A 57,671-nucleotide genomic window follows, 5' to 3' on the forward strand; every position below is an offset into this window, starting at 1 on the left:
CGACCCTTCAGGCCGCGGCCGGGCTGAGCTATGACGACGGACACATCTTCGGCGTCGCCACCGTGCATTACACCGGCCACCAGTACGCGACGTTCACGAATGACGAGCGCGTTTCGGATCACACGACCGGCGATCTCGCCATCGGCTACCGCTTTTCGGACCATATCCATCTGCATCAGCCGACCCTGCGGATGAACTTCATTAACATCACAAACGAACACTACCTTTCCGGCGTGGCCAGTCCGACCATGAATGCAAAGGACACGACCGGCGTGTATGGCACCACCATCGCCGGAAGTGCCCCGAGCTACTTCATCGGCGGCGGGTTTGCAGCCCTGTTCACCGCTTCGACGGGGTTCTGAGCATGGCGGAGGCTTCCGGACAGTTCGGCGTCAATGGTCCCGAAAGCAGACGGGATTGGCCCGCACTGTCGGACGCCGAAGCCCGCGACGTCCTCTCCCGTTTTCCGCTTCCTTCCCCCGCGCGGCAGGTCATCTGGCACGGACGACGCCCCTTTTCCTCCACGGGCGTCGTTTTGCTGGAGGATAGCAGCCGCGTTTTCCTCAAACGCCACGATCATTGCCTGCGCGATGCAACAGCCCTTGCGGAAGAACACCGCTTCATCACGCATCTGGCCGAACAGGGGGTTCCTGTCGGCCAGACATGGCGCACCAAAAACGGGGATGCCGCACTCGATCTCAACGGATCCGCCTACGAAGTCTTTTCCATCATGCCCGGACATGACCTGTACGAGACCGTGCAATCCTGGGAACCGTTCCACAACGCCCGCCACGCCTTTTCCGCTGGCCAGCGTCTGGGCCAGCTTCACCAGGCGTCAAGAAGCTTCGACGCCCCTGCGCGCCCTGCCCGCCGCCCGCTTCTCTCCACCTTCGAGGTCATCACATCTTCCAACCTGATGACCGGGCTGGAACGCTGGCTCCCCCATCAGGCCGGGCTTGCCGAAGCCCTGACACACCACCGCTGGCGCGCCGATCTCCCGCAGGCCCTTCTGCCCTTTCATGAAAAGCTGAAGGCGCATCTCGGCACAATCCAGCCCCGCTGGGGACATGGCGACTGGCACCCGTCAAACCTGTTCTGGACCGGCACCGACCCGGAAGCGCAGGTCTGCGGCATTCTCGATTTCGGCATGTCGGACCGCACCTGCGCCGCCTACGATCTCGCAGTCGCCATCGAACGCACCGCCATCGCATGGCTCGAACCCGAAAACGACTGTCCTGTCAGCCTCGAGCGCCTCGAAGCCTTCCTGTCAGGCTATCGGACACATTACGCCCTTTCGGCGGAAGAATGCCGTCTGGCACCCCTTTTTCTGCCACTCGTTCACGTCGAATATGCCCTGTCCGAAGTCGCCTATTACGAGACACTGGTTCATGACAAGGCCGGAGTGAAAGCCGCCTATACGGACTATCTTCTGGGCCACGCCCACTGGTTCTCGTCCCCCACAGGCCAGCAGTTCCTGCACAAGCTGACGCATCTTCTCCAGACAGCGCCATGTCCCTGATCGAAATTCTGGGCGCCGTCCTCAGCGCGCTGGCCGTCTGGCTGACATCGCGGCGCAGCATGATCTGTTGGCCTGTGTCTCTGGCCGCGGCAGGGCTGTATTCCTGGATTTTCCTTCAGGCCCGGCTTTATGCCGATGCCGGGCTTCAGATCGCATTCTGTCTGTATGTCGTCTACGGCTGGCAACACTGGCGCCAGATGGCGAAACCGGATGGCCGGATCCACGTCCGCCGCCCTACAGTCCCCACGCTCCTGAAAGGACTGCTCTGCGGCGGCGCAGGAAGCGCTGCCTGGGCGTTTGTTCTCACCCGCTACACCAACGATCCCACACCCGTCACGGACGCCACCCTCACGGCCTACAGCATTCTCGCCCAGTACTGGGACACCATGCGCTATCGTGAAACCTGGCTGTTATGGATCGTGGTGGACAGCGCCTATGTGGCCCTGTTCCTCACCCGCGGTCTTTATCCGACAGCCCTGCTTTATGCCGGTTTTGTCGTACTGGCGATCAACGGATACCGGCTCTGGAAACCCGAAGCCTCTGGCTGAGCGGCATCCAGTCCGCCCTCTGAACCTCCATCAAAAAAAGCCGCTCTGAATTTTCAGAGCGGCTTTTTTCAGGCCAGAACATTAATCAGCCGGCTCATCCTCCGGCAGAGGCTGGATCTGACGCAGCTTGCCGTAGCGGTCGTAATAAAAAACAGACGTTCCCCGCCGTTCGGCATAACCGTCCGGCTGACCGTCCTTCGTCTGGAACAGCAGCCGGAAGGCATCCGGCTGCTCGATCACTTTGTCCCCTGCCGGGCGATACCGATACCGGCTGAAATCGGCATGGCTCTTGGGCAGCGACGAGTTGTGATACAGGTCGTGCATGCTCGGCTTCTTGGGACCGTCATCCGCATCCTGCGCCACGGCCGTACCAAGGGCCGCGCCTGAAACGGCAAGAACGGCCAGTACTGGGACAATCAACCTGCGCATGATGCTCTCCGGTCAGTGCGTTTGTGCGGGCACCTTAGGCGAAACTGTCTTCTGGCTCCAGCCACCCCCGAGTGCGCGATACAATGTTACAATATTCTGGAACCTTGCGGCCTTGACCATGATGTCGTTCTGCTGCGCCTGATAGAGGGTGCGCTGCTGCGTCAGGGTGGTCAGATAGCTGTCGATACCGGCCTTGTAGCGCATGTTGGCCAGATCGAATGCCTGCTGCGACTGCGCCACCAGCTCATCCATGTGGCGCTGCTGGGTCGTATAGGTTTCCCGTGCCGTCAATGCATCCGAAACTTCACGGAACGCCGACTGTACGGTCTTTTCATACTGCGCCGCATTCTGACGGGACTGCGCCTTGGCCATCATCAGGTTCCCTTCGCTCTGCCCCCAGGTCAGCAGCGGAATGCTGATGGACGGGGAGATGCTCCAGGTTTCGGCACCCGGCGTGAACAGCTTGCGGAACTGAAGCGAACTGGTGCCTTCCGAAGCCGTCAGCGTAAAGCGGGGGAAGAACGCCGCGCGCGCTGCACCCACATTGGCATTGGCCCCCAGCAGGGTATGCTCTGCCGCACGGACGTCCGGCCGCTGCTCCAGCAGATCCGAAGGCAGGCCCTCCGGCAGATCCGTGATCATGGTCTGCGATCCGAAGGGCGCCGGTTCCGGCAAGGTCGAGGGCAGCGGCGAGCCGACGAGAAGCTGAAGCGCATGCTCGTCATCCGCCAGAGCGCGCGTATATTGCGCCTCGTAGGCGGAAGCCTGCTCGACCTGTGTCTTGACCTGCGCCAGCGTCAGCGCATCCGTTTCGCCATTGTCATAGGAAAGCTGGGTCAGCCGCAGGGTATCGCGCTCGGACGCCAGCGTGGCACGCGTCACCCGGAGCTGCTCGCGATCAGCCAGCCACTGGATGTAGGTCGTCCCGATCTGCGAGACCGTCGTGATGAGAACGTTCCGCGCGTTCTCGACGTTGTTCAGCACCGTTTCCTTCTGCTGACGCGTCAGGTTGCGGATGCGGCCCCACAGATCAATTTCGTAAGACGAAAATCCGATCGACGTCTGATACAGACGCAGGGTTGAGATATGCTCGCCAACGCCAGGCGCAAAGGAGAAACCTGCCGTATCGGATGGCGCCATGAACAGCCCCTGTCCGCCAGCCGAGATGATCGGAAACAGCGAGGCATTCTGGATCTCGTACTGGCCGCGCGCCACGCCCACAGCATCAAGCTGCGCTGCGATGTCGCGGTTGTTTTTCAACGCCAGCGCCACGAGCGCCTTCAGCCGCGGGTCGGTGAAGAAATCCTCCCACCCGAGATTGGACGCGGCCTGAGCCGCAGGCGTGTTCCTCGATGCCGTATCCGCGGGGTAGCTGTTCTGGATGGCCTGCGTGGGCCGGTGGTAAACCGGCGCCATGTTACAGGCCGAAAGCATCAGCATTCCGGCAAATCCGGAAGTCAGTCCGAGACGGGCCTTCATGCTCCGTGCTCCCCTTCAGCGACAGGCGCCGCCTTGTTGTCCAGATGGGCATACGGGTCCTTGCGGTCCCTGACCCGGCTCACACGGAACAGACGCAGCACCACAACGAAGAAGACCGGGACGAAATAGACCGCCAGCAGCGTTGCCGAGAGCATGCCACCCACGACACAGGTTCCGATCGCCACGCGCGCTGCCGAGCCAGCCCCGGTCGCGATCGCCAGCGGAAACACACCACAGACAAAGGCGATCGACGTCATGAGGATCGGACGCAGACGCTCACGCCCGGCTTCCAGAACCGAGTCTTCCAGAGTTTCGCCACTTTCGAAGAAGGCCTTGGCGAATTCCACGATCAGGATCGCGTTCTTCACCGACAGACCCACCGTCGTGAGCAGCCCGACCTGGAAATAGACGTCGTTGGCCAACCCGCGTCCCAGCGTCGATGCGATGGCACCCAGCACGCCGAGCGGAAGCACGAGCAGCACCGCGAACGGAATGGCCCAGCTCTCATAAAGCGCCGCCAGACAGAACATGATGACCACAACGGCCAGAGCATAAAGCGGCCCGGTCGATCCACCCGAAGCAAGCTGCTCGAACGACAGACCCGTCCACTCATAACCGATGCCGCGCGGCAGCTTGGCCAGAAGCTTCTCCATTTCCGTCATCGCCTGACCCGAGCTTGCGCCCACGGCCGGCTGTCCCTGGATTTCGTAGGAGTTCAGACCGTTATAGTCCTCGACCTTCTGCGGACCGTTAACCCAGACCCCCGAAGCAAAGGCATTGAACGGCACCATCGTTCCCGTCGCATTGCGGACATACCAGCGGTTCAGATCCTCCGGCGTCATGCGCGCCCAGGGCTCGCCCTGGATATAGACCTGCTTGACGCGGTCATTGCGCATGAACTGGTTGACGTAGATGGAGCCAAACGCACCTTCAATCGTCGTGTTGATATCCGCATTCGTCAGGCCGAAAGCGTTGGCGCGCTCACGGTTGATATCAAGCTTGAACTGCGGCGCATCCTCCATACCCAGCGGACGAACAGCCATCAGAAGCGGATTTTTCGCTGCTTCGCTCAGGATCTGGTTTCGCGCGGCCAGCAGCGCTTCATGACCCAGATGTCCGGTGTCTTCCAGCTCCAGATCGAAACCGGTCGCATTGCCCAGCTCCATCACAGCAGGCGGATTGACGGCAAAGATCTGCGCTTCCGGATCCATCCAGAAATGCATCATAATCTCGCGCGACACGGTCATGGTGGTATGCGCAGAGCCCGGACGCTGGTCCCAGGGTTTCATACGGATGAAGAACGCACCCGCACTCTGCCCCTGACCCGCGAAGCTGAAGCCCGTCATGGTGAAGACGGACTCAACATACTGGCCGTAGGTCTTGAGAACGTAGTCGGTAATCTTGCGGTTGACGGCCGCCGTCTGCGCTTCGGTCGCCCCGTTGCGCATCGTGACCTGTCCGAAGATGATTCCCTGATCCTCGTCAGGAAGGAACCCCCCCGGCACGCGCATGAACAGGAACCCGACCAGCGCCGTGAGCAGGACGAACCCGAGCATGCTGACGACCGGCACACGGATCAGCCATTTTACGCCCCCGATATAACCGTTCGTCATACGATCGAACGTCCGGTTGAACCAGGCTGCGGGTCCACGATCATGCCCCTTGTGGGTCGGCTTGAGCATGGACGCACACAATGCGGGCGTCATGACCATCGCCACCAGAACCGACAGCCACATGGCCGCGACGATCGTGATGGAGAACTGGCGATAGATCACACCCGTGGAACCACCAAAGGCCGCCATCGGCAGGAACACCGCCGTCAGCACCAGCACGATGCCGACAAGCGCACCCGAGATCTCGTCCATCGAGACACGGGCCGCTTCTTTCGGTGACAGCCCCTTGTCCGTCATCACACGTTCGACGTTCTCGACCACCACGATCGCGTCATCGACCAACAGGCCGACCGCCAGCACCATGGCCAGCATGGTCAGCGTGTTGATGCTGTAACCCACAATGGACATCAGCCCGAACGTTCCCAGAAGAACCACCGGCACGGCGATCGTCGGGATCAGCGTGGCGCGGAAGTTCTGCAGGAAGATCAGCATCACGATGAACACGAGGACGATCGCCTCGATCAGCGTCTCGACCACTTCATGAATGGAGAGCGTGATAAATGGCTCGGTATCCAGCGGATAAACGAGCTTCAGACCCTGCGGGAAATAACGGCTCAGCTCACCCAGACGCGCACGAACGGCAGCCTCGGTCTTGAGCTGGTTCGCGCCTGGCGCCAGCTTGAGCGCCATCGCGGCGGCCGGATGGTTGTTGTAAGACGATCCCAGAGCATAACTCTGCGCCCCCAGCTCGACCCGCGCCACGTCCTTCAGACGCACCTGGCTGCCATCCTGCTGCACCTTGAGCAGGATTTCCTTGAACTGGTCAGGCGTGCTCAGACGGGTCGGACCAATGATCGTGGCATCGAACCCGATCCCCTTCTTGGCCGGAAGACCACCCAGCTCACCCGAAGAAACCTGGATGTTCTGCGCCTGGATGGCGGACTGGACATCGCCGACCGTCAGGCCGAAATTGTAGAGCTTCGACGGGTCCAGCCAGACGCGCATCGCATATTCTGAGCCGAACAGCGTATGATCGCCCACGCCCGAAACACGGGACAGCGGGTCGGAAATGTTGGACGCGACATAATCCGAGATGTCCTGCCCGGACATGCTGCCATCTTCGGAAATGAAGGCCACGACCATCATGAAGTTCTTGGTCGCCTTCGTGATGCTCAGCCCCTGCGCCGTGACTTCCGCCGGCAGACGCGGCTGGGCCAGCTGGAGCTTGTTCTGGACCTGAACCTGCGCGATATCAGGGTTCGTACCCTGCTCGAACGTCAGGTCGATCTCCATCTGTCCGCTCGCATAAGACGAAGCCGACAGATACTCGAGATGGTCCAGACCATACATCTGCTGAAGGATCGGGCGGACAACCGTATTGTTCACCGTCTCGGCAGATGCACCCGGATACATGACCGAAATGGCAATCTGGGGCGGTGCAATGTTCGGATACTGCGCAATCGGCATGCGCGTGATCGCAACGCCACCAACGAGCATGATAATCAGACCGATAACCCACGCAAAGATGGGCCGGTCAATGAAGAAGCGGGACAATGACATGCGGGGTTACTCCGCCTTTCCCGCAGGAGCTGCAGGAGGCGCTTCATGCGGCGCCACCTTTGCACCCGGCTGCACTTTCTGCAGACCGCTTACGATCACCTTCTCGCCTTCCTTCAGCCCGTCCGAGACGAGCCAGGACTCGCCGACCGTCCGCAGGACCTGAATGGAACGCTGGCTGACCTTGTTCTCGCCATCCACGACCATGACGTAGGGATTGCCCTTGGCATCCCGCGCAACCGCAACCTGCGGCACCAGCATACCGTGCGGATCAATGCCTTCCTGAATATGGGCATTCACAAACATGCCCGGCAGCAGCAGATGATCCGGGTTCGGGAAAACGGCGCGCATGACAAGCGTTCCGGTCGCCGGATCCACCGTGACTTCGGAAAGCTGAAGCTTGCCACGCACCGGATATTCGGTGTTGTCTTCAAGACGCAGGCCTACCGCCGCCGCATCCGTGCCATTCCGCTCGAGCTGCCCGTCCGCCAGTTCACGCTTCAGGCGCAGCATATCGGTAGCAGCCAGATTGACGTCCACGTAAATCGGATCAAGCCGTGTCACAACTGCGACCGGCTGGGTCTGCCCCGCCGTCAGAAGCGCACCAGCGGTATAAAGCGTGCGGCCAATACGCCCACTGATGGGCGCACGAACATGGGTGTAATTCAGGTTGACGGCGGCCGCTTCCAGCGCTGCCTTCGCCTGTGCCACCTGGGCCTCGGCCTCACGCGCCGTGGCCAGCGTATTGTCGAAATCCTGTGAACTCACGGCATGAGCCGCCACCAGCGGACGATACCGCTTGAGCTGCCCGTTCGCCCGCGCTGCCACGGCCTGTGCGTTCAGAAGCTGTGCTTTCGCCTGATCGTAAGCTGCCTGATACGGCGCGATGTAGATCTGGAAAAGCTGCTGTCCGGCCTTGACGTCCGCACCCTGTTCGAAATCACGCGAGACAATGACACCATTCACCTGCGGACGGATCTGCGCCTGCTCATAGGCATCCGTTCGACCGGGTAGAGACGTCTCAAGCGTGACCGGCTGCGTCTTCAGCGTCACCACATCAACAGGCTGGGGCGGCATCTGGGGAGGGGGCGTTTTTTTCTGACACCCTGCCACCAGCAGCGGGAGTGCCAGAAGCGGCACCAGAAAACTGCCCCTCCCACCCCACGAACCGACCGGAGACAGGGCAGCAGAACAATTCAACGATATTTTCTGAAAAGAAGGCATGATACGGCCGCTATCCTGTGATACAGAAACCCGCTAGTTTCCCGCGAGGACGGAAACTAGCGGGTTTCTTTGACAGACGTCAATTCGGTCTGTGAAATAATATCGGAGTTCATCTTGCCCAGTCAGTCGAGCAGCCAGCCTGAAGACCGGAAACAGTCCTGCTGTGGCCGCCCCGTGCAACTCGACGAAGCGGAAAGACGCAACCGGATTCTCGACGCCGCAAGCTCGGTCCTGACCACGCACGGCTATCACGCAACGTCGATGGACAGCATTGCGTCGTGCTCGGGAATGTCCAAGAAAACCCTCTACCAGTTTTTCGACTCCAAACAGGTCCTGTTCGAAACACTGATCCTCGAACGCCTGTTCGCCCCCATAAATTATACGCCGGCCCCCACGGATTCCATGGAAAAACAGCTTCTGGGCCTGATGACCAGTATTGCTGCCTGCATGTTCTGTGATGAACGTCTGAGCCTGCTCCGCTCCGTCATTACGGAAACGAGCCGCAATCCCGCAGTGCGGCAACTGGTCGCAGACCTGTTTCAGCTCTCGGGACGGGTCCTGCCCATCCAGAACTGGATGGCTATCCAGTCCGAAGCAGGCAGACTGGACATTCCCGATATTACGGAGGCGTCGGACCTTCTTTTCGGAATGACGCTCGGCGGCCCGACGCTGGGGCGCCTCACACATTGCAAACCGAGCCGTTCAAAAGAAAAGCTCGAAGAATTCATGGCTTACGGCATCAGGGTTTTTCTGGAAGGACATCGCCCTGTCACTCCTCCCCTGAACAGACACTAGCCACCAGCAGAAACAGGCGGCGTCGCAGCACCGTCCCTGCTCCCCGTCAGCAACCTGAAAACACCCTCCGAAGGTGTCCCCGTCATCATCGCCCCAAACCGGTCCTGAAGACTTCTGAGCGTCTGCTGATCCTGCGCCCTGGACGCATCTCCCCCTACCCGGAGAATGAGAGCCTGCTGGTCAGGAGAGAGTGGCGCCTTCGCCGTTTCGCCATTCCCCGGAAGCGCGTCCAGCATGGGGGTCAGTGCCTCCACCGCCCGGGACCACTCTCCCGCCTTTTCCGCCATCTGGGCCCGCAGCGTCCAGGCCCGCGGATCCCGAATGGTGGCAAGTTCTCCCGCGGCCTCATCCGAACGATGATCGGCCAGCGCAATCTGCGCGCGCAGAAGCGCAACCTCCACAGACTGGCTGCTGCTGCCTCCCGGCAGAGCCAGCGCAGCATCAGGAGAGCCTTCGGCAAACGCCGAAAGTTCCTGCCGGGCCGCCTTGGCATCTCCCATATCGAGCTCAAGCCTGGCCAGCCGGATGCGGACAGCCATGCCCGGCGCACCACCCTGAATGTCCACAAGCTTCCTCAGAGCGTCCCGCTCCTGATCCGGCAGCCCCATGGCTTCGTAACGACGCGCCAGACCGTCGAGGATATCCCGCTGTAACGACCCATTCCCTGAAGCTTCGCCCAGCGCGTCCTTCAGAAAGGCGACTTCATTCAGAGCCTGCCTCCCATCTGCAGAGACAGTCTCTGCCATCCGCCGTATAATATCCGTCTTCTGCACTTCAACATCGGTCATATCCTCAGGATACAATCGGTTCCATTCCTGAACTGCCGTCGCAGCAGCGGCGAGATTCCTACCCCTCATCAGTGCCTCGATCTGCAGAAGCCGGGCACTTTTTTCCCTGCCTGCAATCCGAAGAGCCGGCAGGATGCCATCAACCTGATCGGCGACAGCCTGCGGGGACAGCGTTTTCTTCTCCAGCGCCCGTCGAAGGAGCGCTTCCCTTGCCACCGGCCAGACCAACGGCGATGTTTCATGTGAGAGCGCTTTCAGCTTCTCTTCTGCATCCGGCGCATCCCGATGAGCCGCCAGAAGCGCTTTTGCCAGAGCCACCTGCGGTCCCTCGGGAAGCTGATCGAGAATTTTCGTCGCGCTTTCATTACCATAACGCGCGACCCACTGGGCTGCAGGAGGCAGAAGACGGTCCCGCAAAGGCGCTGCATACGCCTGAAGAACAGGTAGCCCTGTCGCAATCAGGTCTGCCGTATGATTACGGTCGCTTTCCACAGACCCGGACGCGCTCTGCCCAACCCGGCTGGCAGATGGCATAAGCATACGCATCATTCCACGCCAGAGCTGATCTTCAGGAGTACTGCCCCCATCCTCGGTCAGATAGGATGAAACTTCGCGCTGGTTCAGCACGGCCGATATCTGTTGAAGGCGGCGCGTCTCAGGTTTTTCTGCGCCTTCAGGCCAGTCCTGCAAGGCCACTTGCATGACCTCTCCCAGAAGCGGTCCATTCCCGGCGCGTGCCGCCGCCTGCGCAACCCGCATGCGCGCCTCGAACCGATCAGCCGATGGGGCCAGGGCTGCGGCAGCCACACTCCGTCTGAGGGCCTCGCGAAGCTCTTGTGGGGTTCCGCCTCCCAGACTGACACCACTAAGAGACGATCCATAGGGCTGAAGCCGGTTGGAAGCCATCAGGGGGAAACTGTCCGGCCCCATCGTATCCAGAACCAGCCTTCCTGCCGCCTGACGCAGTTCGATATCATCAGAATCGGCCGCCACCACCACACCCATCAGACTGCTTCGAACCGAAAATCCGGTTCCCTGACGGCGCATGGGCTGCCCGATGCGTCCAGAGCGCGTCATTCCAAGCAGAAGCCTCCGACCCGAGGACGGATCATCCAATGCAACAACCTGAGGCAGTCCTTCCTGCACAGGCGGCGTGAACGTCAGTGCGTTTCCGTCCTGCCCCAGAAGCATATCGGCCTGAGGCTTCACATCCGGGGCGACAGATACCGTCCATCCCGCTCCAACCGGACGCAGGACCGGATCACGATCAGTAGACACCCCAATGGTGATAACCGTTACGTCTGGAAGAAGTCTGCTGGACACTGACGTGAAAGGCCCGACCCCGGACAGGCCTGCCGTATCGAGAGCATGCCGTCCGGCCGCCACAAGCACGATATTCTGCCCGTTTCGAAAGGCTGCAACAGGCGTCAGTTCTCCAAGCGGCAGCCAGAGCCCGGTCGCGTCGGGAACCTGCATGGGCGTTGCGGGAGACGCATTGACAACCTGCGGGCGAGGTTCGGACACTGGAGCGGAATCCACCGAAATCCGTTTCTCCTGCACAGCTTTTTCCGGATGCGGGAAAAGAGGCGCTGGATCGTTCAGAAACAACCATCCAGCAGGCAGCAGCTTGTCGTCTGGTGCCGGTCCGGCATGGGTTTCCCCTCCTCCGGGTTTCACACTGGAGGCCCTGGTCTGTGCGGCCACCGCCGTTCCAAGCGATGACAGCCCCAGAACTGCAGCCAGGATTACCCTTTTCATCCGTTGCCGCCAATCCGGGCAGCGGGTCGCGCGTGGGAGTTCGCAAGAAGCTGTGTCGCCAGAATGGCGCGCTGAGGCGACATTGCTTCCATGATGGCCGAAGCCTTTCGCGGGTTCATCCTGTTCAGCAGCGCCACTCCAACACGCAGGTCCAAGATATTAAAGATCGCGGCTGCATCCTCCGGTCGCATCGCCTGATAGATCTTGACGAGGCGATCCGCATCATCGTTCCGGAGCTGATCAGTGTGCTGTTCGGTGCTTTCAAGTGCGGTCCGGGAATTCTCAAGCGCAGTCATGCGACGTTGCAACTCTTCCTCCGCAGCATCAACAAGACGCTGACGGTCATTCAGCGCTGTATCCCGTCGATCCAGCTCTTTCTCCCGCGAGGCGAGCTGTTCCGCAAGCGCAGGATCGGCAGGCTGAGCCAAGGCAGGCACATTTGCGGGTGCAGGCCCCTTGCATCCCCCTTTGGCACACAAATCGTCAACCTTCGGAGATGCCGCAACTGCAGAAGAGGGGGTGTCAGCAGCTTTGGGAGGTTCAACCGGCGTAGGCGCAGATACCGGTGCGACGGGTTGGGGCTGGGCCATGGCAACAGCCGTCAGAGCAGACGAGGAGCTGTCGGTGTCTCCCATAAGATCGCCCGCAATCGCATAGACCTTGACCCCGAGAAGAACAATCATCAGGCCGCAGGCCAAATGCAGAAGACGGAAAAACATGTCCGGTTATCCCTGCTTCTGACGTAACGCGCGGAGAAGTTCACGCTCGGCAGCGCTCTTGCTGCCACTGGGCTTCATAGTCCGCACCTCATCCGGCTTCAGGCGAAGCGCCGAGCGGAAGGACGTTTCTTCAGGTATTTCTTCAATCCGAGGCGCTGCCTTTGCTGCAACGCGACCAGCGGGCAGCAGCGATTCCAGCTGCTGGGCGAGGGTCTCCGAGCGGTCACACAGCATGGCCAGATCCCGTTTCAGACTTTTCCCGGATTCGACCGTCTTTCCCAGAGCACGGCCTACGAGTTCCGTCGTCTGGCGCAGATGGTCAATGCCGGACTGAGCCTGGGCACTGCTGGACTGAAGGCTGGAGATCAGGGCATCGAGCTGCCCACGGTCCCGCCGCAGCACGGACAGCGCGCGGCCCAGATACAGGCTGTAGAAAATGGTCACCAGGAGCAGGACTGAAAGGGCAATCTCGATCCCAAGCTGAAATCTATCCATGAAATATGCTCCGGTCAGCTATAGGATGTGGCACGATCCGTGCCGGGTTTCTGGTTGAGGACTTCTTCAATCTTGACGGCCACCTGTCCCTGCTTTCGTCCAACACGTCCCTTGAAAAGGGCATGTTCGCCACAGCGCAGGGTGACGAGAGCATCCGGATTTCGACGCAGGACCAGTTGATCGCCGGGGGCGAGCTTCATGATCTCTTTGAGGTTCACGGTCTGCTCTTCCAGAACGGCATCAAGGGTCAGATCCGTGCGCCAGAGTTCCTGTGCCAGGTGGCTTTCCCACATCCCGTCATGGCCGAATTTCTCACCCATGAACTGCTGAAGCAGAATGTCCCGGACCGGCTCGAGCGTGGCGTGCGGCAGCACAACGTCCACGTCCCCGCCCCGACCTTCCATATCGATACCAAAACGTGCGGTAACAACGCCGTTTCCAGCGCGACAGATCATTGCGAAACGCGAGTTCATTTCGAGACGCTCGAAATGAAAATTAACCGCACAGAGCGGGCTGAAGCTTGTTTCCAGATCATCGAGAATGATCCTGACCATAGGCTCGATCAGGGCGCGTTCAATGGCGGTGTGGTGCCGCCCTGTTTGTCGGGCAGCGGTCGGACCGTCGCTGCGGACGTGGCCTCCGAGAAGTGCGTCGACGATGCTGTAGATCAGAGAAGAGCTCAGAACGAGAATACCGTAATTGTCCCATTCTTCCGCCTTGAAGACCGCGAACATGGCCTGGCCCGGAACGTTTTCGAGATAATCTCCAAAGCGCTGGGAACCCAGCCGGTCCATGGACGCTTCAACATTGTCGCTGGTAAAATTGCGCAGGCTCGTCGTCAGAATCCGGGTGAAACGGTCAAAGACCACTTCGAGCATAGGTAGCCGCTCGGACGATATGCCAGACGTACTGACCACGCGCTCGATACCACTGCTGTTCGACGGACCGCTGACTGCGGAATCCTTGCCAAAAAAGCTGTCGATTTCGGCTTGGCTGAGGACGTGATCATTGTCGGCCCCAAAACCGGCCATACCGTTTCCGGCGAGCGGAAAGGCAGCCTCAGGCATGCCGGTATCCTGATCCGCAAACGTGGTGTCGGCCTGTCGGTCGTCGGTCACTGCACCAGCACCTCTACGAAAAAGAGATCCCTGACCCGAAGGGGCGCCACGATGTTGGTGATCTGCGCCAGCATTGTTTCCCTGAGTCGGTAAATGCCGCTTCCGGAAAGCTCGGAGGGCTGCATACCGTGCAGACAGGTCTGGAAAGCGTCCTGGATCTGAGGCATCAGGGCGGCGACATTCTCGGCGTTTTTGCCGTCTTCAACTTCAAGCCGCGCGCCGATCCGGACATATCGCGTCCGCTCAGACCCCGAATCAAGATTGGAGAGAATGGTCGGGATGGTGATGGTCGTCCATTTCACAGGCTGGGCAGCAGTCTTGGTGGCCGGGGTTGCCGCGTGATGAAAATGCTTCCATGCAAAGGCTCCACCGCCAGCCAGAAGCAGGCATGCCAGCACTGCAAGGATGATGATCTTGCGCTTACCCCCCTTCTCGACCGGGGTTTCGTTTTCCGGAGTCTCCGTCGTCACCGTTCGTCTGCCTTCTCTTTCGGACAGCGCTCATCATCTGCGTAAAAGATTAACAGTGGGTTTATGATGCTCAGGAAAAGGCAAGTCTTCCTTCAGACGGGAACCATGTTTCTGAGCCTCGTGGCCCTTGCAGGCTGTGCGTCCCAGCGTTCTCCCTACAACCGGTATTATTCCTCAAGCGGGGCCTACCGCGCACCCGGGCCGGCCGGAGATCCCTGGCGGCCCTATATCCTGCAGGCCGCCAGCCGGTTTTCGATTCCGCAGGACTGGATCCGGGCTGTCATCCATCAGGAATCGGGCGGTCACCAGTTTCTGGACGGGCGGCCCATCACCTCCCATTCCGGTGCGATAGGGCTGATGCAGCTCATGCCCCAGACCTATGCTGACATGCGCGCGCGGTATGGCTTGCGGGCCGATCCTTACGAGCCTCATGACAACATCATGGCAGGGACCGGCTATATCAGTATCCTTGCCCGGAAATACGGAGCCCCGGCCTTTCTGGCGGCTTACAATGCCGGTCCGCAGCGACTGGAAGAGTATCTCTCCGAAGGGCGACAGCTTCCCAACGAAACCGTCAATTACGTTGCGAGCATCACCCCCCATCTGGGTACGCAGATTGCCCTGACAGGCCCTCTGGCCGCCTATGCCAGCGCCGATCAGCTGAATGCATCGCAGTCCGGAGCCTCTTATGCCGGGCTGCCCGCAGCCCAGACCGCTCCGGCGCCCGTCATGACGGCATCGCGCAGTGTCGGACAGGTCTGGGCCAGCCGACACGTCACGAGTGCTGCCGCCCAGACACCGATTACAGGACCGATCGCCGCCCCCAGCGCCGTGCCCTGCAATCCGGATGACGCCTACGATCCAGACGTGCCCTGCGCCGTCCAGCCCGCGGGCGAATCACAGCTTCCTCCCCCGTCCGCCACAGCCACGTCCCGGCCGCTTCCTCCCCCTCCCGTCATGCCGTCACCGCATACATTGCCGGTTCAGCCTACGGAATCGAGAACCGTGGTCGTGGGCTATCACCGGCCGGGAAGCTATGGGTCCTGGGCCGTTCAGGTGGGAGCGTTTGGCAGTATCGGACAGGCCAAATTCGCCGCTACCATGGCACGGCAGGCAGCCTTCACACCGCTTCAGTCTGCCCGAATCGAAGTCCATCCCACACCGAGCCACGGCACCACGGTCTGGCGCGCGCGTCTGACAGGCATCAGCCGGGTGGGAGCCGCGGAAGCCTGTTCAACTCTTTCCGGACAGGGAATGGCCTGCATGGCCGTTCCGCCGGGGCATTGAAGGCACAGTCGGCAGCCAGTTTCGGCCATGCCAGCAATCCGCGTTGGCAATGCGGCGACTTTCGCTTATGTTCCCATGCATGAGACACATAGCTGCCGCGCATGAAGCGTAGGCCCTCCCCGCCGCCGCTCGTCACGCCCCTTCAGCCTCACCGACACCTTTCCCGACGACTTTTCAGGACGCGCAGATGACGACAAGCCCGGCTCCCGATCATACCCCCACCCACCATACAGGGGCCATCAGCGAGGAAGGCTATCACAAGGATCTCGGCCGCCGTCACGTCCAGATGATCGCCATTGGTGGCGCCATCGGTACGGGACTGTTCCTTGGGGCGGGTTCACGCCTTCAGATGGCTGGTCCCTCTCTTGCGATCATCTATGCGGTCTGCGGCGTCTTTTCGTTCCTGATCCTGCGCGCCCTGGGCGAACTGGTCATGTATCGTCCGACCAGCGGCAGCTTCGTGACCTATGCGCGCGAGTTTCTCGGGGAACGCGCGGCCTATATGGCAGGCTGGCTGTCCTTCCTGAACTGGGCCATGACCGGCATCGTCGATATCACGGCTGTCGCCCTGTACATGCATTACTGGGCGGTTTTCCTCCCGGTTCCGCAGTGGGCTTTCGCACTCGTGGCGCTGGCGATCGTCGGCACCATGAACATGATCGGCGTGCGCTATTTCGGCGAAATGGAGTTCTGGTTCTCCCTCATCAAGGTGGTGGCTCTGGCGCTGTTCCTCGTCGCAGGCGCTCTCATTCTCGGCATTCGCATGCCAGTCGCCGGGCATACGACCGGGTTTCACCTGATTACCGAAAACGGCGGCATCTTCCCGCACGGGCTGTTTTCGGCGCTCATGCTGCTTCAGGGGGTGGTGTTCGCCTATTCCGGCATCGAACTGCTGGGCACGGCGGCAGGTGAATGTGAGGACGCCCGCGAAATTCTCCCGCGTGCCATTAACAGCGTGATCTGGCGTATCGCCCTGTTCTATGTGGGGTCCGTCATCCTGCTGGTCTGCCTGCTGCCCTGGACCGAATATCACGCGGGCATCAGCCCGTTCGTGACGTTCTTTCAGGCACTCGGCATTCCGGGCATTGGCACCATCATGAACATCGTGGTGCTGACGGCCGCGCTCTCCAGCCTCAATTCCGGCCTGTATTCCACAGGGCGTGTGCTACGCGCCCTCGCCCTTGGCGGCTCCGGCCCGAAGGCTCTGGGCAAGCTGAACAAGAGCTCTGTCCCCTATGTCGGCATTCTCACCACACTGGCCGTGTATCTGGTGGGCGTGATGCTGAACTACCTCATCCCGTCGCGCGTCTTTGAAATTGTTCTGAATTTCTCGGCGCTGGGCATCATCAGCACATGGGGTTTCATCCTGCTGTGTCAGCTCCGCCTGCGGGCCGCGATCAATCGCGGTGACATCATGCCGACGGGCTTCAACATGCCGGGCGCGCCTTATACGACATGGGCGACCCTCGGTTTTCTGGGCTTCGTTCTGGTCATGATGGCTTTCGACTACCCGGACGGCACGATCACGATCGGCGCCATCCCGCTGATCGGGGCCGTGCTGATCGGGGGCTGGTGCCTGCTGGACCGCAGCCGCCGCCACGGCTGACCCCGTTTTTCCGGCTTCCGGCACAAAAAAGGGCGCTCCACGGAGCGCCCTTTTTCATGTCCGCATGATGCGACGCCTTACTTTGTCCGGCCCAATTCGGACCACAGATAAGCGTAACTGAGCGCCTGCGTCTGGGCGATTTCCTTCTGGCTGGCCCCGAAACCATGACCGCCCGCGACCTGCTCCCAGTAATAATAGGGGAGTTTAAGCTCGCTCATCCGCCATGCAAAACGCCGCGCATGAACGGGACCGACGCGATCATCCTTCGTCGTCGTCTCGATGAACGGCACGGGATATTTCACATCGGGTCTGAGGTTCTGAAGCGGCGAAATTCCGCGCAGGAATGCCTTCTGCTCAGGGATGGAGACCGTTCCATATTCCCCGACCCACGACGCCCCAGCGGACATGTGTTCATAGTTCATCATGTCCAGAAGCGGCACTTCGATATCGACGGCCTTCCAGAAATCCGGATGCTGCGTGAACTCGACACCCATCAGCAGACCGCCATTGGAACCGCCCTGAATCGCCAGATGCTGAGGCGAGGTTACCTTCCGGTCCATCAGGTCCTTCGCCACGGCAGCAAAGTCGTCATAAATCCGCTGGCGATTGGTCTTGAGACCGGCATCGTGCCAGGCCGGCCCGAATTCGCCGCCGCCGCGGATATTTGCCAGAACATAAACCCCGCCGCGCGACAGCCAGTTATTGCCGATCCCTGCCGAATAGAACGGGAAAAGCGGTACTTCAAACCCGCCATAAGCATAAAGCAGCGTCGGGTTGGTCCCATCCAGTGTCATGTCCCGACGGTGGACGATGAAATACGGGATGCTGGTGCCATCCTTCGAGCGAACCTCCTGCTGCTCCACCGCCATCTTCGAGGCGTCGAACTGCGCTGGCAGCGTATGGAGCTTCTGGACCGATGCCGTATCGCTGTTGATCTCCCACAGCGTGGTCGGGCTCAGGAAACCGCTGGAGACGGCATAGGCCACCGGGCTGTCCTCGTCGACACTGGCCAGACCCACCGACATGTTCTCCGGCAGAGGCAGATCCCGATGCGTGAAGGCCGCGCCTGTAGGTGTGTAGATCGAGGCCTTGCCCCGCACATTGTCGTACAGCGTGACGATCAGATGGCCATGGCTCGTGGACACTTCCTCGATCATCTGACGGCCCGTCGGCGCAACCAGAAGCTGGGGCGCGACCGTGGCCGCAGCCGGATCGACCAGCACCACGCTTCCCTGCGGGAAAGACTGCGCCCCGACCTTCCAGTCTTCCTTGAGCTGAACCACCAGGCGGCCATTGAACAGCCCGGCGACATCCGCCTTCAGGGGAATGGCGACCTGCGTCACCTGACCGTCCCGATACAGGAACAGCTTCGATGAAAACGCATCCAGGCCTTCGCGGATCAGCGTGACCTGGTGTCCTGCGCCGTCATGCAGCACTTCCGGCCCGACTTCGACGTCCTTCCGGTTTCCGGTGAAGACCGTCTGCGCCTGATCGAGGGACTGGCCGCGCTTGAGAAGCTTCACGATGTACGGATAGGAGGATTCCGTCACATCCGCAGACGCCCAGGGATAGCTGACCAGAAGCGTGTCACGGTCCAGCCAGCTTGAATCCTGCTTGGCATGCGGAAGGTTGAACCCGCCCTCAACGAATTTTCCAGTCCGCAGATCGAATTCCCGCACGGTCTTGGCATCCTCGCCACCGTCGGAGAGGTGCAGCAGGCAGAGATTCTGCTGGCTGTGCAGGCAGTCCACCCCGCCATAAACCCAGTTGCGCTTTTCCTTCGCCGCCAGCGCATCCAGATCCAGCGCGACGGTCCATTCCGGATGATCGGTCGCATAGGAATCCGGCGTCGTCCGGCGCAGGACGCCCCGCAGGTGTCGGTCATCACGCCAGAAATTGTAGATCATCCCGTCGATCTGGATGGGGGATGCAAGACGGTCATGCGTCTGAAGCAGTTTCAGGGACGTGGCATACAGGCTCTGGTAAAGCGGGCCATGCCCCAGAAGGCGCAGGGTACGGTCGTTCTGATCCTTCACCCAGGCCATCGCCTGCGCGCCATTGATATCGCTCAGCCAGGCGGGAATGGTGTCGGGAACATCCGCCGCATGAAGCGGCGTGAACATGCTGCCAGTCAGCAGAGCGGCCAGACCGGCACGGCGGAAACTGCGGAAAACTGTCACTGTAACAATACCTTCTGATTGTTTCAGAAGGAAACTGTCATTCCACCAGCGAAACCGCAAGTGTCGCCCCCGCAGGCGGCAGCCAGACCAGACAGGTCGTGCCCTTGCCCGGCGCGCTCGCAATCCGCAGACGGCCGCCATGCCGGTCCAGAATATGCCGCACGATGGACAGACCCAGGCCCGTCCCCTGCCCGGCTCCATCAGTCGGCGCACCCACACGATAGAAACGCTCGGTCAGGCGCGGCAGATGATGGGCTTCCATCCCGCAGCCATTGTCCTCGATCCCGAGAATGACGCCCCCATCCGCAGGCCACCGATCATCGGGGATGACGGCGCGCCGGGCCGACAATGTGATGGTCAGGGGCTCATCCTCCCTTGCACCATAGCGCAGGGCATTTTCGATCAGGTTGAGCAGCACCTGCACCATCTCGTCCTCGTCGGCCCGCACCATGAGGTCGTCTTCGACTTCCAGGGTCAGCGTACGTCCTTCCTGTTCAAAACGCGGCGCGACCTCCCCAAGCACGACGGCCATCAGATCGGCGACATCCACCAGATCGCGGGGACGCTGATGCTCATGCGCCTGAACGCGCGACAGATACAGAAGGCGGTCGATCAGCCGTTTCAGCCGCTCGGACTGCTGTCGCATGATGTCGAGAAACTGCCGCCGCATGACCGGATTTTCCCCAGCCGCCCCCTGCAACGCGTCGATGAATCCGCTCAGCGATGCCAGCGGCGTGCGCAGCTCGTGGCTTGCATGCGCCACGAAGTCCGTCCGCATCCGGTCCGCAGCCCGGGCCTCGCTATGATCGTTCAGTACGACCAGCACACGCTTGTCCTGGCCTTTGCCGCCCGGAAGACGGCGCAGCATCAGATGAAGCGTCCGCGGAACCGGCACATCGAGCGTGAAGGTCGTGGAGCAGACGGGTGGCAGCTCACTCCGACTCCCCCCCTCCGCCATGCCGGACGGTACCGGAACGCGCAACGCCGCCGACAGGGCCGAGCGGGCCGCCGGATGACGCAGGATCGCGCCCACCGTCTCCCCGAACTGGGACGCCGCTGCCTCATTGACCTGCACGATGGCCCCGAGCCCGTCCAGCACCACGGCGCAGGCAGGAAGCGGATCGACCGGCAGATCAGCCGGAGACACGGGCTTCAGATAGTCGTCAGGAGGTGAGGTCGGAACGCGCGGCTGTCGCAGCAGGAGCCAGACAGCCAATATCCATCCCGCGAGCGCCACACAGACGAGGACCATGCCGACCTGCAACGGCAGCGTATCTGCTACAGGCGGAAGGCCCCCTCCCGGCAGTGCTCCGGAAAGCGCTCCTGCCGGCACCCGTCAGGCGCCGTCCGTCGTCGGGCCATCATCCAGCGCGTAGCCGGCCGCGCGCACGGTCCGCACCAGATCGACCTCGCCCGGCCCGTTGATGGCTTTGCGCAGACGCCGGATATGGACGTCGATCGTCCGGATCTCGACATGGATGTTCTGCCCCCAGATCCGGCGCAGCAGATCCTCGCGGGAAAATACCTTGCGCGGATTGCGGATCAGCAGGTCCAGCAGGCGATATTCCGTCGGCCCCAGAGACAGCATCCGACCGCCACGCTCCACGCGGTGCGTTTCAGGGTCGAGCGTAATATCCGCGAAGGACAGACGGTCATAGGACGACTGGTGCCGCCGCAGCAGGGCGCGCAGACGCGCATCGAGCGTATCGACGCTGCACGGCTTCATCAGATAATCGTCCGCACCCGTGTCCAGCCCACGGATCGCATCCTGCTCGGCCGAACGCGCCGTCAGCAGCAGGACCGGAACATCCCGCAGAGCAGGATTGGCGCGGATGCGGCGGCACACATCCAGTCCGGACAGACCCGGAAGCATCCAGTCCAGAACAACGGCGTCAGGGCGCGACGTCTCAAGCGCCAGAAGCGCCGCTTCTCCATCTTCTGCCGTCTCGACGCGGTAGCCGCGCTGTTCGAGATTGTAGCAGGTCATCAGCAACAGGGCCGGATCATCCTCGACGAGAAGAACAAGTCCCTTGGCACGCGCGGGGGATGGGGCCTTCACCGGACGTCCGGCTCCTGCATCGTTTCCGCCACCGTCAGAGCCGAGGCCGGCCCGCCGCGCGGCCGCAGGGACGGCAGATTGTCGCCCGTCACGGCGTAGAAGACGCGCTCGGCGATATTGGTTGCATGATCGCCAATCCGCTCAAGGTTCTTGGCAATGAACAGCAGTTCCGTGCAGGCGCGGATGTTGCGGGCATCTTCCATCATGTACGTGACGAGTTCACGGAACAGGGCCGTGTAGTATTCGTCTACCGCACGGTCCGAGTGCCAGACTTCCATGGCCCGGTTGGAATCCTGCTGCGTGATCGCATCGATCGAGCGACGCAGGTTTTCCTGCACGAGGCGCCCCATGCTGCGCAGACCCGAAAGCGAAATCTGGTTTTCCGGCATCCGGATCCGCAGCGAACGACGCGCGATGGAGGACGCATAATCGCCGATCCGCTCCAGATCGCCCGTGATTTTCAAAGCCGCCACGATCTCGCGCAGATCGCCCGCCATCGGGCTTCGCAACGCCAGAAGACGGATGGCAAGACCTTCGACCTCACGTTCGAGCTGGTCCACTTCCGGGTCCTGACGCGCCGCCGCATCGGCGGCTTCCTCGTTGCGGTCCGCAATGGCGGACAGCGCGAGGGCAACCTGATTTTCCACGATGCCGCCCATCTGCGCCATCATGGAGCGGAGCTGGCCCAGCTCCTGTTCGTAGCTTTTGACGATATGGGATCTGTCAGCCATGACGCGTTATCCAAACCTGCCGGTGATGTAGTCCTGGGTCTGCTGCTGCTTCGGATTGGTGAACATCCGGTCTGCGCTGTCCACTTCGATCAGACGCCCCATGTAAAAGAACGCCACCTGATCCGCACAGCGTGCAGCCTGCTGCATGTTGTGGGTCACGATCGCAATCGTGAATTCTTCCTTGAGTTCGTCAAGCAGTTCTTCGATACGCGCCGTGGAGATCGGGTCCAGAGCCGAGGTCGGTTCGTCGAGCAGCAGGACTTCCGGGCGCGTCGCAATGGAGCGCGCAATGCACAGACGCTGCTGCTGGCCGCCCGAAAGGCCGGAAGCCGGAGCATTCAGACGGTCACGGACTTCGTTCCAAAGCGCCACGCGGGTCAGGACGTCCTGAACGCGCGCATCCATATCCGCCTTGTTCATTTTCTCATGCAGACGCACGCCAAACGCGATATTGTCATAGATGGACATCGGAAACGGCGTCGGCTTCTGGAACACCATGCCCACGCGTGCGCGCAGAATGTTCAGGTCCAGATCGTGATCCAGAATATTGCGCCCGTCGAACATCACCTCGCCGGTCGCGCGCTGGCCGGGGTACAGGTCGTACATGCGGTTAAAAATCCGCAGCAGCGTCGATTTACCACAGCCACTCGGCCCGATCATGGCCGTCACGCGGCGGGCCGGAAAATCCACCGAAATGTCGTGCAGGGCGTGGTTTTCGCCATAATAGAAATTCAGGTTGCGGACAGCCAGCGCCACTTCAGGGCTCTTCGCCACCTGCGGATCAGTCTTGGTCATCATGGAATCCTGTGTCATCCCCTGCAGTGTTCCCGGGGTCATCCGCGTCGCGCCGAGACGCGGACGGCAATATTGATGGCCAGCACACCCATCGTGACCAGCAGCGCACCGGCCCAGGCAAGCTGTACCCAGTCTTCATAGGACGCGCCGGCATACTGGTAGATCGTCACCGGCAGGCTCGCCATCGGGCGGGTGAGGCTGAAAGACCAGTTCTGGTTGCCCAGCGACGTAAACAGCAGCGGCGCCGTCTCGCCACTCACACGGGCCAGCGCCAGCAGGATGCCCGTCAGCACGCCCGTCTTGGCGGAGCGCAGGCACAGCGAAAGCGTGACCCGCCAGCGTGTCGCGCCCAGAGCTGCGCCCGCTTCGCGCATGGCGGTCGGGACGAGACGCAGCATGTCTTCGGTCGTGCGGACAATGATCGGCACGGCCAGAATGGCCAGTGCAACGGACCCGGCCAGCGCGGAGAAGTGGCCGAATGGCGCGACCATAACCTGATAGACGAACAGACCGACCAGAATGGACGGCACCGACATCAGCACGTCCGAGACGAACCGGACGCAGGATGCGAATTTGTTGGTGTCCGTGCCATATTCCGAAAGATAGATGCCGCACCCAAGCCCCAGCGGCGTCGCCATCAGCAACGCCATAAACGTCTGGATCAGACTGCCGACAATGGCGTTTGCCAGACCGGACGACGAGCCCGGCGGCCCCATCGGCTTCATGATCGCGGCAGCGGACAGTCCGGCAAGCCCGCGGGACAGGAGGGTCCAGAGAATGGATGCGAGAACCAGCACCAGAATGCCGGCCATGACCATCCCGAAAGCGGTCGCCACATGATCGGCGCTCCGACGGCGGGCGGCACGGGGATTGGGCTTCCAGCCGTTGGTGGAAACGACGGTATCGCTCATTTCGTATTCCCCCGCAGCATCCGAGCCAGCGCCAGACTGGCGAATGACAGCAGCATCAGGATGAAGCCCAGCGCCAGCAGCGCGGAAAGGCGCAGCGAGCCGGCCGGACTTTCCGGAAACTGAAGAGCGATCAGGGACGCAACCGTGCTGCGCGGCGCAAACAGCGACCAGCCGACAGCCGTGACGTTACCGATCACAAAGGTTACGGCCATGGTCTCGCCCAGGGCACGGCCCATGCCGAGCACGATCGCACCGATCATGCCTGAACGGGACCACGGCACCACGACTTTCCACATCACATCCCAGCGCGTGGCGCCAAGGCCATAGGCGCTTTCACGCAGCATGTTGGGCATGGCGGCAAAAACGTCGCGCATCACAGCCGTCATGAAAGGGGCGATCATCACGGCCAGCACCAGACCTGCCGTCATGAGGCCCGTTCCGAACGGCGCGCCGTGAATGATGAATTTAATGCCCGGAACATGCTTGAAATGATGCGTCAGGAAAGGCTGGACCGTCCGCGCCATGAAGGGGACGATCGTGAAAAAGCCCCACATACCGAAAATGATCGACGGCACCGCAGCCAGAAGCTGCACGGCCGTTCCAACGATCGCCGCAATCCGGGGCGGCGCCATCGCTGTCAGCCAGAACGCCGTACCAAAGGCCAGTGGCAGCGCAATCGCTACGCCGATCAGCGTGCTGACGATCGTTCCGAACAGCGGCGCCCAAGCGCCATAAAGATCGGCGACCGGATTCCAGACATCGTGAAACGCAAATCCGAGACCAAAGGTCCGAAAGGCCTGGCTGCCCCCAATGCCCATGAGGACCACGAGGCCGCCCAGCACCACCAGGACCAGCAGCGCCGAAGCCGCCACCAGAAAGTGGAAGGCAGTATCAGGCCCGCTGCGGCGGCTTCCACTTCTGGAAGCACCGGCCGTATCGCGGGCCTCTTCGGACGGCGTGGCTGTGGCAAGGGTCATGCGTGAGAAGCTCTGACTTGAAAAACGGGCATTATCCGGCAGCCGCAGCCACCACATCAGTGCATTAGCCCTCCTGTCAGGGAAGAACAACCGGAACAGGAACGACACCGGATGAAAGATTTATGTCATCACCGCCCCAGATACCCGAAACAGGCCTTGCCGAACCTTGGGAAAAGCCGGGGATGAGAGCCTGTCCTAAAACCGAAAACCATCAGGTCAGAAATGGAAAGCCCTTCAAAGGAACCACCCTGCGGATAACACGTTTGAGACACTGACAGCCCCGCATCACAGCGGAGTGCCAAGATATCTCAGCGGTTATGATGGCTCCCAAAACGGGCCTCAGACCAATGCTCAGGAGTATTCCCATGGTTTCCAGAACAGACCGTCACGTGACGCAGAACAACACTGCGGACAACACCAAGAATGTTTCCATCGAAACGCTCAACGCACGCCTGTCGGACCTGATTGATCTGGCACTGATCACCAAACAGGCACACTGGAACCTCAAGGGACCGCAGTTCATCGGGGTCCACGAAATGCTTGATGGCTTCCGCACCAGCATCGACGGTTATTCGGATACCGTTGCCGAACGTGCCGTACAGCTTGGCGGAACAGCACTCGGAACCGTGCAGGACGTGTCCAAGAACAGCGCCTGCACGCCCTATCCGAACAACATCTACCGCATCGCCGATCATCTCGCGGCCTTGATCGACCGCTATGCGACCGTTGCGAACAACGTGCGTGAGTCGATCAAGACAACGGACGAAGCGGGCGATGACGATACGGCCGATATTTTCACGGAAGTTTCGCGCGGCCTCGACAAGCATCTCTGGTTCCTTGAAGCCCATGTTCAGGAACCGACCGGCGAGATGCGTGATGGCGACCACAAGGGCAGCCGCGGCTGATCCGAACGGCTTCACCGGAAAACACAGAACGCCCCGCAGGCCTCCTGCGGGGCGTTCTGACGTTCAGAGACAGTGTTCGAGATGTTCCAGAGCGAAGGCCAGATCGGTTTTCGTGCAACCCAGACCGGCCCCCTCTGCGCAGAGTTCAGACGAAGAAGGCAGTAGCGCTGTCGGATCAGGAACATTCTGGCCCGTTTCCGAAGACAGCAGCTCTGTCATTCTCCTGAAGTCCTGAAGCTGCAATGGCTGCGATGCGGAATTCGGCCCCTGCTGGACGAGCCAGTTTTTCGTCATTTCCCTGAGGTTGCCCCACTCCCTCTCGCCATCGGCAGAGACCGGCGCTGACAGAGCTGCGTGCGTGGCTTGGGCAAGGTTGAGGATATCGGCATTCGTGAGCAGAGCCGGGCGGGAGAAGGCGTCTTTCCTGCACACCCAGCCGCCTAACACCGCCGTCAGGGCTGACGCGGCCTCATGCGCAACCCCGGCCGTTTTCTCCACCCCAGGAATATGGAAATCCTCCCAAACAGACCGCGCGCAGTCGCAGACAGAGCAAGACCCCTGCCAGAATGCAGACCCTGCATCGGTTTAACTCTTAATTATTCCGCGTCTATTAGCAGAACATTGTTAACAAGATAATAATTGGATTCCGTACCCGGTCAGGGCCTGTGCATCTTTATGATCTGACTGACCAGATCGTCGTAGCGGTCCAGATACGCAGTCAGGCAGAGTTCAGCTTCGGCATAGCGGCGGGCTTCCTGCCCCAGCCGGCGCGCGCTGCGACGGTCCTCCAGAAGCTGGAGCGTTGTCTCGGCAATTGCGGCTGAGTCCAGAAACGGTACCAGACGGCCTGTAACGTCATGCGTGATGAATTCCCTGACCGGTGCCGTGTCACTTCCGATGATCGGGCATCCTGTCGCCATGGCTTCGCGCAAGGACCAGGACGCAACGAACGGATAGGTCAGATACAGATGGGCGTCGGACCGCCGCAGCAGGGCCCGGAAATCATCGTACTCGACCTTGCCGACAAAATGCACGCGATCAAGGTCCAGCTTGCCTTCCAGTTCGCGGAGCATGAACTCGCGCCAGCTTCCACCTCCGGGAGGGAGCGTGCCGTAGCTGACCTTGTCTCCGCCCACGAGAATGATCTGGGCGTCCCTGCGTTCGGCCAGAATGCGGGGCAGTGCGCGCATGACGACGTGAAAACCGCGATAAGGCTCAAGGTCGCGAGCGACATAGGTGACGAGGGCATCTTTCGGCGTGATCCGTACCCCGTTGATGACAAGATTGCGCCGTCTGGCCTGGGGCTCGGGAGAGCAGAGGTCCAGATTGACGCCTTCCCGCAGCAGCGAGATCTTTTCCTGCGCCCATGCCGGATAAGTGCCGAGCTGAAACTGCGTCGGGCTCTGGCCGTATCCGTTTTTCAGGCAAAGAGCCTGCAGATTGATCGAATTCTTGACCCTTACCGCGGCCGCCAGTTCCGGCGAAGGCGGGAATTCCGGGTCAAACCCCACGTCATTCTGGTCTGCGTGGTAGAAAAACTCGAAATACCCGAGAATCGGGCAGTCGGGAAAAACGTCGCCCAGATTGAGCAGTTCGCCCCAGCCGTGATGTCCAACGATGATATCCGGCTCATAGCCCAGCCCCTTGAGCGTGCGGGCCGCGGTTGCGACGGCTTCGGCACGGAGCAGGCCGTATTCGAACTCCCTCAGATGAGGGTGTGTCTCCATCGAAGGCAGACGCGGCACGCGGTAGATGGCGCGTCTGACGCCGGGAATATGGTTGTTGTTCGCCTCCGAAATGAAGACGATCTCATGATCCTGCGCGAGAAGATGACGGACAAAATGCAGGAACTGTCCCGGGAAATTCTGATGGACGAAGAGATAACGCACGACGTCTCCGGAGCGACTGGAAGCCTCCGTGAAGTCCTGTTCGCGCACGGAGAAGACAGCAGATGGCGGCAGTTTTCAAAGAATCCGGGGAAGAAAATCCTCCTCCCCGGTTACTGTGTCAGACCTGAACGGTTCAGGAGGCCGTGACGGATTTGCGCTTTCTGGGTGCGGCAGGCTTGGCCGGGGCCTGAGCCGCTTTTGCAGCGCGGGCCTTCGGGGCGGCCTTTGCAGGGGCTGCCGGTTTCGGAGCATCTTCTCCTTCAGGCACGATCTCAAGCAGGAAGGCTTCCAGAGGTGCGAGGCTCTCTGCCTCAAGCGCTTCGGAGCCATCCACAGGGCCGAGGCGCGTCCCGTCGATGAAAGACGCCGTAAGACGGATCCTGAGCTTCTTTGCAGACTCGCCCTTCAGGCGGACGCGCAGCCCAAGGATCGGCAGCGCCATGCCACGCGAGCCGCAATACTGCCCCCCTTCCGCCCAGGGAGACAGCCAGCCTTTGCCCAGAACCGCCTGATATTCGATATCCGACGCGGGGATGCCCTTCTCGGGAGCAATGCTGAAACCCTCGATCCAGCCCTGACTGCCCGGGATTCCCATCCAGTGCCCGATACCGCTCGTAACGTCGCCACGACGCTGGATATGCGCGGAAATGTCCTTCGAAGCCGCCTCAGTCACGGGTGCAGCCATGGGTTCAGGAACTTTGGGTGCCGGGGGAACGGGAGTAGCATCCGGAACGACCGTCTGCGCCGGAGCTGTAGCCACAGGGCCCGCAAGCTGTGCGACCTGCAGGCGCGGCGCGGCGTGAGCGCTGCCCGGTTCCTGATAGGTCGTCACAAGAACGGCGGCCGGACCACGCATGACCCGGACGAGAGCCGCGCCGTTCGAACCGCCGATCCAGCCATCCTCTTCGAAGGTGCTGACGGTCACAATCCCGGGAGGCGTTCCCGGCGCGCGTGAAATCCTGACGCCCGGCAGCCCGGCGGGGCCGGCAGGGGCCTGACCGGCTGCATGGAAAATGCAGAAAATCCCTGCATCCAGCACCATCATATGTGCACCGGCCTTGAGGTCGATGACCCGGTTCTGTCGTGGTGCTTCGGCGGCGTTAGACATTCCCTACTCCCAATTGCATCCGTTCTTGCGGGCAATAATACTGGTATGTTTCATGAACTGTCACGAATGGTCGTCACAGTTATGAGCGGTATCCCGACGATGTGTTGCAACAGCCTTCGACAAATACCGGTTCCTGTTTGAACAGCATAATGGACTGTTTCGTTAGAAAAGGTAAACCACCCCTCACCGGGCGTCGCTCCATCGTCTGAGCAACAGCATGGCAAGCTGAAATGGGGGTATCCCGAGTGGTACGGCCAGACCGGTCCCGCTGCGATTGACCCGTTCTCCCTGCGCCCCCAGATCAAAACAGACCGCCTCCAGACCGCCGCGCCAGATCTGGCCCAGAGCGTAACACCAGGTCTCGGGCGCGATAGAGGGGATCAGCCCGACATCCGGCTGCTGCTGACGGATCAGCTCCTGCACTTCGTCCTCGCGATATTCCCCCGTCACCCGCACCCCGAGCGCCATCAGGGCATCGTCGTCATGCGTATGTCCGACCAGCGAGAGTTCGATCGACAGGTGGTGCATCTGGATTTCCGCCGCCAGAGCGAGCAGCGTGTCATATCCTTTCCACTGGCTAATCCCGCCCACGACACAGACCCGGAGCGGCTGCCCATAAGCGGCGCGATGGTCTGTCCGGATAGACCTGTGAAGTGCGGTGTCGTCTTCCAGCGCCACAGCCGCAATCGTCAGGCCGGGAAAATGCCGCCGGATCCGGCGCACGGTGTCGTCACAAGGCGCCATGAGCCGACGGGCACCGGACAATTCCCGGCCCGAGCGGGCCACGAGATCGGAGACCGGAATATCTTCTCCAAGATAGCTGCCCCAGCGTATCACACACTGTTCACACCCTGCGATGTCGGGCTCACCGCAGTAACGGCCTTCTCCATCGCAAAGCGAAATGCGCGGGCAGAACCAGACGTGATCGTGAATGAACACGTCATACGGCACGCCCAGCCTTTCATGCATCGTCCTGATGCAGGGCGCATGACCAATCAGGTGATGCCATTCGATGGCTTCAACACGCACGGCCCGGAGCACGTCCAGCAACAGGGGCAGTTCATCGGGAAGGCGGAATTTAAGGTTGGGGAAACGCCTGTCGTCCAGAGCATCTTCCAGGCGGCACCCCTGTTCATGAGGGCGCAGTGCGAGTGCAAAGCCGCCCCCGGCATCAAACATTTCGGACCGCTCACGGACCACGCGCCCCACACCGCCCCCGGCATCATGCTGCACCATCAGGAGGGCGACCCTGTTCCCGGCCAGACGGATCAGACGGGCGATATCCAGCCTGCGTCGTATGTCGTGCAGCGGGTCGGCGTCGATAAAGCGCTGCACCAGCCGGTCATAGCCCGGATGCAGGGCGTTGAGGATTTTCAGGTTGCGGGCGCCGAGAGACTTCCGTGCTGTCCCGAATGACGCCGATCCGACATGGGCGACAAACAGCTCAGGCGCGGCGATATGCCGAAACCCCTTCGCAGAGGCCCGAAGGCAGAAATCGTTTTCCTCGCCATAGCCCTGCGCAAACAGGTCTTCCCGGAACAGGCCGGCCTCGGCCAGACACTCCGCAGAAATCGCCATACAGAATCCGTGAGCCGTCGGCAGTTCCAGCCCGTCGCGGGATGACGCATCTTCGTGTCTGAACGTCGCCTGACACAGCCGGTCCAGCGCGCGCATCTCCGCAAGCGACGGAACCGGATTGGGACGGTCCACGGCGGGATAGGACAGGATCGTCGCATCATTGGACAGGGGAGTAGCTGTCCCGACATCCGTAAAGGCCAGCCTCGCCCGCAGGCGCTCGACCCAGCCTGCGGGAACGAGCGTATCGCTGTTGAGAAGGAGAATATCCCGCCCCTGAGCCGCCCTCATGCCGTCATTGGCGGAAATCGGAAAACCCCGGTTCTGAGCGTGACGGATCAGCGTAATCCGGCCCTGCTCCGCCAGTTGATCGAGCTCCCACGCCAGAAGAGGCTCAGGTGTGGCGTCGTCCACGACGATCACCGGCACATCGTCTGAACATGTCGCCAGGACAGTGCGCAGACAGGCCATCGTCCGGCGTAGATCCGCGTAAACCGGGATTACGACCGCGCAGCCGGGGCTGATGCGGGGACGACGCAGGCGCGCCTTCCAGACCCTGACCTTCACGGGTCGCAGCCGGGCCGGAAGAGTGCCGGGCCGCCCTGAAAGCAGTTGCCCCACGCGCGGGTCCACCGGCGCACCCGTCAGAAGACGCCCGTTTTCGTCCCGCAAATCCAGCGGACCAGCATCCTCTTCGAGAAGACGGCTGGCAGGGACGTGAAAGACCCTCGTGCGAGCCAGAGGAATGTCGCTGTCCACGTCCTCTGCCAGTGCTTCGGCCCGGACGGTGGAACCATCCCAGAGAAGGATCCGAGGGCTGTATTCAGGCTCAGCCGGACTCCAGATCCAGCCATTCAGGCCATCCCCGGTAGCCTCGACAAAGGATTCACACCGCGTCAGAGCGGCAATATCCAGCGGACTGCCCAGAACATGCCGGCGACCGGCCCTGATTTCCAGAAAGCGTGCCGAGCGCCAGCCTTCCGGAAGGTCGTATGTACCCCCTCCCGTCCCCTGAAGGCGCTCCCGCCCGTCCAGAAACAGCCTGAACGGTCGGGATGTCCCGACGAAAACAGTGCCCGTATTGGACGCCGTCATCCAGCCCGGACGCCCTGCCTCAGACGCGATCTGTCTGGCCAGAGGATGCGTCTGAGGCGTTGCGTGAAAGCGCGACAGGGCGTCCTGCATCCGAGATGTGGCGTCGTCCGTGCGCTGGAGCCGCACAAGGCAGATAACTTCCAGAAACGCCGCTTCCCGCAGACCGAAATCCTGCCGCAGATTTTCCATCCGCACCAGACAGTCCGTAATGCGCCCAGCAGACAGGCAGGCCAGACCGACAGACCACTTCAGATTGGGATTATGCCGCGACATTCGCTCGGCCCGTTCCAGCCAGAACAGCCCGAGGGACGTATTGCCCACCTGAAGGGCGGCCTGCCCTCGTGCGAAAGCATCCTGCGCCCGGCGGCTCATGGCCTCGCGCCACCGGCGCCTGTCTTCCGCGCTGACAGTCCGGCCGAACCCCGCGAAAGAGGCTCCCGGTTTCCGTCCGCTGGACACGGGACGATCAGAAGCCACGCAGATCAGTCATCGTCGTCAGGCTGCGCTTCGTCCAGAAGAGCCAGTTCGGCTTCGGCATCCCTGATGTTCTGCGCTTTCGCGCGTTCCAGCCAGATGCGTCCCTCAACAGGGTCAGTGACGCCTGCCAGTCCGCGGCAGAGGTAACGACCCAGCATCATCTGGGCCAGCCCGTTGCCACGCTGGGCAGCCTTGCGGAACCATATCTGCGCCTGAGGCCGGTTCTCGGGAACATCATGCCCACCGCCGTACAGCGCGGCGAGCGAGAACATGGCGTCCACATTGCCGCTTTCCGCAGCGTTTCGATATAGCGTCAGGGCTTTCTCGTGATCCCGGCGTCCATTGATGTTTCCGTCAACGAGCAGCCCGGCAACCGCGACCTGCGCCTCAGCCATGCCGGCGTCGGCAGCCTTCTCCATCCAGTACAGGGCCTGTGTCGGATCGGGTTGAACGTCACGACCTTCGAGCAGCATCCTGCCATACCAGTACTGGGCGTTGACCACACCATCCGCGGCCTTCTGCATCCAGCGCGCGGCCTCACGGCCGTTCTGCTCGCCTGTAACGCCTTCCGCATAACAGACGCCAAGATTGTAAGCTCCGACAAGATCCCCTTTTTCCGCCGCTTTTTCGAAGCGGGCATGCAGGGCCTGCTTCTCGTCAGCTGTAGCGGAGGCGCCTGCAAGGATCAGGTTTCCGAAATCCGCATCCGCATGCGTGTCCCCTGATTCGGAGGCGACTTTGAACCAGTGCGCTGCGACGTCAGGATCCTGATGGACACCGCTCCCTGTCAGATACAGCAGGCCCAGAGCCCGCGCCGCGCCCGCGTGCTTCTGCTCAGCCGCCAGACGATACCACCTGGCCGCTTCAACAAGATTGGGCGGTAGGTCTCCCCCATTGGCGCACAGATCACCGAGGAGTGCCGCAGACTGCGTGTCACCATTCGTCGCGGCCCGCTTGAGCCAGGTTTCCGCACGTCCGTAATGTCTGCGGATCCCGGTCCCTTCCAGAAGCATCAACCCGTACCGCGCCTGCGCCGTGACGATGTTGCGCTCGGCCGCCTCATGGAAACAGGTGGCGGCTCTGCCGAGATCGCGGGGCACGCCTGAGCCGGACTCGTACATCCGGCCAAGAATATCGAAAGCCGTTCCAAGGCCGCCTTTCGTCGCTTCCGTCAGATGCCGGGCGGCAGCGGCAAGCTGCTCGTCTGTCCGGGCATCCTCAAGAATGGCGAGGGCTACGCCGAGATGCCCCTGCGAACATCCGGCGGCGGCGGAACGGTCATACCAGGAGCGGGCCTGCGCCGGATCGCGCAGATCCTCCGGCCCATTCGTCAGGATATAACCCAGCAGAGCCTGTGCATCGGGCGATCCGGCCTGGGCAGCAATCCGGGCCCAGTGAATGCCAAGATGGAAATCCGGATGTCTGGGACCGGCCGAAGGCACGTGAGAAAGATCGAGCCCCTCATGTGTGGGCCGGATTTCAAATCCTTCCGGCAACCCGACCGTATAGAGCGTCGCCAGAACAAAAGCCGCTTCGATATGACCTGTCTGGGCGGACTGATAGATCCAGCGGGCACCTTCTTCCAGACTGGGAGGAACGCCGATCCCATCCAGATAGGCCCGCCCCACACGGAACGCGGCTTCCCCGTCACCCGCAGCAGCAAGACGACTGAGAAGTGCAAACCCCTGAACTGTCTTGCCGCTTTCCGTCAGGCGGATCGCATGGTCCAGCTTCCCTTTCGAAGAAAACAGGGCAGCAAGGCGGGATTTGAACGACATGGGCAGTGCGGATCCTGAGTAACTGTCATGCTGGAACGCCCGGACGGGACCAGGCGTTCCCCTTGAGCGTTTTTAGGAACGCTCCATGTCTTTGTTATGGCTCCCTCATGCCGTTCGTCAGAGCAGGCGTGATCTTGTTGAACAGATACTGCATCACGGTCCGCTTTCCGACATCAATATCAGCCGTCAGGGACATGCCTGGCATCGGATGGAAGAACGAGGGCTGGCCGTGCAGTGTGTAACGATCAATCCGCAGACGGACACGATAGACACTCGAGCCGGTTGAATCTTCGGGAGAAGCGTTTCCACTTGCACCCGCCCCGCCGTTACCGCCCTGCGACGACGGCGTAAAGGCATCGGCACTGATGATACGGACCGTTGCTTCCGCACCGCCATACTGGTCATAGGGGAAAGTCGCGAATTTCAGGAGCGCATGATCTCCGACCTGAACGAAGCCAACGTCCTGCGACCGCATCACGGCTTCCATCTCCAGCCCGTATCCCGTGGGAACAAGGGTGATGAACTGACCCGCTGACTGCAGGACGGAGCCGACCGACCCCTGCCCGATGGTCAGGACGATACCGTCTTCCGGCGCCCGCAGAAGAACCAGGTCCTGACGAAGACGCGCTTTTTCAAACGAACTGCGGTACTCCGCCAGATGGTGCCCGGCTTCCGTCAGTTCCGAATAGATCTTGGCCTGCCAGTTACCGATATAGCCTTCACGCTCGGCCTTCATGGCGGCCAGCTTTTTTTCGGCTGAATTGGCGCTCTGCTGGGCAGCGATTTCCGAACGCTCGGCTTCCATCAGATCGGTCTGGGCCCCGAGGGTCGACAGGCGGGAGCCAACCTGATCGGCCTGTTCGCGCTGACGCATTTGCAGAACTTCGGACGCAACGCGCATCTTGCTGCCATACATGGCCGCATTGGCACGATAACCCTGAATATCGCTCTCAAGACCTGCGATCTGCTGATCGTAGTTGTCGACATGCCCCTGATATTCGGTCTTGCGGCGCAGGAATGCGGCTCCCTGCTCCACGGATGCGGGCTCGTTCAGATCGACCTTGTATTCCTGTCCGGCGGCTTCCGCTTTCAGACGGTCATACTCGGCCTGATAGGCATCACGCTGCACCCGCATGTTCGTGATGTCGGCTTCGGTTACGGTCGGATCGAGATGGGCAAGCACCTGACCCTTCTTCACGAAATCGCCAACCCGGACGTCAATCGAGCGGATGATCGCCGTTTCCAGCGGCTGCACGACGATGGTCGGCTGCGTGGAGATCAGACGACCAGGCGTCGAGACAACACGATTGATCGGAAAGAGCGCCATGGCTGCCAGAGACGCCATGAACAGGCCTCCGATCAGGAGGATGACGTAACGCGCCGAGGGTGTGGCTGGAAGATTGACCAGCCCTGCCGTCGGCGAGTGGAATTCCAGAAGTGCCAACGGAATATCGTCAGGCGCAAACGGATCCGTAGCGGTACGCGGAATGTGCTGGTTGAAGTCTTCGTCGGTCTGCCGGGGCGTCCGGTCATCCTTCGGGATCATGTCGGAAGAGCTCATGATTACTCTCCTTCAGTCAGTTGCCCGGCAGAGCCAGGAACGTCGTTGTCTGTCATGTGCCGGTTCTGCTGGAGCCAGAGCATGCGGTAGATCTCGCAGCGTTCGAGCAAAACCCTGTGCGGTGCGATATCGACCAGTTTGCCCTTGTCCATAACGGCGATCTGATGACAGTTCACAAGCGAGGACAGACGGTGGGAGACGATCACCATCGTACGACCCTTGCCGATCCGCTGCAGATTGGCGTTCACGAGCGCTTCGGATTCCGGATCCAGAGCCGAAGTCGCCTCGTCGAGAATCATGAGCTTCGGATCACTGATGACCGCACGGGCGATTGCAAGCCGTTGCCGTTGTCCACCGGAAATATTGGTCGAACCTTCCTCGATCCATGTATCGTAACCGGCAGGCATGCGTTCAATGAACTCTTCTGCGCCTGCAAGACGGGCGGCGCGGATGGCGTCGTCAATCGTCAGTCCCGGACGGCCAGCCGTGATGTTGTCGCGAATGGTACCGCGGAACAGGAAGTTGTCCTGAAGCACCACACCGAACGAACGTCGCAGATGAGTCAGATTGATTTCCCGCAGATCCACACCGTCAAGACGCAGATAACCGGTATAATTGCGGCTCACACCCTGCAACAGACGGGTGATCGTCGACTTGCCGGACCCTGAGCGTCCCACAAGACCGAGCATCGTTCCCGCCGGGATATCGAACGTCACATCGTTCAGGGCTTTGCTGGTCGATCCCGGATATGCGAAATCGACACTCGCGAAAGACAGCGCGCCCTTGATGACGGGGCGCATCCCACTTGTCAGCGCCTTGGTTTCCGTAGGCTGGTTCAGAACCGTTCCGGCCTCGCCAAGAGAAACGCTGACTTCGTTGAATGCTTCCATCAGTCTGGCAAGATTGACCAGCGGACTGGCAACCCGCCCGCCCAGCATCATAAAGCCCATCAGAGCACCAGCCTGAATTGAACTTGCATTCGTGAGAATCAGGTAGGCACCGATCAGGATGATGCCGCGGTTGATGAAAATTTCAAACGGCATGGCAAGCGTCTGCGGCCAGCTGCTCATGCGTCCGGCCGCCAGCTTCCAGCGGACCACTTCGGCCGTCCGGTCATCCCAGATCTCGCGTCGCGTTGATTCCAGGGCGAGTGTCTTGACCGTCCGGATACCGGCCACCGTCTCGTACAGGACAGAGCCACGCTTCATTTCCGCAAAAACCTGCCGGCCGATGGTCCGCGTGACGGGGGGCAGGAAGATCACCACGATAAGACCGATGCATCCGGCCGCAGCCAGTGTCATCCAGGCAAGGGTAGCGCTGATGACGAAGAGTACGGGAAGGATCACGACAAGCGTAAAAAGATCCAGAAGGGTTGTCATCAGCTGGCCGGTCAGAAAGTCCCGGACCTTGAAAATGGCCATGAACCGGCCAAGAATTTCACCCGTCTGTTCGCGTTCGTAGAATTCGAGCGGCAGGGCCAGCAGCCGGTTGAAGGCATGCAGCGAAATCCGGGCATCCAGACGGGTGGAGAGAATCAGGGAAAGCTCGCGCCGGGCATAGGTCAGCAGGATTTCATAGAACGACAGGATGATGACAAACCCACTCAGCGAGATGAGGGTCGCCATGGAATGGTAATTCACCACCCGGTCGACAACCTGCATCACGATCAGCGGCGGAAAGACCTGAAGAATGCTCAGCACCATCGAGGCAAAAGCGATGTCCCGCATGATCTGCTTTTCGCGGAGCACCATTTTGACGAACCACAGCAGGTCGAACTTGGCGTCGGCCTCGGATTCATCCCGGCGGCGTTTGACCAGCAGGACATCGCCGGTCCAGACCTGCATGAGCCGCAGTTCATCGACCGGAACCGGCGCATCCCCGTCTCCGCCCATCGGATCACGCAGCCAGACCACGCCCTTTTCGGCATCGGCACGGACCATGAGACCGGCCGACCCGTCCTTGAACATCAGGACGACAGGCGGGGCATTGCGGATCTTGACCAGGTAGCGCCACCGAAGACGCATCCCCTTGGCGACGGCGCCCTGATCGTTCAACCATCTCGCCAGAGTGGCGGGGGACGGTGAATCCTCCCCCGGCTCGGCCGCAAAATCGCGGATATCCAGTTCCAGGCCGTGATAACGGGCTGCGGCCAGCACGGCATAAAGCCGGATGACGGTCGGACTGACTCTTCCGCCCGGGCCTGACAAGCTCTGGGTATGCTCCACGAAATGTCCTCTATGCTGTTGTCGCGCCAAGGGCGGACCAAAGGGCGGCACCAAAGGCAGGAACGCCAGTTCGTCTTCTCATGAATAGAGAAGACTCTCTTTTCCGTCACCACCCCTACAGGCCGGAACGGAAAAATACCTGACGCCAGCATAGTCCAGAAGGATCAAAAACTCATTAACAGCTTCAGGAACAGTCCAGTCTTGCAGGTGTGTTTTTCCTGTACCCGCAATGCCGAAAACCCATTACTTCGTCGTATAGCCACCATTGACCAGGATAGTCTGTCCGGTCATCCACCAGCCGTCCGACACCAGGCAACGGACGATCGGAACAATGTCTTCAATATCAGTCAGACCCGTGCGGCTCAGCGACGAGAGGGCTGCTGCGCTCTTGTGATAAGCCACGGCTTCCGGCGCTTCCTGACCATAAAAGAACGGCGTGTCCATCGGGCCCGGCCCAATGGCATTGACGGAAATGCCGCGGCTTCCGAACTCCTTCGACGCCGCGCGCGTCACATGCTCGACGGCAGCCTTGGAACCGGCATAGGTTGAATAGAACGGCGTGTAGGCGCCCAGCAGGGACGTGACGATCGTGAGCAGTTTGCCGTTGTCGTTCAGATGACGTCCGGCTTCCTTGATGAAAAAATAGGCTGCCTTCGCATTGACCGCGAACATCTCATCATATTCTTCCTCGGATGTCTCGAGGATCGGCTTCTTGAGGACTTTTCCGGCGGTGTTGATCGCAATATCCGGCTTTCCGAAGGCTGTGACGACCTCTTCGAACAGTCTGGAATTCGCGCTTGCGGTGGTCAGATCGGCCTGAAACGCCCGTGCCTGAACACCCCGTTCCGTGAGCGCCGCCACCGTTGCGTCCGCATCCGCTTTCGTGGCGGCGCTGTTGTAATGAATGGCGATGGCGGCCGCGCCCTGAGCGGCAAGGTCCAGAGCAATCAGCCTGCCGAGATTTTTGGCGCCCCCCGTGATGAGAGCGGTTTTTCCCTTGATGCTGTGATCGGCCATGAGAGGATGTCCTCGCGATGATGGATGATGACAGGGACTATGATTTGTCGGTAAATCCCGAAAAAGTCTGAAATTCTGATATCATCTGTCAGAATTTTCGAACAAACACGGAGCAATCATGGACCGGATCGACCTGCTCCGCATTTTCATCCGGGTTGCGGAAAGCGGCAGCTTCACGCATGCGTCCGATACGCTCCAGATGCCCCGCTCCACAGTCTCGACAGCCATTCAGGAGCTGGAAAACCGGCTCGGCACGCAATTGCTGGCCCGCACGACACGTTCGGTCCGCCTCACCGATGACGGGCAGATGTTTCAGCAGACGGCGCTGCGGCTTCTGGGCGATTTCGAAGAGGCCGAAAACCAGTTCCGCCTCCACAGCTCGCAGACCCGCGGCCATGTGCGGGTCAACCTGCCCAGCCGGATCGGGCGGCTGGTGGTCGCCCCCGCCCTGCCCGCGTTTCTGGAGCAGTATCCTGGGCTGGATATTGAGCTCGGAATGACGGATCGCAGCATCAATCTGGCCGAAGACGGAACGGATTGCGTGCTCCGGGTCGGCCCCCTGCAGGATTCCAGCCTGATCGGACGCAGGCTCGGCCTTCTGCCGGTCTTCAACGTCGCAAGCCCGTCCTATCTGGAGCGCTCCGGCATTCCCCGGACGCCAGATGACCTGTCGGCCCATCAGGCCGTTCTCTATGCCTCCCCTTCCACCGGGCGGATCGAGGCCTGGGAATGGGAGCGGGACGGGCGGGAAGAAAACCGCGCGGTTCAGGGACGCGTGACGGTGAACAGCGCGGAAGGGGCGGTTGCCTGCTGTCTGGCCGGGCTCGGCCTCGCACAGCTTCCGGCCTATGACGTCCTGCCCCATCTCCGCCGTGGAGAACTCGTGGACGTCCTGCCGCAATGGCGGGCCGCGCCGCTACCGATGACGCTGCTCTTCCCTCACAGAAAACATCTTTCCCGCAGGCTCGAGGTCTTTACGGACTGGCTGACGGGGCTTCTGGAGCAGCACTGCTTTCCGGATGACTTCCGGGGCTGAACCCGGAGGACGGGTCTTTCCTTTTGGACCTGCGTGGGCCATCTAAAGACAGACTTTTCCAGTCCTGATTGGATCTCCGATGCAGCTCTCCCGCATCTATGCGTCCCTGCCCGAACAGTTTTCCGCCCCCCTCACCCCAACGCCGCTCCGCAATCCGCAGGTCGTGGCGCTGAACGAGCCTCTGGCGCGGGAACTGGGGCTGGACCCGGACTGGCTCCGCAGCCCGGCGGGACTGGCGTTTCTGGGTCAGGGAAGCCGCCCCGATGGCGCGCCTCCGGTCGCAATGGCCTATGCGGGGCATCAGTTCGGGCATTTCGTCCCAAGCCTCGGAGACGGACGGGCGATGCTGGTCGGAGAAGTCACGGATCGGGCGCGGCGGCTCCGGGACATCCATCTCAAAGGCTCCGGGCCGACGCCGTTTTCACGACGCGGGGACGGACGGGCGGCTCTGGGGCCGGTCCTGCGGGAATATGTGGTGAGCGAGGCCATGCACGCGCTCGGCATTCCGACCACGCGCGCGCTGGCCGCCCTGACAACGGGCGAAAGCGTGATGCGCGAGACGATGCAGCCCGGCGGCGTCATCGTGCGGATCGCGTCCAGCCATGTGCGGGTCGGAACGTTCCAGTATTTTGCGGCACAGGGAGACACACGGAGCGTTCGCATCCTCGCGGATCACGTCATCGGGCGTCTGTATCCGGAGCTGTCGGAGGCCGAAAATCCCTATCTGGCGCTGCTGGACGCCGTCACGGCACGTCAGGCGGACCTGGTGGCGCGGTGGATGCTGGTGGGGTTCATTCATGGCGTCATGAACACGGACAACATGTCCATCGCGGGCGAAACCATTGATTTCGGCCCCTGCGCCTTCCTCGATGCCTATGATCCAGCAAAGGTTTTCAGCTTCATCGACCAGAACGGTCGTTATGCCTACGGAAACCAGCCCGACATGGCCCTGTGGAACCTCGGACGGCTGGCGGAGACACTGTTGCCGCTATTGGACTCCAACCATGAAAGGGCTGTTGAACAGGCCAAAAGCGTGCTGATGCGCTTTGATGGCGTCTTCAACGAAACCTATCTCAGCGGCTGGCGCAGAAAGCTGGGGCTGGCTTTGGAAGAAGACGGGGATGCCCGGCTGACGGGGCGACTGTTGACGGCCATGCATCGCGGAGAGGCGGATTTCACGCTCACATTCCGCAGACTTGGGGACGCCGTACGAAGCGGACGGACTGAGGACATCGTGTCGCTGTTCGGGCCGGACTCGAAGATTGAAGAGTGGATCAGGGACTGGCAGGCGCGGCTGGATCGGGAAGAGCGCTCCGCAGAGGCCTGCCATGCCGACATGCAGGCCACGAATCCGCGCATCATTCCGCGCAATCACCGGATCGAGGAGATGATCCGCTCAGCCGTGACGGGCGATTTTGCGCCGTTCCATCGTCTGACCGAAGCGCTGTCACATCCCTTCAAAGACGGGACGGACGGGTTTGAGACGCCACCGGCGGCTCATGAGCAGGTAAAAAACACCTTCTGTGGCACCTGATGCGCCACAGAACGACAGATCAGGCGGGCTGGGGCGTCAGCAGCCGACTGCGGTTGAACAGGCTTTTGACCTGGGCATAAAGCGCGCCAAAATCCGGCATGCAGGCATTGTGCAGCGCGCGCACGCTTTCATGCGTTGCATAAAACCGCAGGGTGTTCAGGCTTCCACACATGATGGCCGTTCCCAGAAAGACGCCATCAACATGAATGACCTTGGAACTCAGCATTGGTCTTCAACCTCGTCATGGCTCCCGCGTCGGGAGCACAGAATGTTTCTACGTTCCACACGGGCCCGGCTTCTGGGCTCCACCGATCCGGAACGCGTCACTAACGGGGCTCATGCCACATCGTTGCTTAATGGAACGTGACCTTTTTATGATACGGCGTGCCGTCTGCGGAACGATCCTGCCACTTCCCCAGGGCCCCACAGGGCGCGGGGGATGGACTCACCCCCGGCCATGCGGGAAAACGCAAACCATGTCTCGCAAAGCTCCTTCCGCTTCCCACACTGCCGCTGACCTGCCCCATCTGTGGCTGCCCTACACCCAGATGCAGACAGCCCCTTTCCCTGTGAAAGCCGTCCGCACCTCCGGCAGCCGGATCACGCTCGCGGACGGTCGCGAGCTTGTGGACGGCGTGGCCGCCTGGTGGACGGCGTGTCACGGCTACAGCCACCCGCACATCCATGAAGCACTGGCCCGTCAGGCCGGGCAGATGCCCCATGTGATGTTCGGCGGGATGGTGCACGAACCGGCCATCCGTCTGGCTGCGCGGCTGGCGGCGATGCTGCCGGGGGATCTGGAGCGCGTGTTCTTCACCGATTCCGGATCGGTCGCGATGGAAGTCGCGATCAAGATGGCCGTGCAGTACCACATCAACCGCGGAACCACGGGCCGGACAAAGATCCTGTCTTTCCGGGGCGGGTATCACGGGGACACGCTGGGCATGATGTCCATCTGCGACCCCGAGGAAGGCATGCACAGCCTGTTCGCCGGCGTCTTGCCTGAACAGGTTCTGGCCGATCTGCCCGTGGATGCGGACAGTCTGGTGCGGCTTGAAGCCCTGCTGGCGGAACGCGGCGACAGCATCGCAGCGATGGTCACGGAGCCGCTGGTTCAGGGCGCAGGCGGGATGCTGTTCCATGACCCGGAGATTCTGCAACGTCTGCGCGAACTGTGCGACCGGCATGGCATCCTGCTGATTCTCGACGAAATCTTCACCGGCTTCGGCCGCACAGGGACAATGTTCGCCTGCGAACAGGCCGGGATCGTGCCGGATATCGTAGCCCTTTCGAAGGCTCTGACGGGCGGCACCATGGCGCTGGCGGCCACCGTAGCCCGGCGGCATGTCTTCGAAGCGTTCCTGTCCGACAGCGCCGGGCACGCCCTGATGCACGGGCCGACCTTCATGGCCAATCCACTGGCCTGCGCGGTCGCCAACGCCTCGCTGGACCTGTTCGATTCCGAGCCGAGACTGGAGCAGGTGGCGGCGATCTCGGCCCAGCTTGCGCGGGAACTGGAGCCCTGTCGAACGCTGCCCGGCGTGAAGGACGTGCGTGTCCTCGGCGCAATCGGCGTGGTGGAGCTTGAAACGCTGGACGATCCCGACGCCCTGCGCCGTGCCTTTGTGGAACGTGGCGTCTGGATCCGGCCCTTCCGCAACATCGTCTATCTGACGCCCGCTTTTACGATCACACCCGAAGAAGTCACACGCCTGACGACAGCCATCGCGGACGTGTTGCGGGAGGCCGCATGAGCCTGTTCGACAACCATTTCACAGCCGCCCTGACCGAACGTGAAGCTGCCGGAACACGCCGGACCCTGCGCCCGGTGGTCCGGCAGGACGGCATGATCGTCCGCGGCGGGCGGCGGATGCTGGATGTGTCGTCCAACGACTATCTCGGGCTGGCGGATCACCCCCTGCTGCGTGAACGGGCAGCGGACTGGGCGCTGCGCTTCGGGACAGGCGCGCGCGCCTCCCGGCTGGTCAGCGGAACGTTGGACCTGCACCGGCAGGTCGAGACGAAAATGGCAGCCTTCAAGGGCTGTGAGGACGCGATCCTGTTTGCGTCAGGCTGGCAGGCCAATGCGTCCATCATGCCCGCTCTATGTGCACTCTCCGTCGCCCGAACAGGCGCGTCGATGCTGGTGTTTTCGGACCGCCTGAACCATGCCAGCCTGCATCATGGCTGCGCGGCGGCAGGCGTGCGGCAGATCCGCTTCCGGCACAACGACCTGTCCCATCTGGAAAGCCTTCTGGCTCGTGAAGCCGAAAAACCCGGCCTGCGGATGATCGTGACGGAGAGCGTGTTCTCCATGGACGGAGACCGGGCAGACGTTCCGGCGCTGCGGGCGCTGGCGGACCAGGCGGGCGCGTTTCTTTATATTGACGAGGCCCATGCGACCGGCGTTCTGGGACCGAAAGGTCGGGGCCTGTCCTGTGGGATGGCCGATCTGACGATGGGCACATGCAGCAAGGCGCTGGGCGGGATGGGCGCCTATATCGCGGGCTCGAAACCGCTCTGCGACTATCTGGCGAACCATGCCTCGGGCTTCATCTACAGCACGGCCCTGCCCCCTGCGGTTCTGGGCGCAATTGATGCGGCGCTGGATGTGATACCCGGTCTGGACGCAGAACGCGCCCGGCTGCTCGGACAGGCAGAGGGGCTTCGGACCATGCTGCACGACGCTGGACTGTCCACGGCGGACTCCACGACCCAGATCGTGCCCGTGCTGATCGGGGAGTCCGAACGCGCCATGACGGTGGCCGCCCGACTTGAGGACGCCGGGTTCCTGACCGTAGCCATCCGCCCGCCGACGGTCCCCGCAGGAACCGCAAGGCTGCGGCTGGCACTCCACGCCGGGCTGGAGGATGCCGCAATCGAACGCCTCGGACAGGCCGTCACCGCTCTGACAAGAGACGTTGCATGACACGCGCGCTCTATCTCGTTCACGGCTGGGGCTTCGATGCGTCCTTCTGGGCACCACTGCTGGCGCATCTGCCGAATGTGAGTGCGCAGGTCGTGGATTGCGGGTATTTTGGCGCCGCCCACCGCCCTGCCCTGCCCGACATGCCGTATCTGGCGATCGGTCATTCCGCCGGATCGCTGGCGCTGCTGGGGCAGGATCTGCCGGGATGTGAGGGGCTGGTGTTTTTCAACGGTTTTCCGCGTTTCACCGCCGCCGCCGATTTCCCCGACGGCACACCCGAACGGGTTCTGACGCGGATGCGCGCACGCCTGAAACGCGATCCGGTCGCCGTATTGCACGATTTTCGGGCCCTTTGCGGAACAGAGGCGCCCCTCCCCGGTGCGCCGGATGTGGACGCGCTGGACCGGGGGTTGGAGGCGCTTCAGCATCAGGACCGTCAAACGCGGGCAGCGGACTGGAGAAACAGGCTGCACTGGATGACGGGCACGGACGATCCATTCGGAGCCTCACAGGCCGGGTTTGCATCACCGGGAGAACGGGTCGCAGGCGGCCATCTCCTGCCCCTCACCCACCCCGGCCTCTGCGCGGACTTCGTGCGACGGAGGCTCGATGACGCGCCCTGACGTTCCCGACGCCACCCTGCGCCGCAACAGCATCGCCGCGCGCTTCGACGCAGCCGAGAGCTATGACGCCGCCGCGCATATCCAGCGCCGCTGCGTCACCGCTCTGATGGAGCGCATCCAGACGGCAACGGCGGAGCAGACACCCGCCTCCATTCTGGAATTTGGCTGTGGAACGGGCTTCCTGACAGCCCGGCTTACCGACCATTTCCCGCAGGCCTCCCTGCTGGCGAGCGATCTGGCTCCCGGCATGATCGCACGGGCCAGGCAGCACCTTGCTGAAAAATCCATCCGTTTTCACGTCATGGACGCCGAACATCCTGACGTTTCGGGACGGTTCGACCTGATCGCCTCCAGCCTGTGTCTGCAATGGTTTTCCAACAGAGCCGAGGGGTTACGCCGGCTCTGCGACCTGCTCGCGCCACAGGGGCGGCTGATGGTCACGACCCTCCTGCAGGGCAGTCTGGACGAATGGAAACAGGCCTGTCTGGCGGAAGGCGCGCCCTGCGGCGTGCCGGACTATCCGTCCGTCCCGACCGTGGAAGCGGAATGGCCCGGCAGCGGTGTGGGGACATGGGAGGTGCTGACCCTGCACGATCCTGTCGGCAGCGCGCGGGCGTTCCTGCGGGGTCTGCGGCAGATCGGGGCGTCCCTGCCCCGCCAGGACAGCACGCCGGCCAGCATCGCGGCCCTGCGCCGGGCCATGCGGCATTTTGATCAGAGCGGGTCCAGCGTCACCTACCGGATCGGCATCGGGACGTTCATAAAGACGGAAAGAACAGAGCCATGAGGGATATCTCGACGAACTGGCAGCGTGGCGTCTTCGTCACGGGAACGGATACCGGCATCGGCAAGACTCTCATCAGCGCCATTCTGTGCCGCGCCTGGAACGCCACTTACTGGAAACCGCTCCAGACCGGACTTGCGGACGAGGACGGCGATACGCCGACCGTGCGGAATCTGGCCGGCCTGCCTCCGTCCCGCATCATCCCGCCTGCCTACGCGTTTCAGGCCCCGCTCGCTCCGCTGGCGGCAGGCGATCTGGAAAACGTGACGGTCAATCCGGGACGGCTCGTCCTGCCTCAGGTATCGGGACCGCTTGTCGTGGAAGGCGCGGGCGGGCTGATGGTGCCGGTGCGTGAAGACATGATGATCGTAGACCTGATCGGGCGTCTAGATCTGCCGGTCGTTCTGGTCACGCGCAGCGGGCTGGGGACGATCAACCATACCCTTCTGAGCCTTGAAGCCCTGCGCCGGCGCGGTCTTCCGGTTCTGGGGGTGGTTCCGGTTGGGCCGCCCAATCCAGGCAATGAACGCGATATCGCACGCTTTGGCAAAACGCATATCCTGTTCCGGGTTCCGCAGCTTGACGCGATAACGGAAACAGTCATATCCGGATTATCCGGTCACGTTCCGTTACTTGATGTCTTGCAGCAACAGATTTCACAATAATGTGTCATCTCGGACGCATGCCATAAAAAGGCCGCGTCAGCCCTTGTGAAATAGCATCTTCGTCATAGAAGGACTCTTCGCAACGCAAGGCTTCCGGCGTATCGCTGGAACATCGGGCTTCGTTTCGGAGATGCCGACAGAAACTGGGATATTGGGAAAAGTATGAGTATCCTGCGCCGTGATCTGGTCAAGCTTGGGACCGGACTGACCCTTCTGGGAACAGCCTCCCGTATGGCCCATGCCCAGTCCACTGCTCCTCTGGCCACAGCTCCTCAGGCCGGCACCAAACCCGCTGGCACCCCTGCCCCGCAGGCGACGCCGTTTGACGACGGAACGGTTCGGCTTCTGGCGCAGCGCCTGTCGAAAAAGCCTTATTCCCCGCCGTCACAGACCCTCCCCAGTGCCATTGCGAACATGGATTTCGACCAGTTCCGCAGCATTGCCTTCAATCCCGACAAGGCCCTGTGGCACGGCCAGAATCTGGCGTTCGACGTGGAATTCTTCCCGCGCGGTTTCCTCTACAAGCCGCGGATCGGCATGAACGAGGTCACCGGTGGGCAGTCCACGCCCATTCCCTACGATCCCGACCTCTTCACCTATGGGAACCCCGTTCTGCGCGTCACGGACGATCTCGGCTTCTCCGGCCTGCGTCTGCGCTACGCCATCAACACGGCGGGCATGATGGAAGAATGCGCGGTTTTCCTCGGCGCATCGTATTTCCGGGCGGTGGCCAAGGGCCAGAATTACGGTCTGTCAGCCCGCGCTTTCGCGAACGGCACCGGCAATCCCAAAGGCGAGGAATTCGCCCTGTTCCGGGAATTCTGGATCGAGAAACCGGAACCGGGCGTGGAGTCCATCGTCATTCACGCGCTGCTCGACAGCCCCTCTCTGGCAGGCGCGTTCCGCTTTACCATCCGTCCTGGCGATACGACCGTCTTCGACGTCCAGTCTTCGCTGTTCCCACGGCAGGACATCACGGAGGCCGGTATCGCACCGCTGACCGGCATGTTCTATTTCGACGCGAACGAACGCAATCACGTCGATGACTGGCGCCCGGCCGCGCATGACAGCGAAGCCCTCCAGATCTGGACGGGCGCGGGTCAGCAGCTCTATCGCCCCCTCATCAACCCGACCGACCTCCAGTTCTCGGCCTTCGCGGACAGCAGCCCGCACGGTTTCGGCTTGATGCAGCGCAAGCGCTCGTTCCACGACTACGAGGATCTGGCGCTCAACTACCAGAAACGCCCTTCGCTCTGGATCGAACCGATCGGCAACTGGGGCGACGGCGCCGTCGATCTGGTGGAGATCCCCACCCCCAACGAGGTCAACGACAACATCGTCTCGTTCTGGCGCCCCAAACAGCCCATGAAGGGCGGTCAGGAATACAGCTACATCTACCGGATGTACTGGGGCTGGGACGCGCCCTGGCCAACACAGATGGCGCGCGTGGCAGCAACGCGGATCGGGAGCGTAACCGACCATCCGGACGCCCGCTTCTTCGCGATCGACTTTACGGGCGCGCCCTTCCAGAACGTCCCACAGGGCACGAATTTCCATCTGATCTCGCAGGCCGCCCCCGGCACGATCCGCAATGTGGTCGTCGAACCGAATCCGGAAATCCAGGGCTGGCGCGCGACCTTCGAATTCGTGCCGGGTGATGCGAAGACATGCGAACTTCAGGCCCAGCTCGCCAATGATCAGGGTCCGGTTTCAGAAAAATGGATGTATCGTTGGACGCCGTGACCGAATTGTCTTCTGCCCCTGCCCCGGAAGCTGCTCCGTTCCTGCCGCCTGAAGCGCCGCTGGCGATGAAGCCGCAGAACCTTCAGCAGCAGCCGGACCGTCATGGCCGCTCCTTCGATCCGCTGCCGACGACGCCATCGTTCCTGTGGGCACGCCGTCTGTTCGTCTTTGGTGGCGCAATGCTGCTGACAGGCTACGGAATTTACAGGATCAATCAGGTTTTCAACTCACTGGGCGTCTCGGCGCTCGGTGTCGTTATCCTGATCCTGTTCGCCATCCTCGCCTTCTGGATCGCCCTGTCTTTCATGTCCTGCCTCGGCGGCTTCCTCTCGCTGATCCGGCGGGGCGGTCTTGGGCTTGGCATCCACCGGACCGGGCCGCTGCCGGAACTGAAAAACCGCACGGCCGTCCTGATGCCGACCTACAACGAGGACCCGGCGCGCGTTCTCGCAGGTTTGCGTGCCATCCATGACAGCATTCTGGCGACGGGACAGATCGACGCTTTCGATTTCTTCATCCTGTCCGATACGACCAACCCGGACGTCTGGGTGCAGGAAGAGCGCGCCTTCCTTGAATTCCGCAAAGCCACGAACGGCGAAAAGCGCGTCTTCTATCGCCGGCGTCACAAGAATACGGACCGCAAGGCCGGCAATCTGGGCGACTGGGTGACGCGGTTTGGCGCTTCCTACCAGCAGATGCTCACGCTCGATGCAGACAGCGTGATGGATGGCAGTCTGATCGTCCGGATCACCGCGGCCATGGAACAGCATGACGGCGTGGGCCTGATCCAGACGCTCCCCGTCATCGTCGGTGGCCGCACGCTTTTTGCCCGAATGCAGCAGTTTGCTGGCCGCGTCTACGGGCCTCTGATCGCGCATGGCATTGCCTGGTGGCATGGCTCAGAAGGCAATTACTGGGGCCATAACGCCGTCATCCGCACGCAGGCCTTCGCCGAACAGGCCGGACTGCCGCATCTGAAGGGCCGCCCGCCATTCGGGGGGCATATCCTGAGCCATGACTTCGTGGAAGCCGCGCTCATGCGCCGTGGCGGCTGGGCCATTCACATGGTGCCGGGACTGTTCGGCTCCTATGAAGAAAGCCCGCCATCACTCACGGACGTCGCCATCCGCGACCGCCGCTGGTGTCAGGGCAATCTGCAGCACAGCAAGATCCTCGGCACGAAGGGCATGCACTGGGTCAGCCGCGTTCACATGCTGACGGGGATCGGCTCCTACATCATGTCCCCGCTCTGGCTGCTGTTCCTGCTGTTCGGCATCCTGATTTCGCTCCAGTCGCATTTCTACCATCCCGAATATTTCGGCTCGAAGCCAACGCTCTATCCGCACTGGCCGCGCGTCGATCCCGTGCAGGCCAAGCTCGTTTTCATCGGGACGATGGGCATCCTGCTGGCACCGAAGGCTCTGGCGTTCATTGCCATGATGTTCGATCGCGCGGCCCTGAAAGGTTCGGGCGGCGTCTTCCGGCTCGCAGTCTCCATCGTCCTGGAAACCCTGATCGGTGGCCTGATCGCCCCGATTGCCATGCTGATCCAGACGTCTGGCGTCATTTCGATCCTGCTGGGCCGGGACTCGGGATGGAATGCACAGAACCGCGACGATGGCCGGGTTTCGCTGAAAGACGTTGCGCACGGCTACTGGATCTACACCGTGTTCGGCCTGCTTCTGGCCGTTGCGGCATGGTCTGTCTCGCAGGCATTGTTCCTGTGGATGACGCCAGTGCTGCTCGGACTGGTGCTCGCCATCCCGCTGGCCGCGCTGACGGCGAGCCGGGACGTCGGGCTGGGCCTGCGTCGTGCCGGGCTTCTGTTGATTGAGGAGGAAACCGCCCCTCCGCCGATCCTTCAGCTCGCCGCCGCAAACGACGCCGCGCGTGAACGCGCAGCCCACGCCCCCGATGCGCCGCCGGAAGAAGCCTTTGCCGCCCTCCGGCAGAACGCGACCCTTCTCAACGCCCATGAAGGCGCCCTGCCCCCGCCCCGCAGCCCCGGCAGTCCGATTGACGCCCATCTGCTGGTGGGTCTGCTCAAGCTGCGGGAAGCTCCGTCGCTCCAGATCGCCCTAGAGCGCCTCTCCCGTCAGGAAAAGGCCGCAGTTCTGGGAAGCGCCGAAGGTCTGGCCCTCATGGAAAAGCTCGCGGCCTGAATCTTGCAGGACGTCACAACACAAAAAACGCCCCGGCCATCACAGCCGGGGCGTTTTTCATTGCAGACCTGTGGGTCGGATCAATTACTTGAAAGACTGGGCCTTCTTGACAAGGTCATTGCACGTCGTGACGCGCTTGTCCTTGGAGAGGGTGCCGATGTCAAAGACGTTGCCGTCCGTCATCTGAAGCAGGCCCTTGCCACCCAGCGAGTAGAACTCGTCACTGTGGACATCCGGACGCTTGGCGATGTTGCGGGCCGCAACGATCGGAGACGTTCCGAGCACCAGCTTATGGTGCGTACAGTAGTAGGTCAGACCGGCGACATTGCCAGCCTGTGCGCCCTCGATGGAGGGGAGGCCATCAGCACCCAGAACGCCCGGCGACGCAGCGCTCAGGACATTCTTACCGCCCGCGACGGCCTGAACATGAGCGCCAGGCAGCCGGGCCTGCGTTCCGGCGGGAATGGTCATTGCAGGGCTGCTCTGCGGAACCTGTGGCACTGTCTGGGCGACGACTGCACCGGAAATGCTCAGGCCAGCGGCAGCAAGAACAGCAAAATACTTGCTTGAAATCATGATACTCTTCTTTCCACATCACAGGATGTCCTGTCTGCACCCCAAAAGGAGAAACAGAATTCATCCGGTCTGGAGCGTCCTGAAGAATGCTCCGTTGCCTTGAATAACACTTGAGACCAGTCGCAGTTTCTTGGGAGGGCTTCTTTTCCAGTCAAAGGCCGATTGAATGCCGGGCGTTTCTGCGTCACAGTTTGGTCATGTCACAGCGCCCCGATGCCCCTTCCGCCGCACCCGTTCCTCCCGTCGCCCGTCGTGAGCCACTGAGCACCACGCAGCTTGGCCGCACGCGCACGGATTCCTATGCCTGGATGAAGGACGAGAACTGGCAGCAGGTCCTGCGGGACCCGTCCGTTCTGCGTGAAGATATCACCACGCATCTGAAGGCGGAGAACGCCTATGCGGAAGCCGTTCTGGCCGGGATGGAGCCGCTGCGCGAGACGCTGCTTCAGGAAATGATCGGCCGTATTCCACCTGCGGAATCCTCGGTCCCGGTTCCTGACGGCCCGTGGGAATATTCCGTCCGTTTCGAAGACGGTGCCCAGCATCCGCTGCGGGTGCGTTCCCCACGCGGCGGCGGCGCGGAACAGGTTCTGCTCGACGCCGACGCTCTGGCCAAACAGCATGACTATTACGCGCTCTCGCAGACGGACCACTCCCCCGATCACCGCTATTTCGTCTATGCGGAGGACATTCAGGGCTCCGAGGTCTATCGCATTCAGGTCGAAGATCTGGAAACAGGCACGCTCTGCGCCGAACCCGTCCCCAGCACCACGGGCAGCTTCGCCATTTCTCCGGACAGCCAGTGGCTGTTCTGGATTTACCGCGACGACAATGGCCGCCCCTCGAAGATCTATCGCCGCCCTCTGACGGGGGGCGAGGATGTTCTGGTGTTCGACGAAACCGATCCGGGGTTCTTCCTGAGCATCGGCGTCAGCGCTTCCCGCCAATGGATCGTTATCGAACGCGGCGACCACGATACGAACGAAACGCTGCTCGTCCCGGCTTCCGACCCGACGGCCTTGCCCGTCGTGGCAGCACCGCTGGTGCGGGGCGAGCGCTATTCCCTGACGCACTGGAACGACCGCTTCATCATCCTGACCAACGCCGGTGGCGCCGTGGACTTCCAGTTCATGCAGACGCCCGACACGGCCACGGGACGCGAGAACTGGACGCCCTTCGTGCCCTATCGTGAGGGCCACTACCTGCTGGGCGCCAGTGCCTCGCGCGGGCATCTCGCCTGGGCCGAACGACGGGACGGGAACATTCATATCCTCGTGGTGCCCGAAGGCACGCAGGGCGATGTCCGGGCGCAGGCGAAAGCCATCGGGATGGACGAAGCAGCCTATGACCTGACGATGCTAGGCACATTGGAATATGACGCTCCGATCCTGCGCTACATCTACCAGTCCCCCACCAATCCGGCACACTGGTACGATTACGACATGGCAAGCGGGGAGCGCATTCTGCGCAAGATCCGTGAGGTTCCGTCCGGCCATGATGCAAGCCGCTACGAAACGCGCCGCCTGTTCGCAACGTCGCCAGACGGCGCACAGGTTCCCGTCACGGTCCTGATGCGCAAAGGTCAGGCTCTGGACGGCTCAGCACCCCTGCTTCTGTATGGATACGGCTCCTACGGCATTGCCATGGACGCAGATTTTTCCACGACCGTGTTCAGTCTGGTGGACCGGGGCTGGATTCACGCCATCGCCCATGTCCGTGGCGGCTCCGAAAAGGGCTGGAACTGGTTCCTTGACGGTCGCGGGACGAAGAAGCCCAACACCTTCATCGACTTCATTGCCTGCGCCCGACATCTCGTCTCGGAAGGCTACGGCTCAGCCGGACGCATCGTCGCGCAGGGCGGCTCGGCCGGTGGTCTGCTGATGGGAGCGATCACGAACATGGCGCCCGAGCTTTTCGCAGGCATTGCCGCGCAGGTGCCGTTCGTCGACATGCTCAACACCATGTCCGACGTCTCCCTGCCGCTCACGCCGCCGGAATGGCCGGAATGGGGCAACCCGCTGGAAGACCCGGACGCGTATGACCTGATCGCCAGCTATTCGCCCTATGACAACATCGCCGCCAAAACCTACCCGCCGGTTTTGGCAATGGGTGGTCTGTCCGATCCGCGCGTGACGTACTGGGAACCCGCGAAGTGGATCGCCAAACTGCGCGAAGTCACGTCCGGCGGCCCGTTCCTGTGCCGCATCAACATGGAAGCCGGCCACGGCGGCTCATCCGGCCGTTTCAAACGTCTGGAAGAAGTCGCCCTCGTTCAGGCCTTCGCCATCTGGGCCATCGACCGGCCCTGAAAAGACCAGACGAATAAAAGTTTTTGGGTTCCACCTTTTTACAAAAAGGCGGAGAACGCCGAAGCTTTTTGAAAAAAGCTTCACCAAAAACTTTTATTCCAAAATCCTTATCTGTGGCCGAACAGATGCCGGATATCGTCACCGAAATGCTGGAAGGCGGCGTGGGTGGAGCGGTGACGGCGGTTGCCCTCTTCCGACACGACGGTCACGGTCGCCGTCATGCCGGCAGCCAGCGTCAGGTCATCCGGGATTTTGTCGATCTTCACGCGCACCGGAATACGCTGTGCCAGACGCACCCAGGTATAGACCGGATCCACTTCCGGCAGGCCCTGCTTGTTCACCTGCGCGTTATTGCTGGCGATACCGCGCGTGATGCTTTCGACATGCCCGAACAGCGGATCGTGATACCCCATCAGATCCATGCGAACGAGATCGCCCTCATCAAGATCATGGACCTTGGTTTCCTCGAAATAACCGTCCACCCAGTAGGAGCTGGTGTCGATGATGTGGATGTTGACCACACCGGCGGTAGCGAAATCGCCGGGCCGCATGATAAGATTGGTCACGATGCCGTCGATGGAACTGCGGACCTGCGTTCGCTCAAGGTTGATTTCGGCCTGATGCTCCGCGGCTTCGGCTGCGGCGTACTGGGCCTGCATCTGCTGCGAAAGCGCTTCGTACTGCCGTTTTTCCTCGACTGAAACGGCAGTGCCGGGAATGGCCTTGCGCCACTGGGACTGCACGAGGCGGAATTCCAGATCGGCCTTGCGCTCGGCCACATGGGCCTTGGCCGTCTCCAGCGCCACCTTGAAATCGAACGGGTCGATGACGTAGAGCACCTCCCCCTTGTGGACAAACTGGTTGTCCTTCACCAGAACCTCGATGATCTGTCCCGAAACGCGCGGCGCGATATTGGCGACCTGCGCGCGCACCTGTCCGTTCCGCGTCCAGGGCGAGGCGGTGTAGTAATCCCACAGAATGACGACCACAAGCGCCGCCACTGCAAGGATGCAGAGCGTGATGGTCAGGCGGATCAGGCGATGGGCACTGGAAAGCACGGGACGGTCACCTTGGGTTCGGTTCGGGACAGGAAAAGGTCAGAGGATCAGGGTGTAAAGGCCGATCAGACAGATCAGGATGCCGAACTGGGCCAGAGGCGGATCCCAGACGAAACGCCACAGATCAAACCAGGCCAGAATCCAGCGCAGAACGGCCAGTGTCAGCAGGGCCAGCGCCAGATTGATGACGAAGGCCGAAACCAGCACGCCATCAAGGTCAACGACCTGTGTCGTCACCATCGCTTGCGTCCTATTCCATAGTGATGCACGGCCGAGCGGTTCAGACGCACCATGGTCCGCACCGATTCCAGACCGCCGATACAGTTGATGATCATGGACTGCTCCTCGCGGATGCCGTCTGAAAGCCGCTCGTAAAACATGGCCTGAAGCTCGGGAATTTCAGCTTCCAGAAGACCGAGCCTGTCATGTGCCAGCAGACGCCGCACATGGCGGACCATGGGTTTGAGGCCGGGAAGATGCGCGGCGTCATCCAGATAATGCCGGACGCGGGCAATGGTGCTGGAAAAATCCTCCAGCGCGACGAAACGGTTGAAAACCCGCCGGGAGCGCAGCCCCGGATCCTTCAACCGGTCCGTCCACATCAGGAACTGGCTCAGGCGTTCATATTTCCGGCTCAGAAGCGGCGGCCCCATCCGCTCGCCATGCCCGGCAAGCTGCAGTTCCAGATCATGGGCAATGGAGACCGCCAGCCGGAACCGGTGCCGCCGCGCGGTCGGCGGCCAGAGCAGCACCAGCAGCACAAAAGAAAGCACGGCCGCCATCGCATAGAATGTATTGCGCGTGATGAAGGCCAGCGGATCGTAGTTGTGATGGTTACCGAGCGCGATGAACACCAGAAAGAACACGCCATAGTTAAAGCCGATGGCATTGGTCTTCGGGTTCATCAGCAGCAGGCAGGAAATCACGGTCTGCGGCAGCAACACCAGCGCAAGGCTCAGCATGCTGCCCACATGCGGCAGGATCATGAAATCCAGCCACGCCGCCACGAGAATACCGGCGGGCATCCCGATGATGGCGCCCTTGCCGAACTCCGCGGTGTCGATCGCGGTGGAGGCCAGCGTCAGAACCAGCGCCGTCTGGGACAGGGATGTCACGGAGGCCGGAATGCTGGAGGCCAGACACAGAGCCGCCGCAACGCTGAAGCCCAGCAGCACGCGCATGGCGTTGATGAAGGCCGTCACGTAATCCGGATTGCTCGCAAGCTGCGCCAGTTTGAGCGCATCGCCCGCCGGTGTGGCGCGCAGGAGGGTGTTCATGCCGGTACGGATATGCAGCCGGTTGCTGAGAAGCGTCGAACACCGTTCCAGAAACCACGCCTCGCGGGCAGAGGGAACAAAATCCGGGTCTTCCGCCCGGATTTTATCCAGAATCGTGTCCATCGTCTCAAGACGGGTCGTGCCGTCCTCGGAGCGCTCGTGCCAGGCCCGGACATGACGGATCAGGAGATCGGAAATGCCGCCGGTCTCCAGCAGCCACGCAATCGCACGGCTCGTGGTCAGAACCGTGAGCATGCCGATGATGCCCAGCCGCGCGCCCGCCATCCGCAGACGCCCGCGCTCGACTTCCGTTCTGGCATAGGAAATCTGGGTCATGAGCGCGAGAATTTCGCCGCTCAGCCCGATCATCTGCTCAGGCGTCGCGATCGGATCGCCCATGATGGCGGATTTGCCGGTCTGCCGCACGCGATGCGACAGCGTCTCCATGGCCTTCGAAAGCCTGCGCCAGGCTTCGGGGGACCCGGAGAGAATGTTTACGACCGCAATGGACGCAACGCCGATGGCGATATCAGACGCACGCGCGATGCTGACAGGATAGATGTTCTGTGGATCATCCATGGTCGGGAGCGCCACCAGTGCGACGGTATATCCCGCCAGCAGCGCGCCGTAGGAGCGGAAATCGCGCTCAAGCGATCCCACAAACGCACAGGCCGCAATCCACAGGGCCGCGCCGCCGAGAAACAGGGCGCGCTCCTGATTGAACATCGCAACGAGAATGATAGAAACACCGACACCAAGCACGGTCCCGGCCAGACGGTAAAACGCCTTGGACAGCGCCTGTCCCCGCAGAGGCTGCGCGAGGATCATGACCGTCACACCCGCACTGGCGGGTGAATCAAGCTGGGACCAGAAGGCCGTTCCCAGCGCCAGCACAAGTGCAGACCATGTTCTGAGACTGAACTGGACCCATCCGGGACGGAAGACTGACTGTAGTGCAGCGGTCAAGAGCGATGCTCCCCACCCGACACAGACTTCATCAGAAACAGTCCCACGGCCCTCGTTACCAGAATCAGACTTCCGACCTTAAGAGCAGCGGACTGGAAAAGTTAGTCCTCGAATCTTCTGGACATGTTTTGACAGACGGTCCCGATCCCTCTGCCAGAGCGCGCCACTCAGTCTTCTTCGGCGGGCAGGGCGTTGCAGGCCGCTGTCAGCTTGGGGTCAGGATGTGTGGTGGCCTTGCGGCAGTAGGTCCGCGCATCGGCACCACACATATTCGTGACATCCTCCATTTCAGAGGACAGGACATCGCGCGCAACGCCGATATCCTGATTGTGTTCGGGATCAATGCCCTCTTCCTTGCCCAGGGCCGTCTGGGCCTGATGCATTTCCTTGAGCGCGTTGATGCAGGAGTCGCCCGCGGCATCCGGATTGGTCTGGAGAACCCGGAGGATCTTGTTGATGGCGAAACCCTGCTGGTTGATCGTCGGATCGTCGTCGTTGGTCTTGGCCTCTCCGTCATCCGCTCTTGCGGCCACGGGCGCGGCAAGGGCGACGGCGAGAGGAAGAAGAGCCAGCAGCAGGGCCGGGCGGGAATGGCGCTTGATCATGAAACTGACGTTAGGAGAAAATCCCGGCCGGACAAAGACCCTGAACGACGCTGTTGCAGGTTGTTGCAAATCGGCAGCATCAGGGAATTCCGCCACACGGATGGCTTGTCAGCTTGACTCTACAGGGCGGGATGGGTAATCGGAGCCATTCTTTCGCGGGCGTTCCGGCCCGCTGTCCGGTCCGCAAGGGCCTTACCCGTCGAGAGCCTGCAACCATGAAGATCCGCAACAGCCTGAAGTCCGCCAAGGTCCGCGACAAGGACTGCCGCGTTGTCCGCCGCCGCGGCCGCGTTTACATCATCAACAAGAAGAACCCGCGCATGAAGGCTCGCCAGGGCTGAACCCCTTGGTCTGCCGGATGACGGACGGGCGGCGCTGGCTGATGGCTGGCGCCGTTCTGCTTTGTAGCCCGGCCCTGACTTTTCTGCCAGTTCACGCCGCACCCGCCGCAAATCCTGCCGCGCCCGGCCCCGCAGCGTCTCCGGCTGCCAAACCACCCACCTCCTCTCCCCGCCCGCCACGCAAGACGCTCCATGACCGCCTCATGGATGCGGAAAAAGCGCTCGCCATGGCCGGGAACGAAAAACAGGCTGGCGAAATTTCCGAACGTGCGGAAGGCCTCCGCAGCCGTGCCCTGACCGGCAGCGTGCAGATGCTCATCAGCGATTCGCATGATGCATTGGAAAAACACGATTTCCAGCAGGCCCAGGACGATC

The 57,671-nt window shown here is 61.6% G+C and carries 49 protein-coding genes (2 of these 49 cut by a window edge); 19 read left to right on the forward strand and 30 right to left on the reverse strand.

Features of this window, described 5'->3' with window-relative positions:
- The 3 genes in view from A0U94_RS11035 to pnuC are tightly spaced (at most 2 nt apart) and all read left to right on the forward strand, a layout consistent with a single transcriptional unit that may run on beyond the window.
- A protein-coding gene (locus tag A0U94_RS11035; RefSeq protein ID WP_149026760.1) for a TonB-dependent receptor crosses the window boundary here: on the forward strand, positions 1 to 362 show its 3' end. Its footprint begins 2,077 nt before the window's first position; 362 of the gene's 2,439 nt are visible here — the last part of the coding sequence; its start codon lies beyond the left edge, outside the window; the stop codon is at positions 360 to 362.
- 2 nt (positions 363 to 364) lie between these two features.
- Entirely contained in the window at positions 365 to 1,519 is a 1,155-nt protein-coding gene (locus A0U94_RS11040) for a phosphotransferase enzyme family protein (protein WP_077803395.1), read from the forward strand.
- Complete coding sequence (pnuC, locus tag A0U94_RS11045) at positions 1,510 to 2,067, forward strand: nicotinamide riboside transporter PnuC (protein WP_077803396.1); 558 nt, start codon at positions 1,510 to 1,512, stop codon at positions 2,065 to 2,067. Before A0U94_RS11040 ends, pnuC begins: the two co-directional genes overlap by 10 nt.
- An 81-nt stretch (positions 2,068 to 2,148) precedes the next feature.
- Here pnuC and A0U94_RS11050 read toward each other — a convergent pair whose 3' ends face one another.
- Genes A0U94_RS11050 through A0U94_RS11065 form a run of 4 tightly spaced genes read right to left on the reverse strand, consistent with a single transcriptional unit; the run spans position 2,149 to position 8,369 of the window.
- The gene (locus tag A0U94_RS11050; protein WP_062028635.1) at positions 2,149 to 2,496 is read right to left on the reverse strand and encodes a hypothetical protein; all 348 of its coding nucleotides are present in this window, start codon (positions 2,494 to 2,496) and stop codon (positions 2,149 to 2,151) included.
- A gap of 12 nt (positions 2,497 to 2,508) precedes the next feature.
- The gene (locus A0U94_RS11055) at positions 2,509 to 3,975 is read right to left on the reverse strand and encodes an efflux transporter outer membrane subunit (RefSeq protein WP_062028637.1); all 1,467 of its coding nucleotides are present in this window, start codon (positions 3,973 to 3,975) and stop codon (positions 2,509 to 2,511) included.
- Complete coding sequence (locus tag A0U94_RS11060; protein WP_077803397.1) at positions 3,972 to 7,148, reverse strand: efflux RND transporter permease subunit; 3,177 nt, start codon at positions 7,146 to 7,148, stop codon at positions 3,972 to 3,974. Before A0U94_RS11060 ends, A0U94_RS11055 begins: the two co-directional genes overlap by 4 nt.
- A gap of 6 nt (positions 7,149 to 7,154) precedes the next feature.
- Complete coding sequence (locus A0U94_RS11065; protein WP_062028641.1) at positions 7,155 to 8,369, reverse strand: efflux RND transporter periplasmic adaptor subunit; 1,215 nt, start codon at positions 8,367 to 8,369, stop codon at positions 7,155 to 7,157.
- Between the two features lie 114 nt (positions 8,370 to 8,483).
- Between A0U94_RS11065 and A0U94_RS11070 the strand changes: the two genes are divergently transcribed.
- A complete protein-coding gene (locus tag A0U94_RS11070) occupies positions 8,484 to 9,164 on the forward strand; it encodes a TetR/AcrR family transcriptional regulator (protein WP_231878074.1) in 681 nt (226 codons plus the stop codon).
- On the opposite strand, the gene A0U94_RS11075 is transcribed toward A0U94_RS11070, so the two are convergent.
- The 5 genes from A0U94_RS11075 to A0U94_RS11095 are packed head-to-tail and all read right to left on the reverse strand — an operon-like array spanning position 9,161 to position 14,512.
- On the reverse strand, positions 9,161 to 11,710 hold the full coding sequence (locus A0U94_RS11075; RefSeq protein WP_077803399.1) for a tetratricopeptide repeat protein: 2,550 nt from the start codon (positions 11,708 to 11,710) through the stop codon (positions 9,161 to 9,163). The genes A0U94_RS11070 and A0U94_RS11075 overlap by 4 nt on opposite strands.
- Positions 11,707 to 12,429: a MotE family protein gene (locus A0U94_RS11080; RefSeq protein ID WP_077803400.1), complete on the reverse strand. Its 723-nt coding sequence runs from the start codon at positions 12,427 to 12,429 to the stop codon at positions 11,707 to 11,709. Before A0U94_RS11080 ends, A0U94_RS11075 begins: the two co-directional genes overlap by 4 nt.
- A gap of 6 nt (positions 12,430 to 12,435) precedes the next feature.
- Entirely contained in the window at positions 12,436 to 12,924 is a 489-nt protein-coding gene (locus A0U94_RS11085; protein ID WP_062028648.1) for a DUF6468 domain-containing protein, read from the reverse strand.
- A gap of 14 nt (positions 12,925 to 12,938) precedes the next feature.
- A complete protein-coding gene (fliM, locus tag A0U94_RS11090; protein WP_077803401.1) occupies positions 12,939 to 14,042 on the reverse strand; it encodes a flagellar motor switch protein FliM in 1,104 nt (367 codons plus the stop codon).
- Positions 14,039 to 14,512 (reverse strand): flagellar basal body-associated FliL family protein, encoded by a 474-nt coding sequence (locus A0U94_RS11095; protein WP_062028650.1) that lies wholly within the window; start codon positions 14,510 to 14,512, stop codon positions 14,039 to 14,041. The genes fliM and A0U94_RS11095 overlap by 4 nt, the downstream gene beginning before the upstream one ends.
- A 63-nt stretch (positions 14,513 to 14,575) precedes the next feature.
- Between A0U94_RS11095 and A0U94_RS11100 the strand changes: the two genes are divergently transcribed.
- The gene (locus A0U94_RS11100) at positions 14,576 to 15,799 is read left to right on the forward strand and encodes a lytic transglycosylase domain-containing protein (RefSeq protein WP_077803402.1); all 1,224 of its coding nucleotides are present in this window, start codon (positions 14,576 to 14,578) and stop codon (positions 15,797 to 15,799) included.
- Positions 15,800 to 15,986: 187 nt separating this feature from the next.
- Complete coding sequence (locus A0U94_RS11105) at positions 15,987 to 17,405, forward strand: amino acid permease (protein ID WP_062108084.1); 1,419 nt, start codon at positions 15,987 to 15,989, stop codon at positions 17,403 to 17,405.
- A 77-nt stretch (positions 17,406 to 17,482) separates the two neighbouring features.
- Here the strand turns inward: A0U94_RS11105 and A0U94_RS11110 are convergent, their stop codons facing one another.
- From A0U94_RS11110 to pstC, 7 genes are read right to left on the reverse strand one after another with little or no spacing between them, the layout of a single operon-like run.
- Positions 17,483 to 19,585 (reverse strand): prolyl oligopeptidase family serine peptidase, encoded by a 2,103-nt coding sequence (locus A0U94_RS11110; RefSeq protein WP_244177997.1) that lies wholly within the window; start codon positions 19,583 to 19,585, stop codon positions 17,483 to 17,485.
- A 37-nt stretch (positions 19,586 to 19,622) separates the two neighbouring features.
- A complete protein-coding gene (locus A0U94_RS11115; protein ID WP_244177998.1) occupies positions 19,623 to 20,918 on the reverse strand; it encodes a sensor histidine kinase in 1,296 nt (431 codons plus the stop codon).
- Positions 20,919 to 20,921: 3 nt separating this feature from the next.
- Entirely contained in the window at positions 20,922 to 21,644 is a 723-nt protein-coding gene (locus tag A0U94_RS11120) for a response regulator (protein ID WP_062026990.1), read from the reverse strand.
- Complete coding sequence (phoU, locus tag A0U94_RS11125) at positions 21,641 to 22,375, reverse strand: phosphate signaling complex protein PhoU (protein ID WP_077803403.1); 735 nt, start codon at positions 22,373 to 22,375, stop codon at positions 21,641 to 21,643. The genes A0U94_RS11120 and phoU overlap by 4 nt, the downstream gene beginning before the upstream one ends.
- Positions 22,376 to 22,381: 6 nt before the next feature.
- Positions 22,382 to 23,170, reverse strand: coding sequence for a phosphate ABC transporter ATP-binding protein PstB (gene pstB / locus A0U94_RS11130; RefSeq protein WP_062108136.1), 789 nt, complete (start codon positions 23,168 to 23,170; stop codon positions 22,382 to 22,384).
- A 38-nt stretch (positions 23,171 to 23,208) separates the two neighbouring features.
- Complete coding sequence (gene pstA / locus A0U94_RS11135; protein WP_062108080.1) at positions 23,209 to 24,081, reverse strand: phosphate ABC transporter permease PstA; 873 nt, start codon at positions 24,079 to 24,081, stop codon at positions 23,209 to 23,211.
- Positions 24,078 to 25,058 carry a phosphate ABC transporter permease subunit PstC gene (gene pstC / locus A0U94_RS11140; RefSeq protein ID WP_062027847.1) on the reverse strand — a complete coding sequence of 327 codons (981 nt, stop codon included), beginning with the start codon at positions 25,056 to 25,058 and terminating at the stop codon, positions 24,078 to 24,080. The genes pstA and pstC overlap by 4 nt, the downstream gene beginning before the upstream one ends.
- A gap of 365 nt (positions 25,059 to 25,423) precedes the next feature.
- On the opposite strand from pstC, the gene dps reads away from it, so the two are divergent.
- Positions 25,424 to 25,963 (forward strand): DNA starvation/stationary phase protection protein Dps, encoded by a 540-nt coding sequence (gene dps / locus A0U94_RS11145; RefSeq protein ID WP_077803404.1) that lies wholly within the window; start codon positions 25,424 to 25,426, stop codon positions 25,961 to 25,963.
- Positions 25,964 to 26,026: 63 nt separating this feature from the next.
- Here the strand turns inward: dps and A0U94_RS11150 are convergent, their stop codons facing one another.
- The 8 genes from A0U94_RS11150 to A0U94_RS11185 all read right to left on the reverse strand — a co-directional run bounded on the left by A0U94_RS11150 (position 26,027) and on the right by A0U94_RS11185 (position 38,688).
- Positions 26,027 to 26,461 carry a hypothetical protein gene (locus tag A0U94_RS11150; RefSeq protein WP_077803405.1) on the reverse strand — a complete coding sequence of 145 codons (435 nt, stop codon included), beginning with the start codon at positions 26,459 to 26,461 and terminating at the stop codon, positions 26,027 to 26,029.
- A 158-nt stretch (positions 26,462 to 26,619) separates the two neighbouring features.
- Positions 26,620 to 27,852, reverse strand: coding sequence for a glycosyltransferase family 4 protein (locus A0U94_RS11155; protein ID WP_077803948.1), 1,233 nt, complete (start codon positions 27,850 to 27,852; stop codon positions 26,620 to 26,622).
- Between the two features lie 133 nt (positions 27,853 to 27,985).
- Positions 27,986 to 28,960 (reverse strand): hypothetical protein, encoded by a 975-nt coding sequence (locus tag A0U94_RS11160; RefSeq protein ID WP_077803406.1) that lies wholly within the window; start codon positions 28,958 to 28,960, stop codon positions 27,986 to 27,988.
- A gap of 183 nt (positions 28,961 to 29,143) precedes the next feature.
- Entirely contained in the window at positions 29,144 to 32,107 is a 2,964-nt protein-coding gene (locus tag A0U94_RS11165) for a glycosyltransferase (protein WP_244177999.1), read from the reverse strand.
- A 5-nt stretch (positions 32,108 to 32,112) separates the two neighbouring features.
- Positions 32,113 to 33,885, reverse strand: a complete 1,773-nt coding sequence (locus tag A0U94_RS11170; RefSeq protein WP_077803408.1) for a tetratricopeptide repeat protein — start codon at positions 33,883 to 33,885, stop codon at positions 32,113 to 32,115.
- A 94-nt stretch (positions 33,886 to 33,979) separates the two neighbouring features.
- Positions 33,980 to 35,446, reverse strand: a complete 1,467-nt coding sequence (locus A0U94_RS11175) for an HlyD family type I secretion periplasmic adaptor subunit (protein WP_062027830.1) — start codon at positions 35,444 to 35,446, stop codon at positions 33,980 to 33,982.
- A gap of 2 nt (positions 35,447 to 35,448) precedes the next feature.
- Positions 35,449 to 37,599 carry a peptidase domain-containing ABC transporter gene (locus A0U94_RS11180; RefSeq protein ID WP_062108131.1) on the reverse strand — a complete coding sequence of 717 codons (2,151 nt, stop codon included), beginning with the start codon at positions 37,597 to 37,599 and terminating at the stop codon, positions 35,449 to 35,451.
- A 315-nt stretch (positions 37,600 to 37,914) separates the two neighbouring features.
- Complete coding sequence (locus tag A0U94_RS11185; protein ID WP_077803409.1) at positions 37,915 to 38,688, reverse strand: SDR family oxidoreductase; 774 nt, start codon at positions 38,686 to 38,688, stop codon at positions 37,915 to 37,917.
- Between the two features lie 118 nt (positions 38,689 to 38,806).
- On the opposite strand from A0U94_RS11185, the gene A0U94_RS11190 reads away from it, so the two are divergent.
- Positions 38,807 to 39,724, forward strand: a complete 918-nt coding sequence (locus A0U94_RS11190; protein ID WP_077803410.1) for a LysR family transcriptional regulator — start codon at positions 38,807 to 38,809, stop codon at positions 39,722 to 39,724.
- 79 nt (positions 39,725 to 39,803) lie between these two features.
- Positions 39,804 to 41,258 (forward strand): protein adenylyltransferase SelO, encoded by a 1,455-nt coding sequence (locus A0U94_RS11195; protein ID WP_077803411.1) that lies wholly within the window; start codon positions 39,804 to 39,806, stop codon positions 41,256 to 41,258.
- Positions 41,259 to 41,277: 19 nt separating this feature from the next.
- Here the strand turns inward: A0U94_RS11195 and A0U94_RS11200 are convergent, their stop codons facing one another.
- The gene (locus A0U94_RS11200) at positions 41,278 to 41,484 is read right to left on the reverse strand and encodes a hypothetical protein (RefSeq protein WP_062027824.1); all 207 of its coding nucleotides are present in this window, start codon (positions 41,482 to 41,484) and stop codon (positions 41,278 to 41,280) included.
- 250 nt (positions 41,485 to 41,734) lie between these two features.
- Between A0U94_RS11200 and A0U94_RS11205 the strand changes: the two genes are divergently transcribed.
- From A0U94_RS11205 to mdoH, 7 genes are all read left to right on the forward strand, one after another.
- The gene (locus A0U94_RS11205; RefSeq protein ID WP_077803412.1) at positions 41,735 to 43,012 is read left to right on the forward strand and encodes an adenosylmethionine--8-amino-7-oxononanoate transaminase; all 1,278 of its coding nucleotides are present in this window, start codon (positions 41,735 to 41,737) and stop codon (positions 43,010 to 43,012) included.
- Positions 43,009 to 44,187: an aminotransferase class I/II-fold pyridoxal phosphate-dependent enzyme gene (locus A0U94_RS11210; RefSeq protein ID WP_077803413.1), complete on the forward strand. Its 1,179-nt coding sequence runs from the start codon at positions 43,009 to 43,011 to the stop codon at positions 44,185 to 44,187. The genes A0U94_RS11205 and A0U94_RS11210 overlap by 4 nt, the downstream gene beginning before the upstream one ends.
- On the forward strand, positions 44,184 to 44,810 hold the full coding sequence (locus tag A0U94_RS11215) for an alpha/beta hydrolase family protein (protein WP_077803414.1): 627 nt from the start codon (positions 44,184 to 44,186) through the stop codon (positions 44,808 to 44,810). The genes A0U94_RS11210 and A0U94_RS11215 overlap by 4 nt, the downstream gene beginning before the upstream one ends.
- Complete coding sequence (locus tag A0U94_RS11220) at positions 44,797 to 45,597, forward strand: methyltransferase domain-containing protein (RefSeq protein WP_077803415.1); 801 nt, start codon at positions 44,797 to 44,799, stop codon at positions 45,595 to 45,597. The genes A0U94_RS11215 and A0U94_RS11220 overlap by 14 nt, the downstream gene beginning before the upstream one ends.
- The gene (gene bioD / locus A0U94_RS11225; RefSeq protein ID WP_077803416.1) at positions 45,594 to 46,259 is read left to right on the forward strand and encodes a dethiobiotin synthase; all 666 of its coding nucleotides are present in this window, start codon (positions 45,594 to 45,596) and stop codon (positions 46,257 to 46,259) included. The genes A0U94_RS11220 and bioD overlap by 4 nt, the downstream gene beginning before the upstream one ends.
- 162 nt (positions 46,260 to 46,421) lie before the next feature.
- Complete coding sequence (locus A0U94_RS11230; protein ID WP_077803417.1) at positions 46,422 to 48,002, forward strand: OpgD/OpgG family glucan biosynthesis protein; 1,581 nt, start codon at positions 46,422 to 46,424, stop codon at positions 48,000 to 48,002.
- The gene (mdoH, locus tag A0U94_RS11235) at positions 47,978 to 50,164 is read left to right on the forward strand and encodes a glucans biosynthesis glucosyltransferase MdoH (RefSeq protein ID WP_062108050.1); all 2,187 of its coding nucleotides are present in this window, start codon (positions 47,978 to 47,980) and stop codon (positions 50,162 to 50,164) included. The genes A0U94_RS11230 and mdoH overlap by 25 nt, the downstream gene beginning before the upstream one ends.
- A gap of 84 nt (positions 50,165 to 50,248) precedes the next feature.
- Here the strand turns inward: mdoH and A0U94_RS11240 are convergent, their stop codons facing one another.
- The gene (locus A0U94_RS11240; protein WP_077803418.1) at positions 50,249 to 50,740 is read right to left on the reverse strand and encodes a DUF2501 domain-containing protein; all 492 of its coding nucleotides are present in this window, start codon (positions 50,738 to 50,740) and stop codon (positions 50,249 to 50,251) included.
- 197 nt (positions 50,741 to 50,937) lie between these two features.
- On the opposite strand from A0U94_RS11240, the gene A0U94_RS11245 reads away from it, so the two are divergent.
- The gene (locus tag A0U94_RS11245) at positions 50,938 to 53,049 is read left to right on the forward strand and encodes a S9 family peptidase (RefSeq protein WP_077803419.1); all 2,112 of its coding nucleotides are present in this window, start codon (positions 50,938 to 50,940) and stop codon (positions 53,047 to 53,049) included.
- 107 nt (positions 53,050 to 53,156) lie between these two features.
- Here A0U94_RS11245 and A0U94_RS11250 read toward each other — a convergent pair whose 3' ends face one another.
- From A0U94_RS11250 to A0U94_RS11265, 4 genes are all read right to left on the reverse strand, one after another.
- Positions 53,157 to 54,107: an efflux RND transporter periplasmic adaptor subunit gene (locus tag A0U94_RS11250; RefSeq protein WP_062027419.1), complete on the reverse strand. Its 951-nt coding sequence runs from the start codon at positions 54,105 to 54,107 to the stop codon at positions 53,157 to 53,159.
- Between the two features lie 39 nt (positions 54,108 to 54,146).
- Complete coding sequence (locus tag A0U94_RS11255) at positions 54,147 to 54,347, reverse strand: DUF1656 domain-containing protein (protein WP_062027417.1); 201 nt, start codon at positions 54,345 to 54,347, stop codon at positions 54,147 to 54,149.
- Complete coding sequence (locus A0U94_RS11260; RefSeq protein WP_062108044.1) at positions 54,341 to 56,350, reverse strand: FUSC family protein; 2,010 nt, start codon at positions 56,348 to 56,350, stop codon at positions 54,341 to 54,343. Before A0U94_RS11260 ends, A0U94_RS11255 begins: the two co-directional genes overlap by 7 nt.
- Before the next feature lie 167 nt (positions 56,351 to 56,517).
- The gene (locus A0U94_RS11265) at positions 56,518 to 56,955 is read right to left on the reverse strand and encodes a hypothetical protein (RefSeq protein ID WP_062027413.1); all 438 of its coding nucleotides are present in this window, start codon (positions 56,953 to 56,955) and stop codon (positions 56,518 to 56,520) included.
- 215 nt (positions 56,956 to 57,170) lie between these two features.
- Between A0U94_RS11265 and ykgO the strand changes: the two genes are divergently transcribed.
- Entirely contained in the window at positions 57,171 to 57,296 is a 126-nt protein-coding gene (gene ykgO, locus A0U94_RS11270; RefSeq protein WP_007281615.1) for a type B 50S ribosomal protein L36, read from the forward strand.
- A 41-nt stretch (positions 57,297 to 57,337) separates the two neighbouring features.
- On the forward strand, positions 57,338 to 57,671 hold the 5' portion of the coding sequence (locus A0U94_RS11275; protein WP_208611639.1) for a tetratricopeptide repeat protein. Its footprint extends 296 nt past the window's final position; only the first 334 of its 630 coding nucleotides appear in the window; it begins with the start codon at positions 57,338 to 57,340; the stop codon falls past the right edge of the window.

This window comes from Gluconobacter albidus (assembly GCF_002005485.1).
In the GTDB taxonomy this organism is placed as follows: Bacteria; Pseudomonadota; Alphaproteobacteria; order Acetobacterales; family Acetobacteraceae; genus Gluconobacter; species Gluconobacter albidus.

What these genes read in the sequence shown, in the direction of transcription:
- A0U94_RS11040 (WP_077803395.1), top strand. Translation starts at nt 365, where the DNA reads ATGGCGGAGGCTTCCGGACAGTTCGGCGTCAATGGTCCCGAAAGCAGA.
- pnuC (WP_077803396.1), top strand. Translation starts at nt 1,510, where the DNA reads ATGTCCCTGATCGAAATTCTGGGCGCCGTCCTCAGCGCGCTGGCCGTC.
- A0U94_RS11050 (WP_062028635.1), bottom strand. Translation starts at nt 2,496, where the DNA reads ATGCGCAGGTTGATTGTCCCAGTACTGGCCGTTCTTGCCGTTTCAGGC.
- A0U94_RS11055 (WP_062028637.1), bottom strand. Translation starts at nt 3,975, where the DNA reads ATGAAGGCCCGTCTCGGACTGACTTCCGGATTTGCCGGAATGCTGATG.
- A0U94_RS11060 (WP_077803397.1), bottom strand. Translation starts at nt 7,148, where the DNA reads ATGTCATTGTCCCGCTTCTTCATTGACCGGCCCATCTTTGCGTGGGTT.
- A0U94_RS11065 (WP_062028641.1), bottom strand. Translation starts at nt 8,369, where the DNA reads ATGCCTTCTTTTCAGAAAATATCGTTGAATTGTTCTGCTGCCCTGTCT.
- A0U94_RS11075 (WP_077803399.1), bottom strand. Translation starts at nt 11,710, where the DNA reads ATGAAAAGGGTAATCCTGGCTGCAGTTCTGGGGCTGTCATCGCTTGGA.
- A0U94_RS11080 (WP_077803400.1), bottom strand. Translation starts at nt 12,429, where the DNA reads ATGTTTTTCCGTCTTCTGCATTTGGCCTGCGGCCTGATGATTGTTCTT.
- A0U94_RS11085 (WP_062028648.1), bottom strand. Translation starts at nt 12,924, where the DNA reads ATGGATAGATTTCAGCTTGGGATCGAGATTGCCCTTTCAGTCCTGCTC.
- A0U94_RS11100 (WP_077803402.1), top strand. Translation starts at nt 14,576, where the DNA reads ATGATGCTCAGGAAAAGGCAAGTCTTCCTTCAGACGGGAACCATGTTT.
- A0U94_RS11105 (WP_062108084.1), top strand. Translation starts at nt 15,987, where the DNA reads ATGACGACAAGCCCGGCTCCCGATCATACCCCCACCCACCATACAGGG.
- phoU (WP_077803403.1), bottom strand. Translation starts at nt 22,375, where the DNA reads ATGGCTGACAGATCCCATATCGTCAAAAGCTACGAACAGGAGCTGGGC.
- pstB (WP_062108136.1), bottom strand. Translation starts at nt 23,170, where the DNA reads ATGACCAAGACTGATCCGCAGGTGGCGAAGAGCCCTGAAGTGGCGCTG.
- pstA (WP_062108080.1), bottom strand. Translation starts at nt 24,081, where the DNA reads ATGAGCGATACCGTCGTTTCCACCAACGGCTGGAAGCCCAATCCCCGT.
- pstC (WP_062027847.1), bottom strand. Translation starts at nt 25,058, where the DNA reads ATGACCCTTGCCACAGCCACGCCGTCCGAAGAGGCCCGCGATACGGCC.
- dps (WP_077803404.1), top strand. Translation starts at nt 25,424, where the DNA reads ATGGTTTCCAGAACAGACCGTCACGTGACGCAGAACAACACTGCGGAC.
- A0U94_RS11160 (WP_077803406.1), bottom strand. Translation starts at nt 28,960, where the DNA reads ATGTCTAACGCCGCCGAAGCACCACGACAGAACCGGGTCATCGACCTC.
- A0U94_RS11170 (WP_077803408.1), bottom strand. Translation starts at nt 33,885, where the DNA reads ATGTCGTTCAAATCCCGCCTTGCTGCCCTGTTTTCTTCGAAAGGGAAG.
- A0U94_RS11175 (WP_062027830.1), bottom strand. Translation starts at nt 35,446, where the DNA reads ATGAGCTCTTCCGACATGATCCCGAAGGATGACCGGACGCCCCGGCAG.
- A0U94_RS11185 (WP_077803409.1), bottom strand. Translation starts at nt 38,688, where the DNA reads ATGGCCGATCACAGCATCAAGGGAAAAACCGCTCTCATCACGGGGGGC.
- A0U94_RS11190 (WP_077803410.1), top strand. Translation starts at nt 38,807, where the DNA reads ATGGACCGGATCGACCTGCTCCGCATTTTCATCCGGGTTGCGGAAAGC.
- A0U94_RS11195 (WP_077803411.1), top strand. Translation starts at nt 39,804, where the DNA reads ATGCAGCTCTCCCGCATCTATGCGTCCCTGCCCGAACAGTTTTCCGCC.
- A0U94_RS11200 (WP_062027824.1), bottom strand. Translation starts at nt 41,484, where the DNA reads ATGCTGAGTTCCAAGGTCATTCATGTTGATGGCGTCTTTCTGGGAACG.
- A0U94_RS11205 (WP_077803412.1), top strand. Translation starts at nt 41,735, where the DNA reads ATGTCTCGCAAAGCTCCTTCCGCTTCCCACACTGCCGCTGACCTGCCC.
- A0U94_RS11210 (WP_077803413.1), top strand. Translation starts at nt 43,009, where the DNA reads ATGAGCCTGTTCGACAACCATTTCACAGCCGCCCTGACCGAACGTGAA.
- A0U94_RS11215 (WP_077803414.1), top strand. Translation starts at nt 44,184, where the DNA reads ATGACACGCGCGCTCTATCTCGTTCACGGCTGGGGCTTCGATGCGTCC.
- A0U94_RS11220 (WP_077803415.1), top strand. Translation starts at nt 44,797, where the DNA reads ATGACGCGCCCTGACGTTCCCGACGCCACCCTGCGCCGCAACAGCATC.
- bioD (WP_077803416.1), top strand. Translation starts at nt 45,594, where the DNA reads ATGAGGGATATCTCGACGAACTGGCAGCGTGGCGTCTTCGTCACGGGA.
- A0U94_RS11230 (WP_077803417.1), top strand. Translation starts at nt 46,422, where the DNA reads ATGAGTATCCTGCGCCGTGATCTGGTCAAGCTTGGGACCGGACTGACC.
- mdoH (WP_062108050.1), top strand. Translation starts at nt 47,978, where the DNA reads ATGGATGTATCGTTGGACGCCGTGACCGAATTGTCTTCTGCCCCTGCC.
- A0U94_RS11240 (WP_077803418.1), bottom strand. Translation starts at nt 50,740, where the DNA reads ATGATTTCAAGCAAGTATTTTGCTGTTCTTGCTGCCGCTGGCCTGAGC.
- A0U94_RS11245 (WP_077803419.1), top strand. Translation starts at nt 50,938, where the DNA reads ATGTCACAGCGCCCCGATGCCCCTTCCGCCGCACCCGTTCCTCCCGTC.
- A0U94_RS11255 (WP_062027417.1), bottom strand. Translation starts at nt 54,347, where the DNA reads ATGGTGACGACACAGGTCGTTGACCTTGATGGCGTGCTGGTTTCGGCC.
- A0U94_RS11265 (WP_062027413.1), bottom strand. Translation starts at nt 56,955, where the DNA reads ATGATCAAGCGCCATTCCCGCCCGGCCCTGCTGCTGGCTCTTCTTCCT.
- ykgO (WP_007281615.1), top strand. Translation starts at nt 57,171, where the DNA reads ATGAAGATCCGCAACAGCCTGAAGTCCGCCAAGGTCCGCGACAAGGAC.